Annotated in this window: 50 protein-coding genes and 2 tRNA genes (2 of these 52 cut by a window edge); 22 read left to right on the top strand and 30 right to left on the bottom strand. The window is 33.0% G+C overall.

All coding sequences use genetic code 11. The features are described 5' to 3' along the window. Together AC2D8I_RS07920 and AC2D8I_RS07915 are read left to right on the top strand one after the other, a co-directional pair. On the top strand, window positions 1-200 hold the 3' end of the coding sequence (locus AC2D8I_RS07920) for a helix-turn-helix domain-containing protein (RefSeq protein ID WP_484705456.1). It extends 268 nt beyond the left edge of the window; the window shows 200 of its 468 coding nt (coding positions 269-468); the start codon falls outside the window, past its left edge; the stop codon is at window positions 198-200. Window positions 201-206: 6 nt separating this feature from the next. Continuing rightward, the gene (locus AC2D8I_RS07915; protein ID WP_484705455.1) at window positions 207-641 is read left to right on the top strand and encodes a hypothetical protein; all 435 of its coding nucleotides are present in this window, start codon (window positions 207-209) and stop codon (window positions 639-641) included. Between the two features lie 386 nt (window positions 642-1,027). Here the strand turns inward: AC2D8I_RS07915 and AC2D8I_RS07910 are convergent. From AC2D8I_RS07910 to mraZ, 15 genes are all read right to left on the bottom strand, one after another. Beyond that, window positions 1,028-1,101, bottom strand: a tRNA-Arg gene (locus AC2D8I_RS07910). A gap of 46 nt (window positions 1,102-1,147) precedes the next feature. Beyond that, complete coding sequence (locus AC2D8I_RS07905; RefSeq protein WP_484705454.1) at window positions 1,148-1,597, bottom strand: GatB/YqeY domain-containing protein; 450 nt, start codon at window positions 1,595-1,597, stop codon at window positions 1,148-1,150. Between the two features lie 144 nt (window positions 1,598-1,741). Next, window positions 1,742-3,709 carry a cell division protein FtsZ gene (gene ftsZ / locus AC2D8I_RS07900; RefSeq protein WP_484705453.1) on the bottom strand — a complete coding sequence of 656 codons (1,968 nt, stop codon included), beginning with the start codon at window positions 3,707-3,709 and terminating at the stop codon, window positions 1,742-1,744. 127 nt (window positions 3,710-3,836) lie between these two features. Then, window positions 3,837-5,171, bottom strand: a complete 1,335-nt coding sequence (gene ftsA, locus AC2D8I_RS07895) for a cell division protein FtsA (RefSeq protein ID WP_484705452.1) — start codon at window positions 5,169-5,171, stop codon at window positions 3,837-3,839. 3 nt (window positions 5,172-5,174) lie between these two features. Next, a complete protein-coding gene (locus AC2D8I_RS07890) occupies window positions 5,175-5,894 on the bottom strand; it encodes a cell division protein FtsQ/DivIB (RefSeq protein WP_484705451.1) in 720 nt (239 codons plus the stop codon). Beyond that, window positions 5,884-7,236 (bottom strand): UDP-N-acetylmuramate--L-alanine ligase, encoded by a 1,353-nt coding sequence (gene murC, locus AC2D8I_RS07885; protein WP_484705450.1) that lies wholly within the window; start codon window positions 7,234-7,236, stop codon window positions 5,884-5,886. Before murC ends, AC2D8I_RS07890 begins: the two co-directional genes overlap by 11 nt. Window positions 7,237-7,318: 82 nt before the next feature. Continuing rightward, window positions 7,319-8,425 (bottom strand): undecaprenyldiphospho-muramoylpentapeptide beta-N-acetylglucosaminyltransferase, encoded by a 1,107-nt coding sequence (gene murG, locus AC2D8I_RS07880; RefSeq protein ID WP_484705449.1) that lies wholly within the window; start codon window positions 8,423-8,425, stop codon window positions 7,319-7,321. Window positions 8,426-8,487: 62 nt separating this feature from the next. Continuing rightward, entirely contained in the window at window positions 8,488-9,690 is a 1,203-nt protein-coding gene (locus AC2D8I_RS07875; protein WP_484705448.1) for an FtsW/RodA/SpoVE family cell cycle protein, read from the bottom strand. A 108-nt stretch (window positions 9,691-9,798) separates the two neighbouring features. After that, entirely contained in the window at window positions 9,799-11,136 is a 1,338-nt protein-coding gene (gene murD, locus AC2D8I_RS07870; protein WP_484705447.1) for a UDP-N-acetylmuramoyl-L-alanine--D-glutamate ligase, read from the bottom strand. A 15-nt stretch (window positions 11,137-11,151) separates the two neighbouring features. Next, window positions 11,152-12,399 carry a phospho-N-acetylmuramoyl-pentapeptide-transferase gene (gene mraY / locus AC2D8I_RS07865; protein WP_484705446.1) on the bottom strand — a complete coding sequence of 416 codons (1,248 nt, stop codon included), beginning with the start codon at window positions 12,397-12,399 and terminating at the stop codon, window positions 11,152-11,154. A gap of 53 nt (window positions 12,400-12,452) precedes the next feature. Then, window positions 12,453-13,916 (bottom strand): UDP-N-acetylmuramoyl-L-alanyl-D-glutamate--2,6-diaminopimelate ligase, encoded by a 1,464-nt coding sequence (locus AC2D8I_RS07860; protein WP_484705445.1) that lies wholly within the window; start codon window positions 13,914-13,916, stop codon window positions 12,453-12,455. After that, window positions 13,913-15,862: a penicillin-binding protein gene (locus AC2D8I_RS07855; RefSeq protein ID WP_484705511.1), complete on the bottom strand. Its 1,950-nt coding sequence runs from the start codon at window positions 15,860-15,862 to the stop codon at window positions 13,913-13,915. The genes AC2D8I_RS07860 and AC2D8I_RS07855 overlap by 4 nt, the downstream gene beginning before the upstream one ends. A 62-nt stretch (window positions 15,863-15,924) precedes the next feature. Then, on the bottom strand, window positions 15,925-16,245 hold the full coding sequence (locus tag AC2D8I_RS07850; RefSeq protein WP_484705444.1) for an FtsL-like putative cell division protein: 321 nt from the start codon (window positions 16,243-16,245) through the stop codon (window positions 15,925-15,927). 38 nt (window positions 16,246-16,283) lie between these two features. Beyond that, on the bottom strand, window positions 16,284-17,180 hold the full coding sequence (gene rsmH, locus AC2D8I_RS07845) for a 16S rRNA (cytosine(1402)-N(4))-methyltransferase RsmH (protein ID WP_484705443.1): 897 nt from the start codon (window positions 17,178-17,180) through the stop codon (window positions 16,284-16,286). After that, a complete protein-coding gene (gene mraZ, locus AC2D8I_RS07840; RefSeq protein ID WP_484705442.1) occupies window positions 17,167-17,637 on the bottom strand; it encodes a division/cell wall cluster transcriptional repressor MraZ in 471 nt (156 codons plus the stop codon). Before mraZ ends, rsmH begins: the two co-directional genes overlap by 14 nt. A 296-nt stretch (window positions 17,638-17,933) precedes the next feature. On the opposite strand from mraZ, the gene AC2D8I_RS07835 reads away from it, so the two are divergent. Further along, entirely contained in the window at window positions 17,934-18,698 is a 765-nt protein-coding gene (locus AC2D8I_RS07835) for an alpha/beta fold hydrolase (RefSeq protein ID WP_484705441.1), read from the top strand. Between the two features lie 57 nt (window positions 18,699-18,755). Next, a complete protein-coding gene (gene yihA / locus AC2D8I_RS07830; RefSeq protein WP_484705440.1) occupies window positions 18,756-19,358 on the top strand; it encodes a ribosome biogenesis GTP-binding protein YihA/YsxC in 603 nt (200 codons plus the stop codon). A 6-nt stretch (window positions 19,359-19,364) separates the two neighbouring features. Here the strand turns inward: yihA and AC2D8I_RS07825 are convergent, their stop codons facing one another. The 3 genes from AC2D8I_RS07825 to AC2D8I_RS07815 all read right to left on the bottom strand — a co-directional run bounded on the left by AC2D8I_RS07825 (window position 19,365) and on the right by AC2D8I_RS07815 (window position 23,035). Continuing rightward, window positions 19,365-19,541 (bottom strand): hypothetical protein, encoded by a 177-nt coding sequence (locus tag AC2D8I_RS07825; RefSeq protein ID WP_484705439.1) that lies wholly within the window; start codon window positions 19,539-19,541, stop codon window positions 19,365-19,367. Window positions 19,542-19,769: 228 nt separating this feature from the next. Next, window positions 19,770-20,861: an ABC transporter permease gene (locus tag AC2D8I_RS07820; protein ID WP_484705438.1), complete on the bottom strand. Its 1,092-nt coding sequence runs from the start codon at window positions 20,859-20,861 to the stop codon at window positions 19,770-19,772. An 8-nt stretch (window positions 20,862-20,869) separates the two neighbouring features. After that, entirely contained in the window at window positions 20,870-23,035 is a 2,166-nt protein-coding gene (locus AC2D8I_RS07815; RefSeq protein ID WP_484705437.1) for a carboxy terminal-processing peptidase, read from the bottom strand. A gap of 257 nt (window positions 23,036-23,292) precedes the next feature. Between AC2D8I_RS07815 and surE the strand changes: the two genes are divergently transcribed. The 5 genes from surE (at window position 23,293) to AC2D8I_RS07790 (ending at window position 28,084) form a co-directional block, all read left to right on the top strand. Continuing rightward, complete coding sequence (surE, locus tag AC2D8I_RS07810; RefSeq protein WP_484705436.1) at window positions 23,293-24,069, top strand: 5'/3'-nucleotidase SurE; 777 nt, start codon at window positions 23,293-23,295, stop codon at window positions 24,067-24,069. Continuing rightward, window positions 24,062-24,349 carry a hypothetical protein gene (locus tag AC2D8I_RS07805; RefSeq protein ID WP_484705435.1) on the top strand — a complete coding sequence of 96 codons (288 nt, stop codon included), beginning with the start codon at window positions 24,062-24,064 and terminating at the stop codon, window positions 24,347-24,349. Before surE ends, AC2D8I_RS07805 begins: the two co-directional genes overlap by 8 nt. Before the next feature lie 5 nt (window positions 24,350-24,354). Then, entirely contained in the window at window positions 24,355-25,479 is a 1,125-nt protein-coding gene (gene lpxB, locus AC2D8I_RS07800; RefSeq protein ID WP_484705434.1) for a lipid-A-disaccharide synthase, read from the top strand. Beyond that, window positions 25,479-26,024 carry a C40 family peptidase gene (locus AC2D8I_RS07795; RefSeq protein ID WP_484705433.1) on the top strand — a complete coding sequence of 182 codons (546 nt, stop codon included), beginning with the start codon at window positions 25,479-25,481 and terminating at the stop codon, window positions 26,022-26,024. The genes lpxB and AC2D8I_RS07795 overlap by 1 nt, the downstream gene beginning before the upstream one ends. A 77-nt stretch (window positions 26,025-26,101) precedes the next feature. Then, window positions 26,102-28,084, top strand: coding sequence for a ComEC/Rec2 family competence protein (locus AC2D8I_RS07790; protein WP_484705432.1), 1,983 nt, complete (start codon window positions 26,102-26,104; stop codon window positions 28,082-28,084). 32 nt (window positions 28,085-28,116) lie between these two features. Here the strand turns inward: AC2D8I_RS07790 and AC2D8I_RS07785 are convergent, their stop codons facing one another. From AC2D8I_RS07785 to AC2D8I_RS07770, 4 genes are all read right to left on the bottom strand, one after another. Continuing rightward, a complete protein-coding gene (locus tag AC2D8I_RS07785) occupies window positions 28,117-28,665 on the bottom strand; it encodes a thioredoxin family protein (protein ID WP_484705431.1) in 549 nt (182 codons plus the stop codon). A gap of 97 nt (window positions 28,666-28,762) precedes the next feature. Then, window positions 28,763-30,511, bottom strand: coding sequence for a peptide MFS transporter (locus AC2D8I_RS07780; protein WP_484705430.1), 1,749 nt, complete (start codon window positions 30,509-30,511; stop codon window positions 28,763-28,765). Window positions 30,512-30,556: 45 nt separating this feature from the next. Beyond that, on the bottom strand, window positions 30,557-31,912 hold the full coding sequence (locus AC2D8I_RS07775) for a peptide MFS transporter (protein ID WP_484705429.1): 1,356 nt from the start codon (window positions 31,910-31,912) through the stop codon (window positions 30,557-30,559). 27 nt (window positions 31,913-31,939) lie between these two features. Further along, complete coding sequence (locus AC2D8I_RS07770) at window positions 31,940-34,168, bottom strand: S9 family peptidase (RefSeq protein ID WP_484705428.1); 2,229 nt, start codon at window positions 34,166-34,168, stop codon at window positions 31,940-31,942. A 239-nt stretch (window positions 34,169-34,407) separates the two neighbouring features. On the opposite strand from AC2D8I_RS07770, the gene AC2D8I_RS07765 reads away from it, so the two are divergent. Continuing rightward, window positions 34,408-35,712, top strand: a complete 1,305-nt coding sequence (locus AC2D8I_RS07765; protein ID WP_484705427.1) for a hydroxymethylglutaryl-CoA reductase, degradative — start codon at window positions 34,408-34,410, stop codon at window positions 35,710-35,712. 28 nt (window positions 35,713-35,740) lie between these two features. Then, the gene (locus tag AC2D8I_RS07760; protein ID WP_484705426.1) at window positions 35,741-36,652 is read left to right on the top strand and encodes a GYDIA family GHMP kinase; all 912 of its coding nucleotides are present in this window, start codon (window positions 35,741-35,743) and stop codon (window positions 36,650-36,652) included. 141 nt (window positions 36,653-36,793) lie between these two features. Here the strand turns inward: AC2D8I_RS07760 and AC2D8I_RS07755 are convergent, their stop codons facing one another. From AC2D8I_RS07755 to AC2D8I_RS07730, 6 genes are all read right to left on the bottom strand, one after another. After that, on the bottom strand, window positions 36,794-38,920 hold the full coding sequence (locus AC2D8I_RS07755; RefSeq protein WP_484705425.1) for a SurA N-terminal domain-containing protein: 2,127 nt from the start codon (window positions 38,918-38,920) through the stop codon (window positions 36,794-36,796). A gap of 146 nt (window positions 38,921-39,066) precedes the next feature. Next, window positions 39,067-40,365, bottom strand: coding sequence for a hemolysin family protein (locus AC2D8I_RS07750; RefSeq protein ID WP_484705424.1), 1,299 nt, complete (start codon window positions 40,363-40,365; stop codon window positions 39,067-39,069). A gap of 268 nt (window positions 40,366-40,633) precedes the next feature. Then, the gene (gene lptC, locus AC2D8I_RS07745) at window positions 40,634-41,188 is read right to left on the bottom strand and encodes an LPS export ABC transporter periplasmic protein LptC (RefSeq protein ID WP_484705423.1); all 555 of its coding nucleotides are present in this window, start codon (window positions 41,186-41,188) and stop codon (window positions 40,634-40,636) included. Further along, window positions 41,188-42,543 (bottom strand): hypothetical protein, encoded by a 1,356-nt coding sequence (locus AC2D8I_RS07740; protein ID WP_484705422.1) that lies wholly within the window; start codon window positions 42,541-42,543, stop codon window positions 41,188-41,190. Before AC2D8I_RS07740 ends, lptC begins: the two co-directional genes overlap by 1 nt. A 19-nt stretch (window positions 42,544-42,562) precedes the next feature. Continuing rightward, a complete protein-coding gene (gene bamG / locus AC2D8I_RS07735) occupies window positions 42,563-43,870 on the bottom strand; it encodes a BamG family beta-barrel-assembly machinery protein (RefSeq protein ID WP_484705421.1) in 1,308 nt (435 codons plus the stop codon). Beyond that, on the bottom strand, window positions 43,870-44,598 hold the full coding sequence (locus AC2D8I_RS07730) for a type III pantothenate kinase (protein WP_484705420.1): 729 nt from the start codon (window positions 44,596-44,598) through the stop codon (window positions 43,870-43,872). Before AC2D8I_RS07730 ends, bamG begins: the two co-directional genes overlap by 1 nt. Window positions 44,599-44,697: 99 nt before the next feature. Between AC2D8I_RS07730 and AC2D8I_RS07725 the strand changes: the two genes are divergently transcribed. The 4 genes from AC2D8I_RS07725 to AC2D8I_RS07710 all read left to right on the top strand — a co-directional run bounded on the left by AC2D8I_RS07725 (window position 44,698) and on the right by AC2D8I_RS07710 (window position 49,039). Next, a tRNA-Phe gene (locus tag AC2D8I_RS07725) sits at window positions 44,698-44,773 on the top strand. Between the two features lie 1,193 nt (window positions 44,774-45,966). After that, window positions 45,967-47,439: a hypothetical protein gene (locus tag AC2D8I_RS07720; RefSeq protein WP_484705419.1), complete on the top strand. Its 1,473-nt coding sequence runs from the start codon at window positions 45,967-45,969 to the stop codon at window positions 47,437-47,439. A gap of 86 nt (window positions 47,440-47,525) precedes the next feature. Beyond that, a complete protein-coding gene (locus AC2D8I_RS07715) occupies window positions 47,526-47,744 on the top strand; it encodes a cysteine peptidase family C39 domain-containing protein (RefSeq protein ID WP_484705510.1) in 219 nt (72 codons plus the stop codon). A 269-nt stretch (window positions 47,745-48,013) separates the two neighbouring features. Then, window positions 48,014-49,039, top strand: coding sequence for a S1C family serine protease (locus AC2D8I_RS07710; RefSeq protein WP_484705418.1), 1,026 nt, complete (start codon window positions 48,014-48,016; stop codon window positions 49,037-49,039). A 495-nt stretch (window positions 49,040-49,534) separates the two neighbouring features. Here the strand turns inward: AC2D8I_RS07710 and AC2D8I_RS07705 are convergent, their stop codons facing one another. Continuing rightward, a complete protein-coding gene (locus AC2D8I_RS07705; RefSeq protein WP_484705417.1) occupies window positions 49,535-50,596 on the bottom strand; it encodes an adenylate/guanylate cyclase domain-containing protein in 1,062 nt (353 codons plus the stop codon). A 243-nt stretch (window positions 50,597-50,839) separates the two neighbouring features. Between AC2D8I_RS07705 and AC2D8I_RS07700 the strand changes: the two genes are divergently transcribed. The 3 genes from AC2D8I_RS07700 to AC2D8I_RS07690 all read left to right on the top strand — a co-directional run bounded on the left by AC2D8I_RS07700 (window position 50,840) and on the right by AC2D8I_RS07690 (window position 54,039). After that, entirely contained in the window at window positions 50,840-51,910 is a 1,071-nt protein-coding gene (locus AC2D8I_RS07700; RefSeq protein WP_484705416.1) for a sensor histidine kinase, read from the top strand. Window positions 51,911-51,915: 5 nt separating this feature from the next. Continuing rightward, window positions 51,916-52,674: a LytR/AlgR family response regulator transcription factor gene (locus tag AC2D8I_RS07695; RefSeq protein WP_484705415.1), complete on the top strand. Its 759-nt coding sequence runs from the start codon at window positions 51,916-51,918 to the stop codon at window positions 52,672-52,674. A 231-nt stretch (window positions 52,675-52,905) separates the two neighbouring features. Continuing rightward, entirely contained in the window at window positions 52,906-54,039 is a 1,134-nt protein-coding gene (locus AC2D8I_RS07690) for a DUF6268 family outer membrane beta-barrel protein (protein WP_484705414.1), read from the top strand. A gap of 83 nt (window positions 54,040-54,122) precedes the next feature. On the opposite strand, the gene AC2D8I_RS07685 is transcribed toward AC2D8I_RS07690, so the two are convergent. Continuing rightward, window positions 54,123-55,367, bottom strand: coding sequence for a cation:proton antiporter (locus AC2D8I_RS07685; RefSeq protein ID WP_484705413.1), 1,245 nt, complete (start codon window positions 55,365-55,367; stop codon window positions 54,123-54,125). 124 nt (window positions 55,368-55,491) lie between these two features. Here AC2D8I_RS07685 and AC2D8I_RS07680 point away from each other — a divergent pair, with 124 nt between their 5' ends. The 4 genes from AC2D8I_RS07680 to AC2D8I_RS07665 all read left to right on the top strand — a co-directional run. Next, window positions 55,492-55,827 (top strand): arsenosugar biosynthesis-associated peroxidase-like protein, encoded by a 336-nt coding sequence (locus AC2D8I_RS07680; RefSeq protein ID WP_484705412.1) that lies wholly within the window; start codon window positions 55,492-55,494, stop codon window positions 55,825-55,827. Between the two features lie 113 nt (window positions 55,828-55,940). Then, the gene (arsS, locus tag AC2D8I_RS07675; RefSeq protein WP_484705411.1) at window positions 55,941-57,005 is read left to right on the top strand and encodes an arsenosugar biosynthesis radical SAM (seleno)protein ArsS; all 1,065 of its coding nucleotides are present in this window, start codon (window positions 55,941-55,943) and stop codon (window positions 57,003-57,005) included. 14 nt (window positions 57,006-57,019) lie between these two features. Beyond that, entirely contained in the window at window positions 57,020-57,547 is a 528-nt protein-coding gene (locus AC2D8I_RS07670; RefSeq protein ID WP_484705410.1) for a rhodanese-like domain-containing protein, read from the top strand. A 78-nt stretch (window positions 57,548-57,625) separates the two neighbouring features. Beyond that, window positions 57,626-57,671 carry the 5' end (the start) of a TIGR04282 family arsenosugar biosynthesis glycosyltransferase gene (locus AC2D8I_RS07665; RefSeq protein ID WP_484705409.1) on the top strand. It continues 566 nt past the right edge of the window, so 46 of the gene's 612 nt are visible here — the first part of the coding sequence; it begins with the start codon at window positions 57,626-57,628; its stop codon lies off the right edge, out of view.

Genomic DNA, 57,671 nt, shown 5'->3' with positions numbered 1-57,671 from the left:
ATATTACATCACCAAAAATAAAGTCTAATAAAAGTACTAATTCAGCTGTCATTCTTCAATCGATGCAAGTTGTACATAAACGCAAGTACAAAACTATAGAGGAAGAATTGACGTCTGAAAGAATTACACAAAAAAATCCTGTTTTACAAACTAATATGGAAAACTTGGATTCATATAATTACACAGCTAATCAAATTTAAAAAGCTATGACATGCAATAAATTAGGTTTTGCTTTTACAGGTTTAAAAACTGTATCGTTTGCAATAATTGATAAAGCTTACAAAAAAACTGGCGAAACGAACTTAACGACTGGATTAGGATTTGGTTTAGATATTGACGACCATGTAGTAACTTGTAACACTCGTTTTTCTTTTGAGAAAAAAAAGGATCAGCCATTTTTAATTCTTGAAGTTCAAGGACTATTCGAAATAGAAAAAAATGACTTCTTGAATAAAATGAAACAAGATGATAAAACCTATTTAGTAGCAAAAGCTCTTGCAGCACATTTTGCTGTACTGACTATAGGTTCTGCCAGAGGAATATTACATGCTAAAACCGAGGGAACGCCATTTAATGAGTATCTCTTACCAACTATTGATGTTAAAAACATGTTACAAGAGGACGTTATTTTTAATTTCTAAAACGCCAGTGTACAACAATGGTAATCGTTGCACAAGCTTCAAAAAATATTAAATATTCTTATAAAAGCTCCTTTTACAGGGGCTTTTACTTTATCAAGACCAGTACAAGTGTCCTGAATTTCATTTTTAAGAGCTATTAAAACATTCCTTCAGGAATATTAAGCAGATACTATATTTAAAAAATTTAACACTCTAAGAATATTCCCAAAAAAGAACCAGGAACGATATTAAGAAGTTTAAAAAGAAGAAAAGCTAAGAAGGCCTGTAAAATCAAAAAAGTAAATGATTGATTAATCTTTAGATGATTTAAAAACTAAAAAACTTACCACTATATTTACCACTAAAAATAAAAGCTCTGTAAAAACAAGTGTTTACAGAGCTTTTTGTGACCGCGAAGGGATTCGAACCCCCAACCCTCAGAGCCGAAATCTGATATTCTATCCAGTTGAACTACGCAGCCATAATGTTTTATTTATCTTATATAGTTTAAAAGACGTTATGAAGCATTAAGCGAGTTTAGATTTCACTATACCAGAAATTGTTGCGCCATCTGCCTTACCCGCTAGTTCTCCACTAACTATTCCCATTACTTTCCCCATATCTTTCATTCCTATCGCCCCTGTTTTTGCAATAGCTTCCGTTACCACTTTTGCAATAGCTTCTTCACTCATTGCTTCAGGCAAAAATTGCGCTATAACTTTAGCCTCTGCCAACTCTGGTGCGGCTAAATCTTCTCTTCCTTGCTCCAAAAATATCGCCGCACTATCTTTGCGTTGCTTGACTTGTTTTTGAAGTATTTTAAGTTCTTGTGCTTCACTTAACTCCTCTTGTGCATTACTTTCTGTTTTTGCCAATAAAATGGCTGATTTCACAGCTCTTAATGCAGTTAAGGCCGTTTGATCCTTAGCTTTCATTGCCGTTTTCAAGGCTGTCATTAGATCTTGTTGTAAACTCATTACTTAAATAATTTAGGCTACGAAGATAAAATAAAAAGACCGTCTTGCCTAGATATAATGTTATTTCTCTCCTAAAATTATCAATAGAAAAACCCAAAAAGATTCTAAAAAGACTTTTTGGGTTTAAAAAATAAATATTTTTACTTAATCTACATTGTCATGCAAAAACGAATTGTTGTTTCTTAATTGTATTTCGTCATTATCATCAACTCCTAAACTTGTTCTAGAAATATTGGTTTCTGAAGAATGCTGTGCTTCATTTAAGTTTAAGCCTTGCCGTTTATATGCTGGAATCTTTTCAATATCATCAATTTTTGCAGTATTAAACTTATAATTGAACGTTTTCATTTTCTCCCGTCTAGCATCAGCTCTTTCTTTCAAAATATCTGAAATAGAACTATTCATTGGATCTAAATCTCCTAAAGCCTCCTCATTAGACTCTTGCTCTACAACTTTCTTTTCAAAAATAATCTCTGTATCTTCTTCTTTTAACGCTACTTTAATCTCTTTCTTAGGTTCTCTTTCTAGTTCCACCTCTGCATAGTCATCTAAAGCATAACGTACTTCTCCATCTTCTGAAGCCTCAGTTACAGAAACAACCTCTATAGGGTCTTTTACTTCAATTTTTTTAATTTCATTTGTTAAATTATGAATAACAGGAGCTTCTATCTCATCTTCTACAGAAGCCTCACTCAAAGGCATATCGAAAGTCAAAGTTATTTGTTGCTTATTTTCTACCACATCAGCGACTTCATTATCTTGTGGAGAAGTAATCACAAAATCATCTTCATCTGTAACATCTGCAACAACCTCTTCGTAAACAACATTTAGATCTTTAATCTCTTTAGAAGTAGGAGTTACCCCCATTCCTTCGTTATAAGAAACAGCTTTTTGCTTGTTTACCTGATCCATTTCAAACTTACTCAATGTATCTTCAGCAAGTGCATCGATATCTAATGTATGCTTTACTATTGGAGTTTCTTTTTTCTTTTCTATTTCTTTTTTTGTAGCCGAAATTAAACTTGGAGATCCCACCTCGTCTTTAGTCTTTAGATTTTGTTCCATACTTTGCTCTTCTTCCAAGGCATGGATTACCTTTTTAGCTTCTGTATTAGAAATTTCATCTTGTTGTTCAAGGTTAAATCCTGTTGCAATTATGGTTACTGCAATTGACTCTTCTAAAGACTCATCTTCACCAACCCCCATAATGATATTAGCACCATGACCTGCTTCATTTTGAATGTGGTCATTAATTTCTCCAATTTCATCGATAGTTATTTCTTGAGCACCCGAAACGATAAGCAATAATACGTTTTTGGCACCAGTAATTTTATTATCATTTAACAACGGGGAATCCAAAGCCTTAGTAATGGCTTCGTGAGCACGATTTTGTCCCGATGCTGTGGATGATCCCATAATAGCAGTACCACTCTTACTCAATACTGTTTTAGCATCTCGTAAATCAATATTTTGCGTATAGTGGTGCGTTATTACTTCTGCTATTCCTCGAGAGGCTGTAGATAACACCTCATCGGCTTTAGAAAAACCAGCTTTAAACCCAAGGTTACCATAAACTTCTCGCAGCTTATTATTATTAATAACAATTAACGAATCTACTTGTGATCTTAACTTTTCGATACCTTTTTGCGCTTGTTCATTACGCATTTTCCCTTCAAATTGAAAAGGCATTGTCACGATCCCCACTGTTAAGATATCCATATCTCTAGCCATTTGAGCTATAATAGGTGCTGCTCCTGTTCCTGTGCCTCCCCCCATTCCTGCGGTTATAAATACCATTTTAGTATTTGCACCCAACATATTTTGAATGTCTTCATAACTCTCTACAGCAGATTGCTCTCCTACATCTGGATTTGCCCCTGCACCAAGCCCTTCGGTTAGGTTAACTCCCAACTGAATTTTGTTTGGTACACCGCTATTTTGTAGTGCTTGTGCATCTGTGTTACAAATGACAAAATCTACTCCTTTTATTCCTTGTTGAAACATGTGATTAATAGCATTGCTACCACCACCTCCAACACCAATAACCTTTATTACATTTGATTGGTTCTTTGGTAAATCAAATGAAATGCTTTCGAATTCTTTATTGCTCATAAATTCTTTTTTACTGGATCAATCTATTTTATTCTTTTATTTTCTTGATGATAAACTCATCATCCTTTTTATCTTTTGTATAGCACTGTATTTTGACAAGCTTCTCTAAATCATCTAACAACACTCCCTATTCTGCATTATCTAAAAAATCCTTAACACGTTCTGTTAATGCATCTAAAAATGATCGCTTTGCTTTTTTAGGGACTTCCACGACTGGCTCTTCGTCTCTCACGGGCTCTTCTTCTTTTTCTGAAATCGTTTCTGTTTGTATTTCTTCGACAACAGCTTCTGCTTTACGTCTTTCTTGACGTTTTAAGCCATCCATAACTAAACCTACGGCTGTTGCAAATAACGGACTAGTAATCGCATCGTCACTATCACCTGCTAAATGCTCATTTGGATAACCGATTCGCGTATCCATTCCTGTGATATACTCCACCAACTGCTTTAGGTGTTTTAATTGACTTCCTCCGCCTGTTAACACAATTCCCGCTATCAATTTCTTTTTCTGCTCTTCGTGACCATAATTTTTAATCTCTACATACACTTGTTCAATGATTTCGACTACACGAGCGTGTATAATTTTCGATAAATTCTTTAACGTTATTTCCTTTGGGTCCCGCCCTCTCAATCCTGGAATAGAGACAATTTCATTGTCTTTATTTTCTCCAGGCCAAGCAGATCCAAATTTTATTTTTAATAACTCTGCTTGTTTTTCTATAATTGAACATCCTTCCTTTATATCTTCGGTAATCACATTTCCTCCAAAAGGGATTACGGCTGTATGCCTAATTATACCTTCTCTAAAAATGGCTAAATCTGTTGTCCCACCTCCTATATCTATTAATGCTACTCCTGCCTCTTTCTCCTCTTGACTCAACACGGCGTTTGCTGATGCTAAGGGTTCTAATGTAATCCCTTCCAACTCTAAACCTGCACTTTTTACACAACGTCCTATATTTCTTATCGAGGAGACCTGTCCTACTACAACATGAAAATTAGCTTCTAGCCGACCACCATACATCCCTATAGGCTCTGTTATCTCTGCTTGCCCATCAATTTTATATTCTTGTGGCAATACATGAATAATCTCTTCACCGGGAAGCATCACCAATTTATGCACTTGGTTTATTAGGCGTTCTATGTCCTCATCGTCTATAACTGTTTCCGAATTTGGCCTCGTAACATAATCGCTATGCTGTAAACTACGAATATGCTGTCCTGCAATACCTACCGTTACACCTTCTATTTTTGTAGCTGCTGCGACTTCAGCTTCTTGAATAGCTAATTGAATAGATTGAATAGTTTGCGTTATATTATTTACGACACCACGGTGTACACCCAGACTTTTAGATTTACCAATGCCTAAAATTTCCACTTTATCATATTCATTCTTACGACCAATCATAGCCACAATTTTTGTAGTTCCTATGTCTAATCCAACTGCAATATTATGCTCCATAACTTATACTTTGGTACATACAACTTGATTTCCAAATTGTAAATTCACTTTATTGTATTTATTAAGCGTCCTATCTTTCATCGCTTTTTGATAAAACGCCTTTAAGTTGTTAATTTTCTTTTCCAAATGATTCAATTGTCCCAATTGCACTTTAAAGTTGCATTGACGTAATCTTAAATCTATGGATTTATCCTCACCCTGATGAATCTCGACAACATTGGTTTTCAAGAATTCATCATTATATATTTTATTAGCTATAACAAATACGTTAGCTAAATCATTTTTGTTTACGTAACCAGTAACTAATGGCACACGTTCTGTATAATTTTTTGACAACGGCATAAATCCGCCTTGATTGTCAACATAATACGAAACCGCATTATTTACTCTTGCTATAGGTTTTTTTTGCTTAATCTTTGCTGAAAGTTCTCCATTTACACTTACAAAAACTTCAGCCGACTCAATCATTGGGTTAGAGTTTAGGGTCGCCTCTAGGATATTCAAATCTAAAACTTCTTTTGATACACTCGTAACCCGACCTTGATTTTGTATTAACAATTTACTAACAGCCTCTTGCGTTATAAAAAGATTCTGTTCTCCTAAAAACTCTATTTTGGGAGCAGACACTTTTCTAGAACCATTTCTTTCCGATGCAAAAGCGCACAAAAATACAACTAAAAGAAACAATCCAATCATTTTTATGTAATTCCAATTAATTTTCATCTAACAACGCTTCTTTTATCTGTTTAACCGCGACTCCAATATCGCCTGCGCCTAGCGTGAGTACTACTCTAGCTTTACTTTCTTTTATTTTAGAACTAATTTCATCTTTACGTATTACTGCTTTATTTACCCCTTCTATCTTGTCACACAACCATTGAGAAGTCACCCCTTCTATAGGCTGTTCTCTTGCGGGATAGATATCTAATAATAATATTTCATCAAACTGTGAGAGGCTTTTTGCAAATGCATTAACAAAATCTTGTGTTCTTGAAAACAAATGCGGCTGAAAAACAACCAATGCTTTATCGTTTGGATACATTTCTCTAACGGCTTGATAAACGGCATTAATCTCCTCTGGATGATGAGCATAATCATCTATATACACTAATTCATCTCGTTTTATCTGATACGAAAAACGACGTCGCACACCCTTATAATTTGCTAATGCCTTTATTAAATCTTCACCAGGCACACCATATTCTATAGCCATTGCCATTGCTATTAATGCATTAGATAAATTATGCCTTCCTGGCAAATTAAACCGAATGTCCTTTAATAATCCTTGAGGTGTTTTTATATCGAACACATACGCGCCATTCTCTATTTTTATATTTTGAGCAGCATAATCTGAATTATCTTCGATTCCATATGTTATGCCCTTTAACGGCAATCCGTTTTTAACAAACAACTTTCCTTTAGGTTTTAACCGTTTAGAAAAATCTTGAAATGCTTGAGTTAACGCTGAAGCATCGCCATAAATATCTAAATGATCTGCATCCATAGAGGTGATACAAGCCAAATCTGGAGATAATGTTAAAAACGAGCGATCAAACTCATCTGCTTCGACAACACTAACAGCACTTCCGTTTAAAATTAAGTTAGAGTTATAATTCTCACTAATACCTCCCAAAAAAGCCGTTAGTTTCACATTACATTCATTTAATAAATGACCTAAAATGCTTGTTGTTGTTGTTTTTCCATGTGTTCCTGCAACCGCCAAACAAAATGTATTTTCTGTAATTAGCCCTAAAATCTCTGAGCGTTTTAGAATATTGTAATTGTTATTTCTAAAATAAGTAAGCTCTTTATGTTCTTTTGGAATTGCTGGCGTATAAACCACAAGTGTTGTTTCGGGATCCAAAAAACAGGACTTCACATTTGCAATAGCATCCTTAAAATGGACATCTATACCTAAATCCACTAAAGCATCGGTGATTTCTGTTTGCGTTTTATCATAGCCCGCAACTTCTTTTTGTGCGGCTTTAAAATAGCGTGCTATAGCACTCATTCCTATACCTCCAATGCCAATAAAATAAATATTATGTATACTATTTAAATTCATATTTATTCTCCTACTTTTTTCAGAATGCTTTTTATTTTAATAAAGCCTGTCGTTTTAATTTGAACTGACTATATATTTTTAGTTATTTATCAAGAAGCTTTTCAACCTCGTCCACGATTTGCTTTGTTGCATTTACCATCGCCAATTTTTTAATATTTTCCCCTAACTGTTTCTGCCTTTCGACCGATGCTATTAATTGAGAAAATTTATTCTTAAAATCGACCTTTAAATCCTCCTGAGCTATCAAAATTGCAGCATCCTTATCGACTACTGCATTTGCGTTTTTGGTTTGATGATCTTCTGCTACATAAGGTGAAGGCACAAAAACGACAGGTTTACCTACGATGCATAGCTCTGAAACAGACCCTGCTCCTGCTCTCGAAATAATAAAATCTGCCGCAGCATATGCACAATTCATTTTATTAATAAAAGCATGAACTTGCACATGCTTTGTGTGATTATAAATTTTATATTGCTCATAATACAACGTTCCGCATTGCCATATAATTTGAAGGTTTTGCATTTGCAAGAAATCCAATTCCCGTTCCAAAAGTTCATTAATTGCTCTTGCTCCGAGGCTCCCCCCCAAAACTAAAAGTGTTTGTTTTCCTTCTACCAAATCAAACGTCTTAATAGCTTCGGCCTTAGAACTATTAATATTCAGCAGGTCTTGACGCACAGGGTTTCCTGTTTTAATCATTTTTTCTTTTGGAAAAAAACGCTCCAATCCATCGTATGCTACACAGATTTTTTGGACTTTTTTAGATAATAATTTATTTGTGATACCTGGGTACGAGTTTTGTTCTTGAATTAGACTAGGTATTCCCTTTAATCCAGCAACCTGTAATAATGGACCACTTGCAAATCCTCCTGTACCAATAACCACATCGGGTTTGAATGCATTAATTATTTTCTTAGCATTCCACAAACTATTAATTAATTTAAAAGGAAACATTAGATTTTCAAGAGTCATTTTTCTCTGAATACCCGTAATCCATAATCCTTTTATTTCATAACCTGCTTGAGGCACCTTCTCCATTTCCATTCTATCTTCTGCTCCAACAAACAAAAATTGCGTATTAGGATAGCGTAATTTTAATTCGTTTGCGATAGCAATTGCGGGGTAAATATGTCCCCCCGTTCCACCTCCAGAAAGTATAATTTTATATGTTTTATTTTTACTACTCACTTTTATTTATCTCTAAGTATTTCTTTACCCAAATGCCTTTATAGTTATTTCTTATTTTTAATCTAAACAGTCCCAGAAAGCGTCTCTAAAGAAGCACTATTCTTTTCTTTTTCATCTTCCTGCTCTTTCATCTCTTCTCGTTTTGAACTGACACTTAGTATGATTCCTATTGCTAAGCAGGTCATCCAAATGGAGGTTCCACCACTACTTATTAATGGTAGTGTTTGCCCTGTTACAGGAAATAACTCCACTGCTACCGCCATATTTATCATCGCTTGAAATACTATTGGCAGTCCAACACCCAAAACCAACAATTTCCCAAACATAGTATCGGACTTCTGTGCAACTATTACTATTCTAAATAACAACCACATATATAAAATCATTAGAAAAAAACCACCTATTAGGCCATATTCTTCTATTATAATCGCAAATATAAAATCTGAAGAGGATTGAGGTAAGAAGTTTTTCTGAATACTTTTACCTGGCCCAACTCCTTTTATTCCTCCTGTTGCTATTGCTATTTTTGCTTTCTCTATTTGATAATCTGATTCATTATCTTCATCGTTAGAAAAACTCTCTATTCGACTTATCCAGGTATCTACTCTATTAGGCATAGCCTCTGGAAAGGCTTTTGCTACGAGAACAAATAGCAGCAATCCCAACAAACCTGACCCTACAATTACCATTAAATACCTAATGGGATACCCGCCCAAAAACACCAATACGATAACCATTAAAAAAATAATTGCTGTAGTAGAAAAATTAGAGGGCAATATTAATGCCAAAATCACAAATACTGGTGCCCAAAGCGGTAAAATAGATTCTTTAAACGTAATTTTTTTGTCTTTAATTTTTGAAAGATACCGTGCTACATACACCATCAATACCACCGATGCCAAAGTAGAGGTTTGAAATGACATGCCGACTATAGGTATTTTTATCCATCTACTAGCATTGGCTCCCTCTATAGTAGTGCCTTGCATCATTGTGAGTACTAAAAGCAAAAACACAATAGGAATCATAACCATGGACAATCCTCTAAAATAACGATATGGAATTTTATGTACGCCATACATTATGGTAAAGCCTAAAAACAAATGCATAAAATGCTTCACAAAAAACGAAAAGGTATTTGTACTCTCACCAACATATGCCAAATTACTCGCAGCACTATATACAGGAAGGAATGAGAAAATAGCTAGCAAAGCAGCTATAGCCCATATTAATCGATCCCCTTTTATGTTTTTAAATAATTGTTGCATTTTTATTTATTCTCTTAATACAGAGTTATAACCTCTTTAATCTCCACTTTTAAATAGCTTCCAAAAGTCCCATTTTCGACTGTTGTTCTAACAATTATATTATTTAACTTACAGATTTCTTACAGCATCTTTAAACTGCCGTCCTCTATCTTCATAATTTTCAAACAAATCAAAACTAGCACAAGCAGGTGATAACAACACATTGTCTCCAGCTTCGGCTATTTTATATGCTATTTTAACCGCTTCTTCCATAAATTGAGTCTCCACAATAACATCTACCGTATTCCTAAAATTTTCCAGAAGCTTTTCATTGTCTATGCCCAAACAAATAATCGCTTTAACCTTCTCATTTACAAAAGAAAACAACTCCGTATAATCATTCCCCTTATCGATTCCTCCAACAATCCATACCGTTGGCGCTCCCATACTTTCCAACGCATAGTATGTTGCATTTACATTAGTAGCCTTAGAATCGTTTATATACTGTACCTTATTTATTTTAAGCACTTGTTCCAAACGGTGTTCTACACCATGAAAATTCTCCAGGCTCTCACGTATAGTTTGCTTTCTTATTTTAAGCAAATGAGATACTGCTGAAGCAGCCATTGCATTTTTAATATTATGTTTTCCTTCTAGAGCTAGATTTTTTGTTGGCATAATTATCTGGTTGTTATCTATTGTTATTTTTATATTTTCTTTGTCTAAATACGCCCCATTTTCAATTTTCCGTGTTAATGAAAAGGGCAATAGTGTGGATTGAATGTTATGATTAGCAATCCAATCATTTATAATTTCATCATCTCCATCATAAATCAAGTAATCGTCTTTTGTTTGATTTAAAGCGATCCTAAACTTCGATGCAATATAATTTTCAAACTTATAATTATATCTATCTAAATGATCTGGAGTAATATTTGTTAAAACTGCTATTTGAGGTTTAAAATCTGCAATACCGTCTAACTGAAAACTACTTATTTCTAACACATAGTTTTTAAAATCATCTTTTAAAACTTGCATTGCAAAACTATCTCCAATATTTCCGGCCAATCCTACATTTAATTCTTGCCTCAAAATATGGTGTGTTAATGAAGCTGTTGTTGTTTTCCCATTACTCCCTGTAATACCGACTAGAACAGCATTGGTATACTTTGACGCAAATTCAATTTCAGAAATCATTGAAATTTTATTTTTCAATATGCTCTGAATTAAAGGTATGCCTTCTGGAATTCCTGGACTCTTCATCACAACATCCGCATTTAAAATCTTAGATTCGGTATGTTGCTGTTCTTCCCATTCAATTTTATTTTCTATAAGAAGCGTTTTGTATTTTCTTTTTATACGTCCTTTGTCTGAAACAAAAACATCATACCCTTTGGCCTTTGCCAAAAGAGCAGTTCCAACACCACTTTCGCCTCCTCCTAATATGACTAATCTTTGTTTTTTCACTTTTTACTCTAAATGTTATCTTAATTTCAATGTTATTATTGAAAGTATAGCCAAGAACACGCCTACAATCCAAAATCGTGTAACTATTTTACTTTCATGATATCCTGACTTTTGGTAATGATGATGTAATGGTGACATTTTTAAAATACGCCTACCTTCACCATATTTCTTTTTAGTATACTTAAACCACGAGACTTGTAAAATCACCGATAAAGACTCTGCGAAAAAGATCCCGCATAATAAAGGGATTAATAATTCTTTTCTTACCGCAATAGCTATTACAGCAATGATACCCCCTATAGTTAAACTTCCTGTATCCCCCATAAACACCTGAGCCGGATATGTATTATACCACAGAAACCCTATTAAAGCTCCTGCAAATGCAGCTATAAATACAACCAACTCCCCTAGTCTAGGTATAAACATAACATTAAGATAATCGGAAAAACCTATATTCCCTGAAACAAAAGCAAAAACAGCTAAAGCAAAAACTATTATTGCCGAGCTTCCTGCTGCTAATCCATCTATACCATCTGTAAGATTAGCCCCATTAGATACTGCCGTAACTATAAAAATAACTATTGGAATAAAAATTAGCCACGCATATTTACCATAACCATCTCCCATCCAAGTAATCAAATCTGAATAATCGAACTCGTTGTTTTTAAAAAAGGGAATGGTTGTCTTAGTTGATTTTTCTTCTGGACGAATAGGTTTAACAACACTATCTATAGCTTTAGTCCCAGTACTTTGTACAACTTGAACATTCTGTCCTCCCACATCTTGCTTTATGGTTACACCTGGATGAAAATACATAATTGCGCCTACGAAAAGCCCCAGACCTACTTGGCCTAATATTTTAAACTTTCCACTTAAACCTGCTTTATCTTTTTTAAAAACCTTTATATAATCATCTGTAAATCCTACCAACCCCATCCATAACGTCGTTACAATTAACATAACAACATACACGTTATCTAATTTAGCGACTAACAGCACAGGAATAAGTGTCGCCAGGATAATAATAACACCTCCCATAGTTGGTGTTCCCGCTTTTTCCATTTGCCCGTCTAAGCCTAAGTCCCTAACAGATTCTCCAACTTGTTTTTTCTGAAGGTATAAAATTATTTTTTTACCAAATATTGTTGAAAACAGCAATGACAATATAATAGCCAAAGCAGCTCTAAACGTAATGAATTGAAACACACTCGCTCCTGTTAACTGGTATTGCTTTTCTAAATATTCGAATAAGTAGTATAACATATATTATTATTTTTCAACATCAACCTTACAACCGTAATTAAAAGGCTTTATTTTTATTTTTCCACTTCTTTTAAAAGCGCTTGAACAGTTTTATAATCATCGAAATCAAAACGCTCTCCCTTAATTTCTTGATAGGTCTCGTGTCCTTTACCTGCTATTAAAATAATATCTCCTTCGTTAGCCATTTGGCAAGCCGTTTTAATTGCTTGCTTTCTATTTGTTATGGAAACAATTCTTTTTAAATACTGCGGTTCAACACCTTTTTCCATAGCCTCTATTATAACTTCCGGCACTTCACTTCTCGGGTTATCACTTGTAAAAACAACCTTAGTACTCAAAGCCGAAGCAATATGCCCCATCTTAGCGCGCTTCATTTTATCTCTATCGCCCCCACAACCGACTACAGTTATCAGCTCTTCGTTTTTAGAACGAATACTATTTATAGTCTCCAATACATTTTTAAGCGCATCTGGAGTATGAGCATAGTCCACTATTGCTGTAATTTTTTTCTCTGAAACGAAATATTGAAACCGTCCACTAACGCTATCTAACTCACTTATTAACCTAAGTATTTCATGTTTCTCAAGCCCTAACAACTCTGCCGTTCCAAAAATAGCTAAGACATTATATGCATTAAAATTACCAATAAGTTTCGTCCACACTTCACTATCATTAATTTTTAATAGTAGTCCTCCAAATTGGTTTTCTAAAATTTGCGCTTTAAAATCTGCAAAACTTTTAAGCGCATATTTGTATTGTTTTGCTTTCGTATTTTGGAGCATTACTCCTGCATTTTTATCATCCGCATTCACAAGTGCAAAAGCATTTTTATCTAGATTATCAAAAAACAACTTTTTAACATCACGGTATTCCGCAAACGTGTCATGATAATCCAAATGATCATGCGTTAGGTTTGTAAAAATCCCTCCTTCAAAATGCAAACCCTTTGTCCTTTTTTGATGAATCCCATGCGAACTTACTTCCATAAAACAAAACTCAACACCCTGCCTATTCATTTCTTTTAAATACCGATTTATAGTCAATGAATCTGGAGTTGTATGCGTTGCTTTATAATCCTTATTATCTACTTTTATAACAACTGTAGATAGCAAACCAACTTTATAGCCTGCCTTTTTAAACAAGTTATATAACAATGTTGCTACGGTTGTCTTTCCATTAGTACCTGTTACCCCTACAAGCTTTAAATTTTTTGATGGATTATCATAATAGTTAGAAGCCATGACTGCTAATGCTTCACTTGAATCTGCGACTTCCAAATACGTAACCCCTTCTATTCTTACTTCTGGTAAATATTCGCAAACAATAACCGTAGCACCTTGCGCTATAGCGTTACCTATATAACGATGCCCGTCTGTTACAGTTCCTTTTATTGCTACAAAAACATCATTTTCTTCAATATATTTTGAATCAAAATGAATATTTTCAACTAAAACGTTAGTACTACCCCCAACGACGTTTATATTAACCTTGTATAATATGTTTTTTAAAGACTTCACGATACTTTTAATACGATAGTTTGATTTTCCTTTATTTTCTGCCCCTTAGGAATGGATTGTTTTTTAACAACCCCAATGCCATCCATTTTCACTTTTAATCCTAAATTCTCACACAATGCAATCGCATCCATTACAGGCAACCCAATAACATTAGGCATTATAGTTAAGTAAATATTTGATACATCATAATAGTTTTGAAATTCTTTTTCTACGGAAGCTTTTTTAACTTCCAAGGATTCAATCTCATCTATAATTGGTGTATCGGTAAATATTTTTTGTGCTATTTTCTTAAAGACTGGCCCTGAAACATCAGCGCCATAAATCCCCTTTTTAGTACTTGGTTTATGTATTACGACTATACAAGAATACTTAGGTTTCTCTACAGGAAAATACCCTGCAAAAGAGGATACATATTTTCTATTCTTACGCCATTTTTCATAATTTTTATAATCTGTTCTAGCCGTCCCTGTTTTCCCTGCCATTGAAAAATATTTAGAATATAGCCGCTTACCTGTACCGCGAACTACAACATTTTTCAACATTTCTTGAGCAGCCTTAATCGTTTGTTTAGAGCAAATTCGACTATTTATCACCTCTTTCTCAAACACTTCTATTTCTTTATCTAAATCCCTAACTTCTTTTATAAAATGAGGCTTCACCATTTCGCCATCATTTGCAACGGCATTATAAAATGTTAACGTTTGTAATGGTGTCAATTTTAAATTATAACCATATGCCATTGAAGGCAATGCATTACGACTCCAATTATCGTCCCCTGGTCTTGGGATATTAGGAATTCCCTCTCCAACGATAGGCAATTCTAGCACATCATTTAGCCCCCATGCATCTAATTGCTTAATAAATTCGATAGGTTTTTTAGCATAATGCTCATCTATAATAGTAGCCATCCCTATATTTGAAGACAATTCAAAAGCTTTTGCTGCAGACACTTTCCCATGGCCTTTTGTATCTGTTATTGACCTTCCATAAAAGCGTTTGTACCCATTTTTTGTATCGACAACACTTGCTGTATCTATCACGCCGTCTTCAAGGGCTGCCATTATAGCCATTAATTTAAATGTAGAGCCTGGCTCATGAGACTCGCCTACTGCATAATTAAGTTTCTCATAATAATTCCCTTTTGTTGTTCTTCCCAGATTTGAAATCGCTCTAATCTCTCCTGTATTTACCTCCATAACAACAACAGACCCATGCTCGGCTTCATATTCTTCTAATTGCTCCAACAAAGCATGATGTGCTATATCTTGAATATTCACATCAATAGTTGTATACACATCATAACCATCTTGCGGTTCTTCCTCATTCGCATCTCTAATAGGTTTCCATTGGCCTTTTCCTATTTTTTGTTTTAAACGACGTCCATTTTTCCCTCTTAGATACTTCACACCAAAAGCACCATCTATTCCTGGTCTGGTAACGTTTCCCTTATCATCTATACGTTCATAGCCAATTGTACGTTGAGCGATACCTCCCATTGGATGCTCTCGCTTAGTATTTTGCTCCACAATTAAACCACCTTTAAAGGCGCCTAATTTCAATAAAGGAAAACTACGCAATCGCAAATAATCGGAATACCCAACATCTCGCGCTAATAAATAATACCGATTCCTATTAGCCCTTGCTTTTCTAATTGCTTTTTGATAATAACTAGAAGACCGCCCTGAATAAACCGCTAGCGAATCGCTAAGTGCTACAATATATTTCTCAAATGTTTTTACTGATGGCGTTAGTGCATCAATCCGTATGTCGTACTTAGGAATTGAGGTCGCCAACAAGTTTCCATTTACAGAATACACATTCCCTCTATTAGCAGGAATAGGCACTCTCTTTACCATTCGCTTACCAGCTAATTCTCTATATTTATCACCATCTACAAACTGAATACTCAACAGTTTAAAAACCACAGCTAGCGCAAAGATGAACATACATCCAGCTATAAAATACAATCGGTTTAATATGTTCGTTTCGTTTTTTGCCACGATAGAACTTAATTTTGTTGTGGTTTAACTTTTATTTTTTGAGGCGGCACCTCTGAGGTTTTCAAACCCTTTTCTTTCATTTTCATAGTGACTACGGACTGCTTTTTCATTTCCATAAGCCGCCCTCTAGCATCTATAAATGCCGACCGCAGTTCTTTTGCTTGATTCCCTAGTCTTGCGATATCATATACTTTTTTATCTGCACTATGCGAACTAGCAATCATCACTATAGCTAACACCGAGATAAAGAGAATCATCCTCCAATTCTTAAAGGAATCATCACTCACTAAAAACGTCCCTCTTAATATGCTATAAATATTCTTTTTCATCTTTACTTTTCACGCATCCAATCGCACAAACACACTATTTACACTTTTTCAGCAATACGAAGCTTTGCGCTTCTCGCTCTATTATTTTGTTTTATCTCTTCCTGGCTAGGCACTATTAAACCACCTACTTTTTTTAAAGGCACCTCAAAACGCCCAAAAACATCTCGCTCTGGCTCCCCTTCAAACAAACCATTTCTTATAAATCGCTTTACCAACCGATCTTCTAGAGAGTGATAGCTTATAAAACTCAAGCGCCCTTCTGGCTTTAATAATTCTGGCGTTTGAGTTAAAAAAGCTTTTAAAACTTCTATTTCCTGATTCACTTCTATACGAATCGCTTGATATATCTGTGCCAAAACTTTATTTTCGTGTTTTGGTGGCAAAAACTTTTTCAACACTTTTTTTAATTGCTCACTCGTTATAATTGGAGCCTCCTCTCTTGCAGCGACTATTAACCTAGCCATTGCTGGAGCTGCTCTTAGCTCTCCATATTGAAACAAAACCTGTTTTATTTCATTCTCCTCATATTTATTTACAACGTGATATGCAGAAATGTCATTATCTTGATTCATTCGCATATCCAGATTCGCTTCAAATCGTGTTGAAAACCCTCGCTCTGCAACATCAAATTGATGTGATGACACACCAAAATCGGCTAAAATACCATCAACTTCTTTAACACCATAAAACCTTAAAAAACGCTTGATATATCTAAAATTCTCATGAATCAACATAAAACGCTCATCATTAATCGTATTCTCAAGAGCATCTGCATCTTGATCAAAAGCGAACAACCTCCCTTTTTTCCCAAGGCGTTTTAAAATTTCTTTACTATGGCCTCCACCACCAAATGTAACATCCACATAGATGCCATCTTCTTTTATACTTAAACCATCTACGGTTTCTTTTAATAATACTGGATTATGATATTCCATCTTCATTATCATCTTGCCCCATAACTTCTTCTGCCAGATCACCAAAATCAACAGCAGCAGCATCTATGGCTTGTTCATAATTTTCCTTATCCCATATTTCAACAATATTTATGGCTGAAGACACCACAATATTTTTTAAAATACCAGCAAAGACTACTAGATCTTTAGGTATTAACAATCTTCCGTTGTTATCTACCTCAACTATTTTCACTCCTGCAGTAAAACGACGAATAAAATCATTATTTTTTTTATTGAATCTATTCAGCTTATTCATCTTTTGCATCAACACTTCCCATTCCGCCATTGGATACAATTCCAAACACGGTTGAAAAACAGCTCTCTTAAGCACAAAACCATTTTCAAGAACTAAAGACAACTGTTTTTTTAGCGCAGAAGGAAGCATTAGCCTACCTTTGGCATCAACTTTACATTCGTATGTTCCTATTAATGAGCTCAAAACAATTCTCCAGATAAGTGTTTTTTAATATTCAAATATATTGAAAAAATTACCACATTTTACCACTTTACACCACATTGTTAATAAGTATTCGTTAAAACACCTTAAAAACCCTAGCAAGAACCCCATTAAAAACACATTAACAACTACATATCAGAAACTTACACTACAATTCGCTTGATAATTACACAACCTTAAACACAGGTTTTACACTCCTTATCTCAACTATACTCAGAATATGTAATTATTTTGATTGAAATAACTATATTTGCTCTAACTGAATCGACTAACGTTTAATGACGCACACTCTAAAAAAAGAAGGAAAATTTAACTATATAGAAGTTGGAGAAGGCACACCCATTATTGTGCTACACGGACTTATGGGAGGCTTAAGTAATTTTGACGGCGTAACTTCTCATTTTAAAGATAAAGGCTACAAGGTTATTATCCCTGAGCTCCCTATTTACACAATGTCTCTTATAAAAACCAATGTGAAGGCCTTCGCTAAATACCTTAACGAATTCATTGAATTTAAAGGGTTTAAAGAAGTTATATTACTTGGGAATTCCCTTGGAGGCCATATTGGCCTTTACCATACAAAACTGCACCCTAACAAAGTAAAAGCTTTGGTAATAACAGGAAGCTCTGGCTTGTATGAAAACGCCATGGGCGGCGGTTATACCAAAAGAAGGGATTATGAGGTTATCAAGAAAAAAGCGCAAGATGTGTTTTACGACCCTGCTATTGCTACCAAAGCGATAGTTGATGAAGTTTATGAGACTGTAAACGACAGAAACAAGCTCATTAAAACACTTGCCATAGCCAAGAGTGCCATAAGACATAACATGGCTTCTGATTTACCAAATATGAATGTTCCTGTTTGCATTATTTGGGGTAAAAATGATAATGTTACGCCTCCAGAAGTAGCTCATGAATTTAAAGCGTTACTCCCCGACTCCGATTTATTTTGGATTGATGCATGTGGGCATGCCGCGATGATGGAGCATCCCAATACGTTTAATCAGATTTTATATGACTGGCTACAAAAAAGAGGGCTTTAACACCTTGCTTTAAACAGTCTGACCAACAAAAAAACACCCATTCTAAGGGAGACAATTATGAAAATTAAATCTGCGGAATTTGTAATGAGTAATTCTGATGTGGCAAAATGCCCCAAAGGAATGATTCCTGAATATGCCTTTATAGGGAGAAGCAATGTTGGGAAATCGTCACTTATAAACATGCTAACTAGCAGAAAAAGTTTAGCCAAAACTTCTGGTCGCCCTGGAAAAACACAACTTATCAACCATTTTATTATAAACAACGAATGGTACCTTGTAGATCTTCCTGGTTATGGTTATGCTCGTGTTTCAAAAACCACAAAGAAAGTATTTCAAAAGTTTATTACGCAGTATTTTGAACATAGGGAGCAGCTAGTTAGCGCTTTTGTTTTAGTAGATATAAGACATAAACCACAGCCTATAGACTTAGAGTTTATGCAATACTTAGGAGAAGGTGGCATTCCTTTTTCTATTATTTTTACAAAAGCAGACAAATTAAAACCTAAGGCCATAGAAAGTCATATAGAAGCCTACAAAAGCATTCTCTTAGAAACTTGGGAGGCTATGCCTAATTACTTTGTCTCTTCTAGCTCAAAAAGTATTGGAAAGCACGAGGTGCTTGGCTATATTGATGGGTTAAATAACAATATGAATTTATAATAAGCGTTATTCATTTTTGTAATACTCCAAAACCTTAATTTTAAATAGGTAATCGTATTTAGCTTGAATACGCTCAGATTGAGATTGAATGTAATTCGATTTACTTTCAAGAAACTCATAAGAACTAAGATACCCTTGCGTATATTTGCTTTGAGCAATATTGAACGCTTCTTCTTGAAACACAGAATTTTCTATACCTTATATATTACAATAATTGTTGTTTCTAATAATACTGAGATTTCACAGCTTTATTTAAGATGTAACATCCTATAAACCTTTATTTTAAATGAATATAAACACTCTTTTAAAACACTAATATAGGAAGCCAATATTTTAATATTTCATGTAAACTTACAACTTAGAAAATATTACATAAATAAATGTGCACATTATAGCACGATATAGAACAGCTTAACCCTTAACATCTAAGGCGTCTCTTAGAGCATTCCCTATAAGCATGAAAGCCATAACTAAAGTCATAATACACACCCCAGGAATAACAGCCAAGTAAGGTTTTCCTAGAATAATATAATTATAATGATCTTTTATCATTGCTCCCCAGCTTGCCATTGGGGGTTGCGCTCCTATTCCTAAAAAACTAAGTCCACTTTCTATTAAAATAGCGGCTGCAAAGTTTGCTGCACAAATTACAATTACTGGCGCCATTATATTTGGCAGTATGTGCTTTGTTATAATTCTATAATCATTAAAACCTAAGGCTCTAGCTGCTGTAACATATTGTAATTCCTTTGCGCTTATAACTTGTCCTCTAACGACTCGAGCAACTTCAACCCACATGGTTAAGCCTACTGCAATAAATACTTGCCAAAACCCTTTCCCTAATGCCAATGTAATAGCAATAACTAACAACAAGGTTGGAATAGACCAAGTTACATTAATACCCCACATAATAACAGCATCGACTTTCCCCCCATAATACCCTGCAACACTTCCCATAAAAAGTCCTATTAGCAAAGAAATAAAAACAGCTACAAATCCTATAAAAAAAGAAATTCTAGCACCTATCAATATTCTACTTAACAGATCCCTACCATACTTATCGGTTCCTAAATAAAATGTGCTTTCATTAATTAATGTTTCTATTGGCTTATCATCATCTGTAATAATAATTGTTTTTTTTAAACCTTCTAATCCATCTGAAGCGTAGGCTGTATATGTAATGGCATTTCCGTTTATAGTGTAACTTGTAATAGGTATTTCGGTTTCTGTATTTACTGTTCCAAAAAAGAGCTTACTCCAAACCCCTTGTTCACTTTCCGTATGAGATGGCAATGTTAACATGAGTGTTTTAAATCCAGGGCTTTTAGAATGAATGGATAAATGCATCTGATTTGCATTTTGAGAGTTATCTGGAGCGAAAACGTAAGCAAAAACAGCAACGACGCCTACCAAAAGAATAAAGTAGAAACTGAAAACGCCCCAAAAGTTTTTTTTAAACTTTTGGAGCGCTAGCTCTCGTAATGAGTTTGTTGTTTTACTCATCTATACTATTAGTCTTTTACTGTAGCTACTTTTTTAATGCCGTAGGTCATTTTTAAATCTTCGAGTACATTTAAAGCTTCTTCCATATACACATCTTTACTCAGATTTTTATGCCAACGATTTCTTTTTTCTTTTAAAACACTATCTTTTAAAAACAACTTCTCTTCGTAAGGCAAAGACAAGAAGGTTAAATTTGTCTCGTAATCTGAAATAGCATCAAACTCTTTAGCTTTATTTTCATTTTTATCTAACTCTTGTTTATAAACATCATAATTCAAAGAGAATGTATTGTCATCTATTTGTTCTTTAATCCACTTGGCATTTTTCTCAATAAGGGCTAATTGCTTATTATTTTGCATACGAACCTTACTATTATTTATTGTCGCATCATAGTCATAATAACTTCCCCAAAACTCATAATCTACAGCATCAATTTTATCCCATGCTAATGGATTGTCTTGATCGCGTTCTCCTATATCTACAAAACTATAACGGTCTGGCACTACAACATCACTTTTTACACCCTCTAATTGAGTAGAACCACCATTAATACGATAAAACTTTTGCCTTGTAATTTTTATTGCTCCCAAATCACCATGAGAACTATTTCTTACCATTCTATTTAAGTCCAATATGTTTTGAACCGTTCCTTTTCCATAGGTTTGTTTACTCCCAATGATAATCGCACGTTTATAATCTTGCATTGCAGCTGCAAGTATCTCTGATGCCGAAGCCGATAATTCATTAACCATTATTACCAATGGGCCATCCCAAACAATAGATTTATCTTCATCTTCCAAAACCTCTTTAGGCTCTCCTGTTGACCTTACTTGAACCACAGGGCCTTCCTTTATAAACAGCCCTGCAATATCGACCACTGTTTTAAGTGACCCACCACCATTATTACGCAAATCTAAAACCAAGCCTTCAATACCTTCTTTTTTTAACCGTTCTATTTCCTTCTTAATATCTGAAGCCGCATTTCTATTATCGTAATCTTTAAAATCGATATAAAATTTCGGTAAGTTAATAACACCATAGGTTTTATCATTCTTCTTAACTGTTGATGATTTAGCATAAGTTTCTTCTAATTCAACAATATCTCTGGTGATTGAAATTTCTTCTATAGATCCATCTACTTTTTTAAGCGTTAAAAACACTTTTGTTCCCTTAGGACCTTTTATAAGTTTAATCGCATCATCTATTCGCATACCAACAATACTAACAGACTCATCTTCCATCTCTTGACGCACTTTTAAAATAATATCGCCAACTTCTAGCTCTTTCCCTCTCCAAGCTGGGCCTCCTGAAATAAGCTCTGTGATTTTGGTGTAATCCATACGCTTTTGTAGTCTTGCGCCTATCCCTTCTAGCTGCCCAGACATTTGCTGGTCAAAACGATCTTTATCCGTAGGTGCCATATAAGTTGTATGCGGATCAAACTCTTCAACAATAGCATTAATATACATAGAGAACCAATCTTTACGTTCCATGTCATCGATAAAATCGGTGTAGTACACATTTAGATTTTTCAAGGTTTCATTTCTAGCCTCCTCTTCTAATGCTGCAAGCGATTTTTTTGCTGAGTCTTCTTCATTTTCAACCTTTGCTTCATCTACATCTAAACCAGCCATATCTCCCTCTTCTTGCTCTGTAATTAAAGCATCATACGTGGCTATTGTTCTAAACTTAAGCTGTTTTCTCCAACGTTCTTTAAGTCGCTTTTTATTTCTAACATAATTATGGCTTTCATAATCTGTATCTATTTCTTCATCCTTAGCATAATTAAAAGGTTTACTTAAAACCGCTTTATAGATTTCTTTAGTTTCATTCATTCTTTGAATAAGGCGTTCGTTTACCAAATTAAAAAATGAAATATCATATGCTTTTAACTGGTCATCTAATTCGGTCTCATAATCTTTAAACTCATCGATATCCGATTTCAAAAAATACCGTTTTAAAGGGTCTATTCTGTTTAAATAATTTGCATAAACATCTCTAGACAAATCATCGTTAAAATCTTTTGGTTGAAAATGTAACTGTTCTAAAGCTAGCGTTATAATTTGAATTAATAATCGGTCCTTGTCTGGGTCATTATCTACCTTTGTCGTAAAGCTACAAGAGCCAAATGCTAATAATAGTACTAGCATTAATACATTATACTTCTTTTTCATCTACTTGTTTTTATTTTTTAATAGCTGGATGCTTATCCTTTTGTTATCGCTTCAATCCGTTTTAGATCAAATTAAATAACGCATCCGATTCAACAATTTTCTATCTCGCATTAATCTAAATTAGGAATAATTTCTACTAAAATAAAGAAAAAACTGTGCCAATAAATGCATTTGGAGCTAATTTTTTGTTAAACAAGAGAAATTCATAAAATCCATCATAAATTATGTATTTTAGCCTATAAATACAGTAACGAGAAATGACAAAAAAGCCGCTTATTTTAATTACCAATGATGATGGTATCACTGCACCTGGCATACGCGCTTTAATAGATGCTATGAAAACAATTGGAGATGTCGTAGTTGTAGCGCCAGACAGTCCACAAAGTGGTATGGGGCATGCTATTACAATAAATTCTACATTACACATACAAAAAATAAGTACTAATAATAATGGCTTAAAAGAATACAGCTGTTCGGGAACGCCTGCAGATTGTGTTAAAATTGCAGTAAATGAAATTCTAGACCGTAGACCAGATCTTTGTGTCTCTGGCATAAATCACGGTTCGAACTCTTCAATTAATGTTATTTATTCTGGAACCATGAGTGCTGCCATAGAGGCTGGTATTGAAGGGATTCCAGCCATAGGTTTTTCTAATTTAAACCACAGTTGGAAAGCTAATTTTGAAGCCTCGAAAAAATATGCAAAATCGATAGCAAAAAATGTTTTAGAACACGGTTTAGAAAAAGGCATTGTCTTAAATGTTAACATTCCTAACCTAGAGGATAAAAATATAAATGGTGTTAAAATCTGCCGCCAAGCTAAAGCGAATTGGAAAGAAGAATTTGATAAGAGACAAACCCCCCAAGGAAAAGATTATTATTGGCTTTCTGGTATTTTTGAAAATTACGACGACGGTGAAGATACGGATGAATGGGCCCTTGAGCATGGCTATGTATCTATCGTCCCTGTGCAATTTGACCTAACAGCACATCGCTGTATTAAAGAATTAAACACTTGGAGTTTTAATGAATAAAAAAGAAATTGTTACAGGGTTTATTATCGGATTGCTTATTACTCTAATAGGGGTTTCACTATATACATTATATCTAGCAACAAAGCTAGATTTAGAAGGTCAAGAAACTCTACAAAAGCTACTATCGTTACAAGTGATTATAAAATATGCTGGTATTGGCGTACTATTAAACCTCCCTGTTTTTTATTATTTTTTACATAAAAAAAAAGAAGATTACGCTAAAGGCGTAATAATGGCTATTATAATAGTGGCTATTATTTTTATAATGAAAAAGTTTTAAATATTATGAAATATTATATTATTTCAGGAGAGGCTTCTGGCGATTTACATGGCTCCAACTTAATGAAGTCTTTATTACTTGAAGATGTAGATGCAAATTTTAGATTTTGGGGAGGTGACCTTATGCAAAATGTTGGAGGAACACTTGTTAAACATTACAGAGAACTTGCCTTTATGGGCTTTCTAGAAGTGGTAATGAATCTAAGAACGATTACCAAAAATCTTGCTTTTTGCAAAAAAGACATCGAAAACTACAATCCAGATGTTATTATTTTTATTGACTACCCTGGCTTTAACTTGCGCATTGCAAAATGGGCAAAACAAAAGGCTTATAAAACCCACTATTATATTTCACCTCAAATATGGGCATGGAAAGAAAACAGAATTAAAGCTATAAAAAGAGATGTAGAACAAATGTATGTTATTCTTCCGTTTGAAAAACCATTTTACGAAGACAAACATAATTTCCCTGTACATTTTGTTGGTCACCCGTTAATAGATGCAATCGCTGACAGAGTACAAGTTGATGAATTTGACTTTAGAACTCAAAATGGATTGAGTGACAAGCCTATTATTGCATTGCTTCCTGGCAGTAGAAAGCAAGAGATTATAAAAACGCTATCTGTTATGCTGAGTTTAGTTGACAACTACAAAGCATATCAATTTGTAATTGCTGGAGCCCCTGGTCAAGATTATAATTTTTATAAGCAATTTATAAAAAAGACTAATGTTCATTTCATTAGCAATAAAACTTACGACTTGCTTAGTGTTTCTACAGCAGCTCTAGTAACCTCTGGAACAGCAACCTTAGAGACTGGTCTCTTTAAAGTTCCACAAGTAGTGTGCTATAAAGGAGGCTGGTTATCGTATCAAATTGGTAAGCGCCTTGTTAAACTAGATTATATTTCTCTAGTAAATTTAATACTAGACAAAAAAGCTGTAACGGAACTAATTCAAAATGAATTCAATCCCAAACGTTTAAAAAAAGAATTAGACCTTTTACTTGACGCCTATGAACGGACTAAATTTTTTATTGACTATTATAGTTTAGAGAAAAAATTGGGAGGTAAAGGCGCCAGTAATAAAACTGCTAAATTAATATATAAATCTATAAACAATTCCTCTAATTGATGCCAAAAACGACTCCAAAACTACTATTCCTACTACTATTATTACTCATAACGGCCTGTGGTTCCTCGAAAAACAAACGCGCTGTTATTACAAAAAAATCTAAGACTAGCAAAACCGTAAAAAAAACAACTAAAACGTCATCAAGTAATGCCAGTACAAGCACTGTAGCGAAGGCTATTGTTAAACATGCAAAACAATACAAAGGTACACGCTACAAGTATGGAGGCACAACTAAGGCTGGCATAGATTGTTCTGGGTTAATATACACTTCGTTTAAAAAGGAAAGTATAACACTTCCTAGAGTTTCAAGTGCTATGGCTACAAAAGGTAAATGGGTTGATTTAAAAAAGGTTAAACAAGGAGATTTACTCTTTTTTTCGACAAAAAAAAATAGTCGCAAAGTAAATCACGTAGGCTTGGTAACCTCTGCACGAGCTGGGAATATTGAATTTATTCATGCTTCAACCAGTAAAGGAGTTATTATATCTAACCTCGCTGAACGTTATTGGTATTTTGCTTTTGTACAGGCTAGACGCTTACTTTAAAAAACAAATAGCCTAATATTCACTATATTAGGCTATTGAAAGCCCTTAATTTCAACATAATAAAGCTAACGATCTGTTTGGTTCTTGGAATATTTACAGCACATTACTATAACATTCCTTTAACTAGCGCTTTACACGTCCTTATTTTACTACTAGCAGTATTAAGCTTATTCCTCCTTATTCCCAGACAAAATAACCTTGTCATTATATCCTTTGGTATAACTAGCTTTATAACAATGGGTGTTATTGGTGTTTTCATTACGACGCTAAATAATGAAAAGCGACTTCCACAACATTATTCCCAATTTAACCTTAAAGAAAAACAAATCACCTTTAGAGTTAGATCTAGCCTAAAGTCAGGAAACTATAACCAAAAATACATCATTGATATACTTAAAATTGAAAATAAAAGTGTTTTAGGTAAAGCGCTATTAAATCTTAAAAAAGACAGTACAAACAGTAGTTTAAAGATAGATGATATCTATTTAACAACGGAAACTTTTTTAGTTTTAGACTCTCCAAAAAACCCAAATCAATTTAACTATAAAAACTATCTGGAACGGCAATATGTATTCTTCCAAATGCATACTGAAAGGGAGAAGTTACTCTGTGTTAGTACTCAAAAACATACTTTTTTGGGCTATGCAGAGCTCCTTAGAGATATTATTAATACTAAACTAAAGCAATACTCCTTTAGTTCTGATGCTTTAGCTATAATTAATGCAATATTATTAGGGCAACGCCAAGATATAAGTAAAGCATTGCAAGACAATTATGTTAATGCAGGAGCGATTCATATTCTTGCAGTATCGGGCTTACATATTGGTATACTACTCGTAATACTAAACGCCTTATTCTCACCTTTAAAATACTTAAAGTATGGAAAAACAATAAAAGTATTTCTTATCGTACTAATACTATGGGCTTTTGCTATTATTGCTGGTTTATCAGCTTCTGTGACACGCGCAGTTACAATGTTTAGCATTGTGGCTATTGCCATGCACCTAAATCGCCCCACAAACATTTATAACACACTAACAACTTCTATATTTATATTATTACTTTTTAAACCCTTGTTTTTATTTGACATCGGTTTCCAACTCAGTTATCTTGCTGTATTTGCTATCGTAATAATTCAGCCTATACTTGCTAAACTATGGCTTCCTAAGCATTATATTAGTAAACTTTTTTGGAATACGTTCACTGTAACCCTTGCGGCTCAATTTGGTGTAACTCCAATTAGCTTATTTTACTTTCATCAATTCCCTGGTTTATTCTTCCTATCTAATCTTATTATTGTTCCGCTTCTAGGCTGTATTCTAGGCCTTGGTCTTTTTATAATAATACTAGCGCTATGCAATGCATTACCAACGTTATTCGCTGGCTTTTTTGGATGGATTATAAACACAATGAACCGCTTTATTAAATGGATTTCTTTACAAGAACATTTTCTTTTTCAAGACTTATCCTTTAGCGCCATTCAAGTCATTTTCTCATACTTATTAATCATCACTTTAACAAGATTTATCCTTAATAAAAGTTATAAAAGACTACGATTAGTGCTAATTTCCATAGCATTATTTCAAGGTATTTTAATCTTAACAAAAGATAATTTTAACACTCGTTTATTTACTATTTTTCATAAAAGTAGATATACTATTATTGGATTAAAAACGAATACGACTCTAAAACTAAACTCAAACTTGGAGAAAGCAAACCAATACAGAATGCTAAACAATTACAAGATTGCCAATAACATAAATGTTTTGACAAAAGACACGCTACAATCGGTTTACAAAATAGGAACAAAATATCTTTTTATTATTGATAGTCTAGGGGTTTATAACATCAAAACATTTACCCCTAATTATATATTACTAAGAGATTCACCAAAAGTTAACTTAGAAAGACTCATAGCGACTTTAAACCCAGAACTTATAATTGCGGATGGAAGTAATTACAAATCGTATGTGAAACGTTGGAAAGCGACCTGTAAAAAACAAAAATGCCCTTTCCACTATACTGGTGAAAAGGGCGCATTTATTATAGAAATGGACTAAACCATTTTAAATATAACCTTCTAACGTATGAATTAATTAGAAAATTCTGCTTTAAATTTTTTATAATAATCATCAAATGCTTTTTGAGTATCCATTCCTTTATGATCGTTATTTTTAAACATTTTAAGATATAACTCCAATTGTTGCGGTGTTTTATATCCTACTATAGGAGAAATAAATTCCCCCGTCTCATCCAAGAATACCATTGTTGGATATGATCTTATACTAAAATACCTAGATAATTCATGTGATGAGTTTCTTCTTTTCGCTTTTTTAGGATTATAATTAGGATTTGAAAAAGTTTGTCCTTTAAAATTAACAACCTCATTCCCTTCTGCATTAAACTTTACAGCGTAGTAATTCTTATTTACATAATCAGCGACATCTTTATTGTGAAATGTATTTCGATCTAACATTTTACATGGACCACACCAACTCGTATACATATCCATAATAATTTTTCTTGGCTCTTTCTTTTGAAGCGCTACCGCTTCTTCTAGAGTTACCCAATTAATTTCTTGTGCGGAAATTGATATAGAAGCTAGTACTGTAAGCAGTAATAAAATGATAGTCTTTTTCATTCTTTAATTCGTTTAATTTTTATTCATAAGTCGCAAATAGTATTCCAAAGTTACAAAAAATAAAAAAACGCCTCTATGAGACGTTTTTTATTTTTATTTATCTAACACCATGCATTAGTTTTTTTATAAAAGGATATAATATTGCTGATAAAATTCCTAATCCTACAGCGACCGCTGTTAATAACCAGAAAAAATAACTTAACCCTTCGGTTTTCGCAATCCCTTCTGAAGCTTCTCCGAATACTCCTGCCAACTTCATTCCTATAGCTACCGCCAAGTACCAAATACCAAACATCATTGCAATCATTCGTCCTGGTACAAGTTTACTAACATAAGATAAAGCAACAGGTGAAATACATAGCTCTCCCATAGTATGAAAGAAATATACTAATATTAACCAAATCATACTCACAGAAGCTGTTTTAGCTCCTACAGGTATAGATGAAGCACCTATTGCCACACAGGCCATTCCAACTCCTAATAATACCATTCCTATAGCATACTTCATATTTGCATTAGGATTATATTTACTTTCCCACCACTTAGAGAAAAGAGGAGCAAAGGCTATTATAAATAATGAATTTAACACCCCAAACCAAGATGCAGGAACTTCTGCAACATCTTTAACAAACTCATTATACAACATCCAGATTGCGATAGCCCATATAATGATAAAACTCGTCCCTAGTATAATATTTGATAAACCATATTTTGAAAAAGTTTTTTTAAATAATAACCATAATACCCATGTTATAATACCTAAAGGAATAACTGTCATTAAAGAATTAATAATCTTAAAAGTAAAAGCAGCATTCCCTTCTAAAACTCTTTGAGTATAATCTCTAGCGAAAATAGTTAAAGAACTTGGGGCTTGTTCAAAAATCGCCCAGAAAAAAATTGTAATAAATGCAAAGAAAATAACAGCTAACATTCGATCTCTTGTAATAATATCATATTTTGGAATACGAATTACTAGCAAAAGAATAAACAAAAATAGAGCCACTAAAATTATCACACTTGCTCCTGTTAAACCAAATAAATTAAAATCGAATAAATTATATTCTCCTCCAGATATTTTAGCCACTGGATCATTTAAAATCCAAGCTAAACCTAGTAGAGATGAAATACCAATAATAGCTAATTGAAAATTTGTAAAAGGATTTAATTTAGGTTCATCGTCTCCAAGCTTAAGTTCCTTTTCATTTTTATTTTCAGGTTTTAAACCTATTTTACCAAAAATATCTTGTGACAACCAAAACTGTAATAAACCAAACAGCATAAATATACCGGCTAAACCAAATCCCCAACTCCAACCTACTTCCTCTCCTAGATAGCCACAAAGTAAAATTCCTAAAAATGCTCCCGCATTTACTCCCATATAAAAAATAGTATAAGCACCATCTTTTTTCTCTGGCTTGCTCTTGTACATTTCAGATATAATAGAAGTCATATTGGGCTTAAAAAAACCACTTCCAAAAACAAGAAGCCCTAACCCTAAATAGATGAAAAATGAAGTTTCTAGAGCCATCGAGGCGTGTCCTAAAGTCATTAGCAAAGCTCCAACAAGTACAGCCCATCTAAACCCGATAATTTTATCGGCAAAATAACCTCCTAATAAGGTTGATAAATAAACTAATGATGTATAGGTTCCAAAAATAGCAAATGCATGCTCTCTTGGCCAACCCCATCCGCCATCAGTCAATGAGGCTGTAAAAAACATTACTAATAAAGCGCGCATACCATAATATGAAAAACGCTCCCACATTTCGGTAAAAAACAGCACAAATAATCCCGCAGGATGCCCTAAAACTTTATCTTTAAAGATATTCTCAATATCAGTACTCATAGTATAATTCCGTTTAGTTCGTGTTTACTAATTTTAGATCTTCTTTTAATCGGTTATCACTCTTTCATTATCTTCTGCACCATGCGTCAAAACTTCAAGTTTCTTTCTAAATACCATAACTAAAGCTCCGAAAATAACGCAAAAAACAGCAATACCAGTAAAAATCGTAAATTCCCCTAAACTTTCAGAAGCCTCTCCTAACAAACCGGCTAATTTATTCCCAAAACCAGTCATAGCAAAATAAACTCCCATCATTAACGATGCATATTTTACAGGCGCTAATTTTGTTATATATGATAATGCAACTGGAGAAATACATAATTCACCTACAGTATGGAATAAATAAGCCAACACTAACCAATACATTGCAGAAGCTCCATCGCTTTCATACTGCCCTGCTGCTGCTGTCATAAAAAAGAATCCTGTTCCCATAATAATAAGTCCAACTATCATTTTAAACAATGACGTAGATACTTTTCCTTTTAATTTTCTAGCCGCCCAATATGCTGCAACTGTTGTCCCTAAAAAGATAATAAACATTGCATTTAATGATTGAAACCATGACGCAGGAACCTCCCAGCCCATTAGCATTCTATTTGTTTTTTCTTTAGCATATATATTCATAAGTCCGCCTGCTTGTTCAAACGCTCCCCAAAAAACAATAACAAGCATAAACGAAACAAATAAAACGATGATTCTATCCTTTTCAATTTTTGTGAGAGGTTTTTTCATAGCATCTATATCAGATTCATTTTCTGAAGCTCCTAAAAAATTACCAACTGTTTTTAAGTGTTTTTGACCTAACATGTATTGTAATAATCCTAATGCCATCCCTATACCTGCTAATCCAAAACCATAATGCCATCCATGTACTTCACCAACATAACCAACAATTAAACTAGACAAAAATGCGCCAACATTTATACCGATATAGAATATTGTAAATCCTTTATCTCTTCTAATATCTCCCTGCTTGTATAAACCTCCTACCATTGTTGAAATATTAGGTTTTAATAGGCCTACACCAGCTATAATTAGCCCTAAGCCAGTATAAAAAGCCCACATTACTTCAATTGCTAAAACACTATGTCCAGCAACCAGAAGAATCCCTCCATATAGCACTGATTTTTTTTGTCCTAAAAATTTATCTGCAATCCAACCTCCTGGTATAGAAGCCACATATACTAACATAGTATACCATCCATATAAAGCTAAGGCTTCTCCTTTGGTCCAACCTAATCCAGCATTAGCATCTGTTGTTGCCTGCACTAAGTACAGTACTAATATTGCTCTCATACCATAATATGAAAAACGTTCCCACATTTCTGTGAAAAATAACACATACAATCCTACTGGATGTCCAAATAATTCTTTTTGTTTAATTGCACCTGATGCAGCCATAATTTTATTATTAGTTAGTAAAAATTATTATCCTTTAATTTCTATTTCTTCTTTTATCTCATTAGGTTTCTTAATCTTATCCCCTAAAGTTCTATCTATGAAGTTAGACATTTTCTTATACAAATGCAATCTTGTATTGCCGCCATAGATTCCATGATTTTTATCGGGATAAATCATCCATTCGAATTGCTTATCTGCCTGGATCAATGCTTCAACCATTCTCATAGTATTTTGCACATGTACATTATCATCTCCTGTTCCGTGAATTAATAAGAAATCTCCTTTTAATTTATTGACATGATTTATTGGGGAATTATCATCATAGCCACTCGCATTTTCCTGAGGCGTAGTCATGTAACGCTCTGTATATATAGAATCGTAAAACCTCCAACTAGTAACTGGTGCTACAGCTATTGCCATCTTAAACACATCGTTTCCTTTAAATAAAGCATTACTACTCATAAAGCCACCGTAACTCCATCCCCAAATCCCTATACGACTGGCATCTATATAAGAACGTGTTCCTAATTGCTTAGCAGCTTCAATTTGATCCTCAACCTCTAACTTCCCTAGTTCTTTTTGTGTTACTTTTTTAAAATCGGCTCCTTTAAAACCTGTTCCTCTGCCATCTACACAAGCCACTATATAACCTTTTTGTGCCAGCATTTGATACCAATAATCGTTTGCGCTGTTCCAACGGTTAGCCACTTGTTGCGATCCAGGTCCTGAATATTGATACATAAACAAAGGATATTCTTTTGTTTCATCAAAATTCGCAGGTTTTATCATCCACATATTTAAATCATTGCCATTAACGTTAATTGTACTAAACTCTTTTTTAGATGTTTTATAATTTAAAAGTTTTTGAGTCAATATATCATTGTCTTTAATACTTTTAATTACGGCTCCTGTTGCAGCATTATTTAAAGTATATTCAGGAGGTGTTGTTGCACTAGAAAAGGTATTAATAAAATAGGTGAAATCTGTACTAAAAGCAGCGCTATTAGTTCCAGAAGTTTTTGTTAAACGCTTTTTGTCAGTACCGTTTAACTTTATAGAATATACGTCTCTGTTTATGGATCCATTTTCAACAGATTGATAATATATTCGTTTTGTTTTAGCATCAAAACCGTAATAATTGGTTACCTCCCAATTTCCTTTTGTTATTTGGTTTATCAACTTCCCTTTTTTATTATAATGATAAATATGGTTATAACCATCTTTTTCACTTGTCCAGATAAAGCTATTGTCTTTTAAAAATGTTAAATTATCTGTAATGTCAATATAAGCATCATCTTTTTCAGCTATGGCTATAAAGGCGCTATTTTTTTTAGTATCAATCATCCAAAGGTCAAGTTCATTTTGGTGACGATTCATAAACTGAGCACTTAAAACATTAGGATTATGAGTCCATTTAATTCTAGGAATATAAAAATCGTTATAGTCTTTTTCTATTTTAACTGATTCTGTTTTATTTTTGTTTAAGTCATAGATGTGCAGTGATACAATTGCATTAGCTTCTCCTGCTTTAGGGTACTTAAATACGGTTTGTGTTTGATAAAGGTTTTCTCCATAAACATCCATTGAAAATTCTGGCACTTGAGTTTCATCAAAACGTACAAACGCTATTTTATCACTCGCTGCATTCCATTCAAAAGCCTGTACTAATGAAAACTCTTCTTCATAAACCCAGTCTGTAATACCATTTATAATTTTATTTTTTTCACCATCAAATGTTATTTGAATCGTTTCCCCTGAATTTAGATCTTTAACATATAAATTATTGTTCAAACCATAAGCCACTTTAGTTCCATTTGGAGAAAAGGTTGGTTCTTGAATTTTATGCTCTGAAACAGGAATAACGGTTTTTGTTTTGGTATTAAAAACAAAATAATGCCCCAAGGTCGAACGTCTAAAAATAGACGCTTCATTTGTAGCTAACAATACTTGTGTTTCATCCTTGCTAAATTTATAATGCGAAAAATACTTAACCGCATCCAAATCTGAAGAATTTACAAGTGTTTTTACCTTCTTAAGCGTTTTATAATCATATATATCTATAGCTGTTGCTCCTGTTTTGTTATTAAAATTCAAAACCGAATATTGTTTTCCATTATTCATAGAATGCAATACATCGAGGCCAGCTGTTCTAAAAGCGCCACCCCAAATTTCTTCGAGAGTTATGTTTTTTGTTTGAGCTGATGTTAAAGTAGTTGCAAAAAAGAAAGTAAGCAGTAAGAGTTTACAAATTTTCATTAGGTAGTAATTTTAAACAAAATAATGCCAAGTTTACTAAAAAATACGCAAAAAACCCCAACTATTAACAGTTATTTCCATCTTTACAGTGCTGTTTCTTGTATTTAATCCTTGTCTGCGTTTTTTTAACAATTTGCGCGCGCCTATTTCCCTTCCCTATTACAAATTATTTGAACCTAAAAGCGAAGCAACATTCTTTCCATCAAGAATAGTATATTTGCTTCATAAAATGTGCACTGATGAGTAAAACGATTACTGGCTTTTCCAAACTTTCAAAATCTGAAAAAATAAATTGGATCGTAAGCAAATACCTTTCTAATTCTACTATTGCAAAAAAGACTATTACGCAGTATTTTAATTCCGATAAAAAACTACAACAACTCCACGATGAATTTATAGAAAACACGATTTCTAATTATTACTTACCACTTGGTATTGCGCCTAATTTTTTAATAAACGGTTCTGTTTATGCTATTCCTATGGCTATAGAAGAAAGCTCTGTTGTTGCAGCTGCTAGTAAATCGGCTAAATTTTGGATGGATCGTGGTGGCTTTAAAACGACAGTAATTTCTACCACTAAAATTGGTCAAGTGCATTTTATGTATCCTGGAGAATTAGCAGATTTACAAGTTTTTTTTAACACTATAAAATCCAAACTCATTGAAACGGCGAAGCCCATAACACAGAATATGGACAAACGTGGTGGCGGTATTTTAGATATAGAATTACGTGACAAAACTGAAGCCATAGAAGGGTACTATCAATTGCATGCGACTTTTGAAACTCTAGATGCAATGGGAGCTAATTTTATAAACTCTTGTTTAGAACAATTTTCTAAAACTTTTAAATCTGAAGCAAAAAAAATATTAGATGGTTCTATAGATATCATCATGAGCATTCTTTCTAATTATGTTCCAGATTGCCTTGTTCGCGCAGAAGTTTCGTGTAAAGTTTCGGAATTAACAGAAGGTGATGTAGATCCTAATATTTTTGCTAAAAAATTCGTTCAGGCAGTAAATATCGCTGAAGTAGAACCTCATAGAGCTGTCACGCATAATAAAGGCATTATGAATGGTATTGATGCGGTTGTTTTGGCCACAGGAAATGACTTTAGAGCTATTGAAGCTGGAGTGCATGCCTATGCTGCTAGATATGGGAAATACAGTAGTTTGACACACGCTAAAATTGAAAATGGCATTTTTAGTTTTTGGATGGAAATCCCTTTAGCTTTAGGAACCGTTGGAGGCTTAACAAACTTACACCCACTTGTAAAAATTGCGTTGGATATACTAGGAAACCCTAAGGCTTCAGATTTAATGCAAATAGTCGCTGTAGCAGGCTTAGCACAAAATTTTGCTGCCTTACGCTCTTTAACCACAACAGGAATTCAGGAAGGGCATATGAAAATGCATTTGATGAATATTTTAAATCAATTTGGCGTTACCAACAAAGAAAAAAACACGATAGTAGATCACTTTAAAAACCAACCAGTAACACACAGTGCTGTTGTAAACCTTATAAATGAACTACGCCATGAACAATAATTTTATTTTTAATCATTAATTTTAAACAGTGCATACTTTTTATAGCAACGGAAAATTATTACTTACAGGTGAATATGTTGTCCTTGATGGTGTTAAAGCTTTGGCGCTACCCACCAAATATGGACAATCATTAATAATAAAACCTATTGAAAAACCAATAATTACTTGGAAGAGTTACACTGTTGATGGCTCTATCTGGTTAGAAACGGCTTTTAGCTTTAACGAAATTTCAACAGGTGTTTCCAGTATTGAAAACAAAATCGCTAAGCAATTACTCTTAATATTACACACCGCTAAAACATTCAACCCTAATTTTTTAAACACTAAAAAGGGCCTTGCGGTTAGCACCAAGCTAGATTTCCCTAGGGATTGGGGTCTAGGCTCTTCGTCAACCCTATTGAATAACATTGCACAGTGGGCAAAAATAGATGCTTTTAAACTTTCTAATGCAACTTTTGGAGGTAGTGCTTATGACATTGCTTGCGCGTCCTATAATACGCCTATTTTTTATTTTCTTAAAGACAGCTTTCCTAATATTGAACGCACTGACTTTAACCCTAAGTTTAAAACGCAATTACATTTTGTACACTTAAATGAAAAACGAAATAGTAGAGATGCCATTAAAACATATCAAAGCAATAAAACCCTTGCTCCAGATATATTGCTAAAAATAGAGCATATTACCAAGCAAATAAATAAGGCTAACACTCTTACTGCGTTTGAAGAATTAATCGCTAATCATGAAGTTTTAATTAGTAAAATCACCAATCAAACCCCCATACAAAAACGCCTTTTTAAGGATTATAACAATACCATAAAAAGCCTAGGTGCTTGGGGTGGCGATTTTATCTTAGCCACTGGTGAACGCGATTATGTCATGCAGTATTTTAACGCTAAGGGTTATAACACGATTATCCCTTTTAAGGATATGGTATTATAATAATTCCCTCAACAAAACATGCCTTGCCCATTTTTTTAGTTTTAATACAGTTTTGAGTATTTCACTACTTTTAGACAAAAATATAAGCATAAAAAAAGAGTTCGTAAATTACGAACTCTTTTTTTATGCTTATTTTTTTAATTATTGAACTGTTTTAGCCCTATTATCTTCTATTTCAGCAGCATCTTTTAATGCTTGTAATAATCTTGAATTAACAGCATTCTCTTTCTGAATTCTAAGTCTATTTGCATACGATTGATAGTTATCTAATGCTACAGCTGGTGTCTTTTTTATCACTTCTATCATATAAACACCATTTGTTCCTGTAACCATTTTTGAAGTAGCACCTTCAGCTAAACCAAAAGCTGTTCCAACAACAAGAGGTTCTCTTCCTGCTCCAGCTATAGTAGGGTTTTTCATATTAATTGCAGATGCAGATTTAATGGTTTGATTTTCTTCAGATGCTAACGCGTCTAAAGTCGTTGCTTCAATTCTATCTTTAATTAATTTTGCTTTCTTCTCTTTTCTTATTTCTGGTAAAGCTGTAACAGAAGCGTCTGTTACATTCATTAAACCAGCTTCATTTTGGGCTGTAATTTGAGCAACCACATAACCGCCTCCACTAATTGAAAAGCGCTTTACATCTCCAACTTTAGCATCTTCTTCAAAAGCCCATCGTACTATTGGTCTTTGATTACCTACACCAGGTATATTTTCATCTAAAGCTTTAATTGTATTTACTGGGTTAACCGTAACATTCATTTCTTTAGCAGCTTCTTGAAATGTTTTTTTGCTTGTTGCCACTTCAAAGTTAGAGGCTTCTCTAAATATTTTATCCTCTGTATCTAAAGAGGCTTCTATTTTTCTTTCAACAGTCGCTAATTTATAAGCCGTTTCTTTTTCTCCTTGATCTAATATTTCAATAATATGGTATCCAAATGCCGTTTTAACAGATGCTATATCTCCTTTTTTATTTTCGAAAGAGAAGGTTTTAAACTCCTGAGCAAAAGGAGAAGCATAAGCCATTTCAATTTCACCATTCTTTTCATTACTAACTTTATCTGAAGACAATTCTAATAAATCTGTGAATTTAGCGCTTCGCGATGTCAACAACCCAACAATACTATCAGCCGTAGCTTTAGCTTGTCCCTCTGTTTTTACAACATCTGCTCCCGCTCTTTGCGCTCCTACAAAAGGGATTAAAATATGTCTTACTTTTGAAGAATCTGGCAATTGCGCTGTCGCTACTAATTTTGTTAATTTAAAATTACCCGCATCTTTATATGGTCCATAAACACTCCCAACATTTAATTTTGTAATGGTATCTTTTATTGCTGCAGGTAAAGCATTTGCAAATTCAAAATTATCAGCATATCGTAAATCGGAATCGGAATATTCACTTACAAACCCAGCAACTTTATCATTAGTTATTCTAGCAAATCCAACGATAGTATCGGTTTTACCGTTTTCGTAAACAGGTGTATCGTTAATAATTTTTGCTAAATCTGCTTTTATTGTATTTTCATCTTCTATTGAAGCAACTTCATCGAACTTAACATACTGGATATTTCGTGAATCTTCTACTTCGTATTTCTTTTTGTTTTTGTTTATGTATGCTGTTATTTCAGATGTAGAAACCGTTATTGTACTATCGGCAATTGAAGAAAAAGGAATTTGAACAAATTTAATATCTACTTTATCGCCTTCTAATTTATGCTCCAACTCACCTTCTGTTAATGTTGCCGTAGTTCCAGCCTTAACTAAGTTCATGTACGTTTCTTGCAATCCTCTTGCAGAAACAGACACTTCATAATTAATCCATTGTTGGTAGGCTTGCTTATTTGGAGAATCTTTTAAATTAGCGATATAAGTATTTAATTTCGCTTTATCAAATAAGCCTGCTTCGTTTTGAAATTCTGGGCTATTCTGTAGGTTAGGCATTAATAAGTCTATCATTTGCTCTCTTCCTACGCTTAAGCCTAAAGCTTCAAATTCGCTTTCCATAACCATTCTATTCACCTCAGCACTAAATACTTGATTCATTATTTGTGTTGCTGTTGCATTTGGGTTTTTTCTAGCCTCTACTTGCGCCATAAATGCCTCTCTAGAAATATCCTTTCCATTTACTGTTGCCACCACATTAGGCGACTTACCACCAAAACTTACATTAGAATCAAAAAGTCCTGATAATATAAAAGCAAATAATGCTAATGCTATTACGAGTATCAGTACGAACGTTTTCTGTCTTATCTTATTTAAAATTGCCATCTGTTGAAATAGATTTTATGAAATATAGTGGGCGAAAATACCATTTTCTATTTAATAATAAAAGGAGAATTTATCATTAATTCCAATATTTAAAAAATGTGTATTACTTTTCTTTAATTAAAGCTTAAAAATTTAATTATAATAGCTTAGTCTTCTACTATTATTTCAAGATTTACTAGGTCGATTTTAGTATCGGAAACCTCGAGGATTTGAAATTTAAATTTATCGATGTTAACGACATCGTTCTGCTGTGGTATTTCTTCAGTATGATCAACAATAAGCCCGCCTAAGGTTTCGTAGTTTTCTCCTTCTGGCAAATTAAGCTTATAGGTTTCATTTAAATAATCGACTTCCAAGCGGGCAGAAAACACATAATGAAGGGCATCCTTTTTTTCTTCAGTTAAGACGACCGTATCATGCTCGTCTTCAATCTCTCCAAACAACTCTTCGACAATATCCTCTACAGTCATCATTCCCGATGTACCTCCGTATTCATCTAAAACTACCGCTATACTTTTACGTTTTTTTATAAGCACATTAAGTATTTCATTTATCTGCATAGTTTCTGGGACATACTCTACAGCGAGCATCATTGCTTTTATACTTTTAGGCTTTTTAAAAAGCTCAAAAGCATGAGCATAACCTAAAATGTCGTCAATGGTATTTTTGTAAATTAAAATCTTAGAATACCCCGTTTCTGTAAATAAGAGGTTTAAATTTTCTATAGAATCATTAAGCTCCATTGCTACAATTTCTGTTCGTGGCACCATAACCTCACGAGCTTTAACCTCTGCGAATTCTAATGCATTCTGAAAGATTTGAATTTCACTATCAACATCTGCATGTACATCGATAGCCTCCATTTGCTCACTAATATAATTCCCTAATTCGACCTTACTAAAAGCCAACTGTACTTGATCGCCATCTGTTTTAAAAAATCGCTTTAACAGCTCATCTGAAATCCAAATAACAAAACTTGATACCCATGAGAACAAGACATAGAAAATATAGGCTGGGAACGCCAAGGCTTTTATTAAAGAATTGGAATAGATTTGAAAAAACACCTTAGGCAAAAACTCTGCTGTAAACAAGATTAGCAATGTTGAAATTATGGTTTGACTTAATAGGCTAAAATCGTTAAGCAACACAATGAGGATACCCGACTCTGTTGTTTGTAGTAATTCTTTAAACCAAAGCATTAACAAATCGCCCATAAAAAAACCATAAACCACCAACGCTATATTGTTACCAATTAGCATTGTAGCAATAAACTTTGAAGGTTTAACTGTAATTTTAGATAGTATATTGGCTAAAAAACCGGCTTGTTTTTTTTCGATTTCGATATGAATCTTATTCGAAGAAACATAAGCGATTTCCATTCCTGAAAAAAAAGCAGAAAGCAATAACGACACTATAATTATGATTATTATATGTGTTGTTATCATTTAATTAAGATTGTTCTTTGTCTTTAAATTTTTTATTGAATTTCCTTCTAAAGAAAAACATAAATATAGCCAAAGCGAATAAAAACAAGGAAAGATATGCGTGCCCTCTATCTGAACTCCAACTTGTAGCGGCTTCGTACAGAAAGTAAACGCCAGCTATTAAATATATATATTGTGTTATTTTTAAGTATTTCACTATTCTGTGTATTTTAATACAGTAAAGATATGTAAAAAATCAACACTTTACGACTGTGTAGTGCTTTATTAGCTATTCAGACACTAGAAATTGGCCACTAATTCCTAATACTTCTGTGCTGGTAAAGTCCTTATCTGAGTCAAAACCTGCTCCATGTGTAATATAATCATCAGACTTGTATGTTACTGGTAAATTAGTAAACATCCATTTCTTTTTTTGATCGAAGTATAGCTGCTCGGCATAGAGTGTGTCTTTTGTTGGTGTCGCCACAATAACATTGCCTTGTAGGTCTATTAAATCGGTTACTTTATAAAGAATTGCATAATCTGAAATAACAGTACTCTTTTGATTTTTATCGTCATAAATATAGAGCGTAATTCCTTGTGGAAACTCAGAATAACCAAAGTCTCTATTTCCAAAATCCAGCATTTTGGGGCTTAAAAGATTTGCAGAAACCCGACCTGAATCTGTACGTTTTGAATCAATATCCTCTGCTTCAGCAATAGGTTTATTAGCTGGCACACCAATTCTTTGTACTTCTTTTAAGTTGTTCTTACATGAAAACAACAAAGTCATAGCTAATGCCATGACTCCGTTACTTATGATATGTTTTGTTCTATTTCGCATTAAACTTTTGGTACAGTTACACTTCTTCCTATCCAACATCCTATTTTAATAGTTGCGCCCGCATTTCCTTTAGTGAAAATATCTGATTTAGTAGGCGCTAATGCTTTATATCGTTTAACAGCTGCACTGTTTTTTGCTTTGGCAGCTTCTTTAGCTGCTAGCCAATATACTGCTCTTTGGTCAAAACTATCTTTTCCGCAGTTTTTTGCACTTGCTGCATACATTGCAGCAATATAGGTGTGCGGACTTTTATCGGCAGGATTATATTGCAATGCTTTTTGAAAATATGCTCTAGATTTACTTAAGCTCCCTTTCTTTTTAAGCTTGTTTGCTATTTTCTTATATAGCTTCGCTTTTTTAATATTATCATCTTGTAATGCTAGAGATTGCTCATAATATTTTAAAGCTTCACTAGACTGTCCTTTTTTATCTTTTAAAATCCCTAAATAATATGCAGAACTTGCTGATGGACTTAAATTATGATAAGCATTTACCAACTTAAAGAATAAGGCATCTCCAGTACAATCTTTTTCAGCCATTTTCCCTGCTGCTCTTTGTAACCAAACTGCATTTCCTTTGTTTTGTTCAAAATCTTTTTCATATAAAGGAATCAAGTTTGTACAATTTGCTCTATCACCTAACGCTCTATCTACACTCCCTGATATCTTATCAAAAGCAGCTAATGTTTTAGTATAAAACACTTTATACTTCCCTTCTTTTTTAGACAAAGCTGTCCCTGATTCTTCTTTAGCAAGAAGCGTATTCAGTTTCGTAGAGTTATCGGCAACTTCCACTTCTATTTTCTCAACAACATCATCATATTTATCAAATAATTGTTGATCTGTTTTTTTACCAGCATCGTATAGTTTAACCATTAACTTAAAGTATATGTATAAGCTTTTTTGGTTTTTAAATGTTTTTCTATCGCCATTAAAAGCAGCATCAAAACAGTCATATAACTGTGTGTCGTTTAACCCTAAAACTACTTTATTATCGTATTTTAACTGGCATATTTTAGCATCATACTCGCCTTTAGGTGTTTTACTAGCAAAGTTAACAGCTCTTTGCTCCCACATTTTTATAAGGTCATTTACAAAAGCAACTTTTTCCTCTCCTTTTGAATTCTTAATCTTATATTTTAATATTTTCTCACCATAGGTATAAATTGCCTTATTGTATTTAGGACACGTTTCTCTTAACTCCATAAATGGCTTATATGCCGCTTCATAATCTTTCGCTTTAGCATACTCGGACATTATAGACAATTGGGTTAAGCAAGCTTCCTGTTCTTGTCCAAAACTTAGGTTGAGACCTAAAAATAATAATGTAAATAGTAATGTGATATTAGTCTTCATAATCTTAATTTTAATGCTGTTAATCATATTTCCTTTTTCTAAACCATCTATCGTTTAACGATAAACTCACCTGAAAATTCACGAAATTTCCTTGGATAAGGTTTTCATTTGTAGTTCCTCTTCTTCCCATTTCCACCCCGATGTTTGCATTAGAGAACGCGGTACCTACTGGTAACCCTACCCCAAAAGATATGCCAAACTCTTTAATAGATTCATTATTTACGTTTAAACCCGTTTTTTCAAAGCGAAAACCACCTCTATAAACCACGCGATCCCAGTAACTTGAAAAAGAATTATATTTTGGAATGTAAAATCCTCCTAATGCTAAAGCTGTTGCATTTTCATAAGTCGTTCCTTCACTGTCATTCAATCGGTTTGAAAAATCACTATTTTTTTGAAACGAATATTCAATTCCTGCAAACCATTTTCTTGGCGTTCCAATTCCTGTCCCAAAGGAATATTTAGCAGGCAATGTTATACTGGTTTCATCTAAACCAAGTGCTGCTAAATCTACATCAATTGTATTTATTATAAATTCTGAACCTGTATTAGAATTAACAGTTAAACTTGAAAATGACCGCTCATTAATCGATGTTAAATCACTTTTTGGAGAATATGTAAATCCAGTTTGCAATTCTAATTTATCAGTTACCATAGTTTGATAGTGCAATCCGAAGTTTAAATTTAAACCGCTTAAATCTGATCTATTAAACTCTTTAGATTGTGCTTGCAACAGTTCCCCTTCACTATTATATACATATTCTAAAGTACTATTCTCGATATTACCAAAATTGTAATTTGCATCGACTCCAAAACTAAGCCCTTTTGTTATTTGGTAACCTAAAGAAAAGTAAGCTTTATTCACGCCGCCTTGGCCATCATACTTAGTATCCAAATCTCCATTTTCTTTCGCTGTTTCTAACTTATAGCCTACAGAAGTATATGGCAATAAACCAAAGCCAAAACCGAGTTTACCAATAGGTATTGAAAGCGCTAAATAATCGAACGTAGAAGATTGTACACGATCACTACCACCGCTACTTTCTAACTTAATTCTAGAATGCCCACCGCCAACAGAAAATTTAACCGGACGGGTTTCATTATTATATGCGGCTAAATTATCACCACCATAAGTAGCAGGGTTCCTTAAGTTAATATGTATACTATCCTTATAGATACTTAATCCAGCCATACTTCTATTTTCTGCAGTGCCTTTAAATTTCAAGCTTCCTATTCCAAAAAAAGAATATGGAGATGCTGTGCCTTGCTGGGCATAACTTTGAATTGCAAAAAATGCAATAAAAACTAATACAAGTTTTTTTATCATTAGTCTGTGTTAAATTGTAAAATAAAATTTAGTCCTTCTAAAAGGAAATTTGAGTTCGCAAATATGCTACTTTTTAATTGTTTAGACAACATTTTAGCATCTCCTCCTGTTAAAATAACTGTTAAATCTCGATATTTCTTTTCATAAGTATTAATATTTCCATCTATTTCACTTAATACCCCGTTAATTACACCTGAATGAATTGAAGTAGCTGTGGACGTTCCAATAATGTAATTAGGACATTCCATTTCTAATAACGGCAAATTAGCTGTTTGTTCATGTAATGCCTTATAACGCATTTGTATTCCTGGTGAAATTGCCCCTCCTAAATATTCATTTTCTGCATTTATAAAATCGAAAGTGATACAAGTTCCTGCATCTATAACTAAAACGTTTTTATTTGGAAAGCCCCCTATTGAAGCACAAACTAAAGCGACACGATCCATACCTAATGTTTTTGGAGTAGTGTACAAATTTTTAAAAGGGACTGCCGTTTTGGGATTTAAAACCTGAAGCGCAACACTACTTTTAAGGTAATCTAATGCACTTTGATTGATTTTTCCTACAGAAGAAATGATTGATTTATCTATGGCCTCATATTTTTTTAAAGTTTTTTTAATTTTTTTTAAAAAATTATTTATTTCTACAGTTTCTTTTGACACTAATCTATCACACTCAAAAACAGCAAGTTTGACATTAGTATTCCCTACATCGATGATTAAATTCATAGTTAAATTTGAAAAACGTAAAATTACAAAACGATTTTTTATAAAATTTGTTTTGCAGAAACTAAAATAGGTTATATATTTGCAACCGCAATTAGCACTGGTGCCTTAGCTCAGTTGGTAGAGCAAAGGACTGAAAATCCTTGTGTCCCTGGTTCGATTCCTGGAGGCACCACCATAAAACCCTTGAAACATTCGTTTTGAGGGTTTTTTAATTTTATATATTAATACAGCTTCAAGATTAATTGGGATCAATCCTTATTGTTGTGTTTAAGCAAAAATTCAGGTTAATCTAAAGCGGAAGAATTCTACATTTTTCACACCTCTAACAAGGCGCTAAACACTTTAATTTGAGCATTAAAAGATTCTACTGAAGCTATTGGCGCTTCAATTGATAAGACAGCTCAGTATTGCGCTATAATTTACGGTTATTGTGCTGGCAAATTGTATTAAAAGCTTTAAATCCTGTTTCTTCTACATCTTTATACCAATGTGCTAATTTAGTGCAGGCTCTTTTAATGGAGATGGTAGTATTGAATATGTTGCTTAATCCTTGTGGACTTACTATATTGGACTGGACATTATGTTGCGAGATCCAGAGTTGCTTAATATAACTTTGAACCATGAAAAAAAGTACAGAAGCTACAGTTCGTCCTTTAAGAAAAAGGCTGTAGAATTATGTTATTCCCTAGGAAACACAAAACAGGTATGTAAAGAAATAGACATTCCATATTCAGTATTACATCATTAGCAAAAAGAATCACAAGACTATGGAAAGAACAGTTGTTTTCAGAGTCCTAAAATCGTTAAAAGTGAAGATAATTACCGCATTTTTAATCAAGATAAAATCAAAAATATTTTAACAAAAAGAATAACTAGCGTGAATGATTTTATTTTAAATCAAAATACCTATATTGAAAGTCTTCATCACAATCTATTTTTAACAGAAAAGTTTATATAGATAATGAAGGTAACATAAAAAACTATTTTAATACTGAAGAAATTTTTCGATAGATAATATCATTTCGATAATTGAAACAAAATCTTTTCAACGTTTATGGAATATTACTAAAGACCAAATAGAAACTTGCAATTCTTGCGAATTTAGATACCTATGCTCAGACAACAGAATACCTGTTTCTAAAAATAATAGTAAAAACTTATATACTCATAATACAAGATGCAATTATGACTCTAAAACAACTAATTGGAATTAATAAGATTTCTTTAATAAAATCATTGCTTTTCCTAAGTCTACTATCATGCAGTTCTACTAAAAACAATAGAAAACATAATTATTTTAATGGGAGTGAATTTTATAATGAGCCCTTAAAAATTAGTGCTAAATTCTTTGGTGATATAACATATTCTTTGCCTAATAAAAATAATTTTAAAGACATAATTCAAAAGAGCAAAATTTTCAAATACAGAGATTTATTATTAAAAGGTAAAGCTTATTCCTCACCAAAATATGATATACTATTCTTTTATAAAAAACATATAAACACTAAGACTACTTCAAAGATTGATTTAGTTGAACAAATAGTAAACGATACCATTAATGGTGTTGTAGCATTTAAAAAGAGTAACAAAAAAAAGACTGCATATATTTATATAAAAGCAATAGGTAAGCATAGGTCAAATTTATCAATAATAGAAGATGCTAAATCAATAATTAATTCCATTAGATTCGATAATTCGTTAAAGAACGAATTATCATATATGAAAATATTTAATAATCTTAAAGAAGAAGATAATTTTTTATTTGTGAAAAGTAAATTAAATAATGCTCCAATAAAAAAGAATAAGAAAAATGATTGGATTAAGTTCCAATTACTAACAACTATCCTGTCAAATGATCCTACTTATAAAGAATATGATAGCCTAATAACTAAATTTGAGAGGAAAAGAAAAGAATTCATAAAAGAGAAAACGGATTCAATATTTCAAATACATGCTGAAGAAATATTTGAAAACGAAAACGTATTTAAGAAAATAAGCCAAATTTCAAAGGATGAAAAGGTTATCATGCTTAATGAAATGCATTGGCACCCTAAACATAGGATAGCAGCTTTAAAATTATTACCAATCTTAAAAGAGAATGGGTTTAAATACTTGGCATTAGAGGCTTTAAATAAAGAATACGATAGCATATTAAATTATAGAAAGTACCCAACTAAGACAAATGGTTATTACGCAAGAGAGGCTTATTTTGGTCACTTTATTAGAGAGGCTTTAAGGCTAAATTATCATATTGTTGGATATGATGATTTTAATTCTGATAATAGAGAAAAGACACAAGCTATTAATCTGAAAAAAATTCTTGATAAAGACCCTAATGCCAAGATATTTGTATATGCTGGAATTGACCATATTTTAGAAAAGAATACTAACACTAAAAGAATGGCAGAATATTTTAATGAATTAACCAATATAAATCCATTGACAATTGACCAAGTTGAAATTGTAAATGACACATTAAATAATCTTACTTTTTTTAAATCAACATTATTAGAAAGCGTAAAAAAAATTAATACTAATGTAGATTATTTTTTAGTAAATAACTTAGAGTGTAGTTTAGAGAATTTATATGGTAAAGAAAATATTAAAGATTTTATCTTGATTGATGAAACCTTAAAGAAATATAATGAACAAGAATTATTAGTTTCATTTTATTTAAATAAAGAATATTCAAAATATAAATTAAATAGTATTCCTATTTTGAATAAAATAATTAAGGCAAATGAAGATAATACATTTAAATTGCCCCTAGGTGAATATCAGTTGATTTTAAAGGATGCCGAAAACAACTTAATCATTTCTAGAAATCTAAAAATAGAATGATTATTTTTTTCCACATTATAACAAAGAGATCACAAAGACTACGGTCTAACCTGTTTAAAAATTATTGACAAGTACTTAAAAAAACAATTTCTATACAAAAACTTCGAGCAATCAGCGAAACCACAAGATCAGAAGGCAACCTATTAGTTTTAAGTGAAGCTTCAGAGAAATTAAGATTTAGAAGTTTCGATATTAAAGTTGATTTACAAAAACGATATGAAGCACCTTTACCTTGCATATTACATTCGAATAAAAGTGGATCAATACCAATTGTTATGTTTATTCAAAAATCGTACTGCATTTAAAGCTGAATAACACATATATTTTACGTTTCTACTTATAACTTGGAACACTATACTACTGCCGCTAATCAAGCACTTACCCCCAATCCAAATACCTAACAAAATCAACTCGACTTTCTTAACACAATTAATTAAACACGACAAAACAACTCATAAACCATTAATTATCAATTATTAAATAAGATTTTATTATCTTAGAGTTCACCATTTTTAATGAAGATGTTCTTATTTTCTTTACAATCAAATTCGCTAAACAAATAAACAGAATCAAAATGAAAAAAATCACTTATTTAATCCTTCTCTTTAGTTCCTGTATAATCGCTCAAAATTTACCAAAGCTTTACAATGAGGTAAGTAGCTCTGTCGTTTACATAGATATTGTTAGCTATGATTACGCTAAAGCTGATTCTAATAAAATGATAAATACCGAAGAAGCCTCTTTAGGTTCTGGTGTCTTAATTTCTGATGACGGACTAATCTGGACAGCATCCCATGTAATACAAACGGCTGAAAATATAACAGTAGAGTTTATCGATGGTGAAATCTATGACGCCGAAGTCCTTATCTCGGACACCAATGCAGATGTCGCTTTAATTAAAATTATTGGCGTTTTTAATAATAAAGGAAAAAAACCAGCCAAAATAGGAAACTCTGATGCCACCGCCATTGGTGATGATATTTTTATTATCGGCGCGCCTCATGGCTTTAAACAATCCCTCTCAAAAGGGATTATTAGCGGGCGATTCTCCCCTGATAATCTTAGTAATAATTTTGAAAAAGTAGAATTCCTACAAACAGATGCAGCCATAAACCCAGGAAACTCGGGTGGCCCCATGTTTAACATGAAGGGAGAGGTTATAGGCATAGCCAGTAGAATATATTCAGTTTCTGGAGGTTTTGACGGGATTGGCTTTGCAATTTCATCAAACATAGCGAAAAAAATATTATCAAATCAAAAAGGCGCTTGGACAGGAATGGAGTCCCTTCTTTTACCAGTAGAAATCGCACAATTACTTAATGTACCCCAAAGATCTGGCTTACTTATCACACACGTTTCAACCAAAGGTATTGCTGCTAAAATAGGTTTAACGGGAGGTTATATTCCTTCAGAAATAGGAGGAAGAAACATACTACTAGGCGGTGATATTATTTTAGAAATAGCTGGAATAAAATTCATTGATGAAAATTCTAGACATGAAATTAAACAAAAGCTAGAATCCTTGAAAAAAGGCGAAAAAGTAGCCATTACAATTCTTAGGGAAGGCAATGTAAAATCAGCTGAATTCTACAAACAATAGATCTCTAAAAAACCTTTAGCCCCCATTAATCAAAACATATTAAACTCACTTTAAAAACAAAATACTTCAGCTCTTAATTTAGACACTTCACTTACAATTCTTTTTACCCACTATAGTTCTGTTATAATTTTACAATAAGATTAAATAAATATTACTATGGAGAGTAAACGTATAAAACTTAATCATAAGCTTCCTGCAACCGTAAAAAAAAGCAAATCAATTGAGTTATTTTTTTTTAATGCAAGGCTTAAAGCAAACAAATACTTTAGTGTCTTTAACAAAAAACTTGAAATACTAGCTGCAGAAGCAGGGTACGCATTGCGACATTAAGCCCTATACAATCATTTATAAAACTATTTGTTTTAGTCGACTTTTATAACATGTAAATTTGTTTTATAGTTTTTATAAATAAAATAAAAAAAGACTGCCGCATCTGGCAGTCTTTTTCGGTATTATAGCAACAGAATCTCCCCATTAAAACATAAGATAAGTCATTTATTTTTTTATTTTTTCAAGACTAAACAAAGTCGTCTTTTCTGTTTTTCCCTTAAGAACTATTTCTTCTAACTTTTCTATTTTAAATAGGCTTCTATTTTTAATATAACGAAGCACCTCATCTGATATTAAAAAGCTTTTGCCATAAATATTACATTGTTCTTGAATTCTAGAAGCGGTATTTATAGCATCGCCATGATACGCAATCTCCCGCTTTAAACTCCCCACTTCAGCTACTGTAACTATCCCAAGATGCATTCCTGCCTTAAAAACAGGCAGCACTCCGTATGCCGACAAATAGTAGCGTTCTCTAAACGCCAGTCTACTCTTAAATAAAAAGAAAGCTTTTAAGCAATCATCAACAACATCCCCTTTTCCTAATTTAACTGTAAGCACAACCTCATCACCAACATATTGATAAATTTCAACATTCGTTTTTCCAATAACCGATAAATCATAAAAACAATCTTGTATCAGTCTACTATATTTTATGTGCCCCAAACTCTCTGCTAATGCGGTAGAGGATTTTAAATCCAAAAAAAGAAAAACTCTAAACTCTTCAGCTGGCTTATAAAATTTACCTGTAATAAATTTAATTAAGTTTCCTTTTCCTAATAACTTATTTATATGAATAAAGAATATTATTAATCCATTAGTAAGCATAGAATACAATAAGTTAATCATTGTTAATGGGTTTTTTAAAAAATCCCTAAACAAAACCTCTGCACTTTCCTCTTCAGAAAGGGTTGTTATATAAACCAAAAAATAAAGAAAGACCATAATAACAATATGTGTTATCAATGCCTTAAAAAGCAACATTTTAAACGATGATTTCTGACTCAAATACCGCTCATTATAATTTTGTAAACTCCCAAAAATAATTCCTGATATTAAAGAAAAACAAAGCAAAAAAACAACCCCATTAAGCGCAGGAAATTCCTGACTTAATCCAGCCACATATACATCTACATCTGTTTGACGTATCCCTCTCCACACAAAAGAAGAAATTAACCAACCGACTGTAAATGTTAAAATATTTTTATACCAATTCCGATTAAACATAATCATAAGCATTTAACTTTATACATACTTCTCTTACAGCAAGATATAACATTATCTTTTGTTTTTTAACAATTACAAACAACTTTTTTCAATGAATTATCTAAAAATTCATAACCCAAAAACACTATTTAACCATTAATTTTAGGCGCTTCACTTAAATATTAAACACCTATAATAGCGCAACAAACTACATTTGCACAAAACGTATAATTAACTATACAACAACTTAATAACTAGATTTTTTTGCTTAAATTTAACAAATACAAACCAACCCTTTTTTTCTCAACAGGAATGTTTAAAAGCGTAAGTCAATCTGTTATCCTCGGTATTGCGACTTTAGTCTCTTGCTTAATTAATTTACCTAGAGTACTACAGTTATTCAATATCGTTAATGCCTTAGCCGAGCCTTTTGCTACCGCCTCTATAAAAGACGTGATCGTCCGGATATTGTTTATGTTTTTATTCTCATGGGTTATTCTTGAGTTTAATACCAATTGGAAACTTTTCTATAAAAAAAGCAATCCTTATTTAAGACTCTCTATTACTGTACTTATAAATGCATTCTTATTGCTTTCTGCCATATTGCTATTTATTTTTATTCATCAAACCGCTACTGGTGCAGTTATGAATAACGCAGATAAAAGTTTGACTTATTTTATTTATTTTATCATATTTCTTATACTCCTTTTTACTTCTAGAATATTACGATTTCAAAAAATACATCAAGAAGATATCGCAGAAAAAGAATTATTAAAACAACAAAATCTTCAAAGTGAATTGTCTGCTTTAAAAAATCAAATAAACCCACACTTTCTATTTAATTCGCTTAATTCATTAAACTCATTGATAAGGGGAAATAAGGAAGCAACTACTTTTGTAAATAAACTCTCCTTTATGTACCGCTACATCTTACAAAGCAATCAGCAAGATTTAATTCCTTTAAAAAAAGAGCTTAGATTTCTGGAAAGTTATATTTATTTAATCAAAACAAGGTATCGTGATAGAGTTCATATTACTATAGACATTGATGACGAACATCTAACTAAAGAAATCCCTGTATTATCATTACAGCTACTTGTTGAAAACGCTGTTAAACACAACGAAATATCTCAAGACAATCCTCTACTAATAAAATTATACATAGAAAATCATTTTTTAATTGTAGAAAACAAAATACAACCCCGAACAAGTTTTATTGATAGCACTGGTCATGGTCTTGAAAACATTAATCAGCGTTACTTTTTATTAAAAGCAAAACATATTATCATAAAAAAAACAAACCTCATTTTTAAAGTACAACTCCCTTTAAATTAAATATTATGAAAGTTGTTATAGTCGAAGACGAAATTGCCGCTAGTGAAAACCTAGCATACCTTTTAAATTCTATTGATCCAAACATAGAAATATTAAAAACATTAGACTCTGTAAAATCTACAATAGATTATTTTTCAAAATCTCCAATAGTAAACTTAGTATTTATGGACATACATTTGGCAGACGGCATTTCATTTGAAATTTTTGAAAACACGACTATTAACACCCCTGTAATTTTCACCACAGCATACGATCAATACGCCATTCAAGCATTTAAAGTAAATAGTATCGATTACTTATTAAAACCCATAGACGAAGACGACCTTATTAGAGCTATTGAAAAATTTAAGAAAAACTCAAATACAACATCCCAAAACAACCAATTAGAAAATATGTTGTCCTTTATACAAAATAGCAATAAACCTTATAAATCGAGCTATTTGGTTCAAAAAAGGGACGAACTAATTCCTATAAAGACTAAAAACATCGCCTATTTTTATATTGATACAGGCGTAGTAAGAGCGATAACATTTTCAAATGAATCCTATATTATAAATAAAAAACTAGAAGATATTGAAAACAAATTAAACCCTACGGATTTTCATCGGGTTAATCGACAATTTATTATTAATAAAAATGCCATTACTTCTATTAATTTTTATTTTAATAGCAAGCTTATTATTAACGTAAATCCACCGTTTAACGAACGTATTATAGCTAGTAAAGCAAAAGCCAACGACGTTAAAAATTGGTTAAACGAGTAATAACACTATTCAATATCTATAAAAACAATTCTCACTAGTAAAGAACGAATCAGGTTACAACCTCTAAATCGACAGATTCACAACTACAAAAAAACAAACCTACACAACAGGTTTTCAACACATTAAATACAATGTTTTTAACTCAAACCGTATTAAATGTTGAAAATTCATCGTATATTAACATAACTATCGTACAAATCAATAAACAACCAACATTAAACTTTTTTCAATATGACTAAAATTTCAATGATAGCATTTTTGTTAGTTTTTTTCATTGCAACAACAACAAATGCTCAAGAAGACACTCAAGAAGCGCCTCAAGAAGAAGTCCAAGACAAGGCTCCTGAAGCTCAAAATGAAACTCCTGAAGACACTTTAGATGAGCACACAGAAAAAACACAGGATAAAAGCCCTGAAAATCAAGACACATCTGCTGAAGAGTTCCCTGAAGGAGACACAGAAGAAGCTCTAGATGAAAACCCTGAAGACACTCTTAAAGAGGAAACAGAAGCAGTACAAGATAGTACACAACAAAAAAAAAGAAGACGTGACGAATTCACTATAGCGAATGTAAGTTATACAAATTATGCCGAATCCAATATTGATGAAGACAATGAAGATGCAAAAGTTTCTTTTACTGAAATTAGAGCCTCATTATCACTCCCTAAACTTCTTAAAAACAAAAAAACTTTCCTACTTCACATACTAGAATTCAACACATTAAAACCAACGTTCTCTAACGATTTCAGTTCCGAATCTGTAAGCAGAAGCTTTTATTCTATTGCCTACAATTTAACAATCACCAACCCCTTAGGTACAAAAGGCTGGAAATACACTGTATCGGCAAAACCAACGTTAGCTTCCGACTTTGAAGAAGATGTTTCCTCAGAAGATTTTGTTTTCCAAGCTTCAACTATGTTTTCCAAAAGAGTTAACGAAACCACAGGATATGGCTTTGGAATTTCATACAATACTCGGTTTGGAAAAAGACAAGTATTACCTCTTTTTCAATATAATCGCAGAAAAGGCAAATGGGAAACGGTTGCTGTTTTACCCGCTTATTTAAGTCAGTTTTATCATTTTAAAACTAGCAAGCTAGGATTAACGATTAGCGCGAATGGTAACAACTACAATTTCTACAACAACATAAGCCCTGCATTAGACTTAGACAAACTAATGTACACCCGTGTCAATATTGGACCAGAATATGAAATGAAAATAATGAAAAAAGTAAAATTAAATTTAGCAGCTGGAGTTACTGTTGGAAATAAATTAGATTGGCTAGATGGTGATGGAGACAGTGTTTTAGATTTATCTCCTGAGAACAGCGCTTTCTTTAAAGTAGGTCTTAAATTATTAAAATAATCAAGATTAGAATAAACAACTTCTTAATTTAAAATACACAACATACTTTTATGCATTTTAAATTAAGAAGTTACTTATTAGAGCTATTTCCGCGTTACGCTCTTAACAAGCTTACCAACCGTTAGCCCCTGTACGACTATAGAGAACACTACCACAACATAAGTGATTACCAAAAACAAATCGCGCTCCATATGCTCCGTTAAACCCAAAGCCAAAGCAATAGAAATACCACCTCGCAATCCTCCCCAAGTCATAATTAAGTTCGTTTTAGGTACAAAATCTAAGCGTTTCTTAAATAAGTTTATAGGCAACATTAACGACAAGTAACGGCAAATCAAAATAACCGGAATACTAATTAATGCTGCAAAAAAATATTCAGTTTTAAAAGTAAGCACCACAATCTCCATTCCTATAAGCACAAACAAAATAGTATTTAACAAAACGTCTATTAATTCCCAAAATTTGTCTACATAGCGTTCCGTTATTTTGCTCATAGCAGATTCTCTAACCGTATCATTCCCTACAACCAATCCCGCTGTAACCATTGCCAAAGGAGCAGACAAATGTAGCTTATGCGCTATAATAGTTCCACCCATAACGACTGCCAAAGTTATAATAATTTCAATATCGTAATCATCAATCGACTTCATTAACCTATAGGTAACCCATCCTAAAACACCTCCCAGAAAAACACCTCCAAAAACTTCTTGTCCGAATAATTTAAAAATGTGAGAAACTTCTACTTTTTCAGCTCCTAAAAGTGCGACTTGAAAAACAGTCAAAAATACCACAACTCCAACACCATCATTGAACAATGATTCTCCCACAATTTTAGCTTCTAATTTTTTAGGAACTCCAGCTTTTTTTAAAATTCCTAAAACAGCAATAGGATCTGTAGGAGAAATCAAAGCTCCAAACACTAAACAATGTATAAAAAGAACATCCAAACCAATCCATTTTAATACCATAAAAACAGCACTACCAACTAAAAAAGTTGAAGCCAAAACCCCAAAAGTAGAAAAAACTAAAATAGGCCAGCGTTGCACTTTTAATTGCTGAAAATTAGTATGTAATGCCCCTGCGAATAGCAAAAAGCTTAGCATTACATCTAATAACACAGTCTTAAAATCGATTTGCCCAATGATGTAGCGTTCTGCATCCAACAAAGTGGTATCAAAATAGCTTAATCCCAAAACTCCCAAAGTAAAAAGGATAGAAATCAACATTAAGCCTATAGTGTTAGGTAGTTTAAAAAAACGAACATTGACATACCCAAAAAGAGCGGAAAGAACAATTAACACGGTAATAACAGAAAAATACTCATTCATATTGATACGGTTTAATACTAAAGATAAAGCTTATTAAGTAATTTTTAAAAATTCATGTTAAGTAATGAGAATGTTTACGACTTAAGTACTTAGATTTATATCTTAGTCCAAAATTTTAAATAGCATGCAAAAAACATATTATGACCCATCGGATTTAAAAAAATTCGGAAAAATAAGCGATTGGAATCAAGAATTAGGAGATAAATTTTTTGAGTATTACGGAAAAGTATTTGAAGAGGGCGCCCTTTCTGCAAGAGAAAAATCGCTTATAGCTTTAGCTGTAGCACATACAGAACAATGTCCTTATTGTATTGACGCATACACAAAAGACGGCTTGCAACGCGGTATTACAAAAGAAGAAATGATGGAAGCGTTACATGTGGGAGCTGCTATAAAAAGTGGCGCCACTTTAGTTCATGGTGTACAAATGATGAACAAGGTAAATAAATTAGAAATGTAACAAACTAGCGTTTGTGATAAAACTCTAACACGCTTTTCACAAACAAAACACAAAGTACAATCTCTTAATTTAGTTTTTATATAACCTATACAAGAACTATAGTAAATAACAAGATGGCGAAAGTAAAAACACAGTCACTTCAAAAACGTGACAGCGATTTAGCAAATAGCAACAAGCAACTAAGTATTTTATCCAATGGTATTTTCGCCAATGGAGCCTTACCTCCTTTTAAAGATAAAATAGCAGAAACAAATCAGTTCCCACTAGTACCCAACAAATTAGAGATCCTTCAAATAAACCTCGGGTATATGTGCAATCAAGTCTGCGAACATTGCCATGTAGACGCTGGACCAGATCGCAAAGAGATCATGACACGAGAAACAATGTTGCAATGCTTAGACGTTATTAAAAAAACAGGAGCACACACATTAGACTTAACGGGAGGCGCTCCAGAAATGAACCCAGAATTCCGTTGGTTTGTAGAAGAAGCATCTAAGGCAGGGATAAAAGATTTTATAGTACGCTCTAACTTAACCATTATTAGAGCCAATAAAAAATATTACGACCTTCCAGATTTTTTTAAAAAACACAATGTACATGTCGTTTCTTCTATGCCGCATTGGACACGCGGAAAAACAGACAAACAACGTGGTGATGGCGTTTTCGATAAGTCTATAAAAGCATTACAAGAACTTAACGAAAGAGGCTACGGTATGCCTGACAGCGCGTTACGCTTAGATCTAGTTTACAATCCTTCTGGAGCTTTTTTACCTGGTGATCAAATGGCTATGGAAAAAGATTTTAAAAAAGCTTTAAAAGAAGATTTCAATATTCAATTTCACAACTTATTTGCCATTACCAATTTGCCAATAGCGCGTTTTTTAGATTATTTGATTGCTTCCGAAAATTATGAAGACTATATGTATGCGCTAGTTGAAGCTTACAACCCTAATGCTGTTAAAAATGTAATGTGTACCAATACTATTTCTATTAGTTGGGATGGCTGGCTATACGATTGTGATTTTAACCAAATGCTTAACTTAAAAGTAGATAGTAAAGTAAAACACATTAGTGAATATAATGAAGAATTATTACAAGACAGAAAAATAATTATCTCTCAGCACTGTTATGGCTGTACCGCAGGAGCAGGAAGTAGTTGCCAAGGTGTTGTTGCATAAATTGTTAACTAAATATGAAAAAATTTGTACGCTATTTACTCCTTTTAATTTCAATATCCTGTTATCCACAAGAAACCTTATCTCAATTATTAAAACAACATAATACCAATAGCATTCCATATATTAGTGCCGAAGTATTGGCCATGCCCAAAACAAAAGCCATTATTTTTGACTCCAGAGAACCTAAAGAATTCGAAGTTAGTCATTTAAAAAATGCTATTTGTGTTGGTTACGATAATTTTGATCTTAATGCTATAAAAAGAACATACCCCAATAAAACCGATATGATTGTGGTATACTGTTCCTTAGGCATTCGCTCTGAAACTATTGGGGAAAAACTGAAAAAAGCGGGATATACTAATGTATACAATTTGTATGGCGGAATTTTTGAATGGAAAAACAAAGACTTTATCGTCGTAGATTCAACAAATAATATTACCGATAAAATACACCCCTTCAATAAAGATTGGAGTCAATGGCTTAAAAAAGGAGAGAAAGTATATAACTCCCCTCAAGCTCCTAAAAAAAGCACAAATGAATAATCATCCCATAATCTAAAACCAACCTGTAATTTTATTACATTGTTTGCACACTAAAACGCTATACAAAACAACATCACATTGAATTCAAAAACACTTATTATAACTTTTACTAGAAACCCAGAAT

The organism is Lacinutrix sp. YIN62, from assembly GCF_057219185.1.
This window is presented reverse-complemented; position numbering and strand designations above follow the sequence as displayed.

What these genes read in the sequence shown, in the direction of transcription:
- AC2D8I_RS07915 (WP_484705455.1), top strand. Translation starts at nt 207, where the DNA reads ATGACATGCAATAAATTAGGTTTTGCTTTTACAGGTTTAAAAACTGTA.
- AC2D8I_RS07905 (WP_484705454.1), bottom strand. Translation starts at nt 1,597, where the DNA reads ATGAGTTTACAACAAGATCTAATGACAGCCTTGAAAACGGCAATGAAA.
- ftsZ (WP_484705453.1), bottom strand. Translation starts at nt 3,709, where the DNA reads ATGAGCAATAAAGAATTCGAAAGCATTTCATTTGATTTACCAAAGAAC.
- ftsA (WP_484705452.1), bottom strand. Translation starts at nt 5,171, where the DNA reads ATGGAGCATAATATTGCAGTTGGATTAGACATAGGAACTACAAAAATT.
- AC2D8I_RS07890 (WP_484705451.1), bottom strand. Translation starts at nt 5,894, where the DNA reads ATGAAAATTAATTGGAATTACATAAAAATGATTGGATTGTTTCTTTTA.
- murC (WP_484705450.1), bottom strand. Translation starts at nt 7,236, where the DNA reads ATGAATTTAAATAGTATACATAATATTTATTTTATTGGCATTGGAGGT.
- AC2D8I_RS07875 (WP_484705448.1), bottom strand. Translation starts at nt 9,690, where the DNA reads ATGCAACAATTATTTAAAAACATAAAAGGGGATCGATTAATATGGGCT.
- mraY (WP_484705446.1), bottom strand. Translation starts at nt 12,399, where the DNA reads ATGTTATACTACTTATTCGAATATTTAGAAAAGCAATACCAGTTAACA.
- AC2D8I_RS07855 (WP_484705511.1), bottom strand. Translation starts at nt 15,862, where the DNA reads ATGTTCATCTTTGCGCTAGCTGTGGTTTTTAAACTGTTGAGTATTCAG.
- AC2D8I_RS07850 (WP_484705444.1), bottom strand. Translation starts at nt 16,245, where the DNA reads ATGAAAAAGAATATTTATAGCATATTAAGAGGGACGTTTTTAGTGAGT.
- rsmH (WP_484705443.1), bottom strand. Translation starts at nt 17,180, where the DNA reads ATGGAATATCATAATCCAGTATTATTAAAAGAAACCGTAGATGGTTTA.
- AC2D8I_RS07835 (WP_484705441.1), top strand. Translation starts at nt 17,934, where the DNA reads ATGACGCACACTCTAAAAAAAGAAGGAAAATTTAACTATATAGAAGTT.
- yihA (WP_484705440.1), top strand. Translation starts at nt 18,756, where the DNA reads ATGAAAATTAAATCTGCGGAATTTGTAATGAGTAATTCTGATGTGGCA.
- AC2D8I_RS07820 (WP_484705438.1), bottom strand. Translation starts at nt 20,861, where the DNA reads ATGAGTAAAACAACAAACTCATTACGAGAGCTAGCGCTCCAAAAGTTT.
- AC2D8I_RS07815 (WP_484705437.1), bottom strand. Translation starts at nt 23,035, where the DNA reads ATGAAAAAGAAGTATAATGTATTAATGCTAGTACTATTATTAGCATTT.
- surE (WP_484705436.1), top strand. Translation starts at nt 23,293, where the DNA reads ATGACAAAAAAGCCGCTTATTTTAATTACCAATGATGATGGTATCACT.
- AC2D8I_RS07805 (WP_484705435.1), top strand. Translation starts at nt 24,062, where the DNA reads ATGAATAAAAAAGAAATTGTTACAGGGTTTATTATCGGATTGCTTATT.
- lpxB (WP_484705434.1), top strand. Translation starts at nt 24,355, where the DNA reads ATGAAATATTATATTATTTCAGGAGAGGCTTCTGGCGATTTACATGGC.
- AC2D8I_RS07795 (WP_484705433.1), top strand. Translation starts at nt 25,479, where the DNA reads ATGCCAAAAACGACTCCAAAACTACTATTCCTACTACTATTATTACTC.
- AC2D8I_RS07785 (WP_484705431.1), bottom strand. Translation starts at nt 28,665, where the DNA reads ATGAAAAAGACTATCATTTTATTACTGCTTACAGTACTAGCTTCTATA.
- AC2D8I_RS07780 (WP_484705430.1), bottom strand. Translation starts at nt 30,511, where the DNA reads ATGAGTACTGATATTGAGAATATCTTTAAAGATAAAGTTTTAGGGCAT.
- AC2D8I_RS07775 (WP_484705429.1), bottom strand. Translation starts at nt 31,912, where the DNA reads ATGGCTGCATCAGGTGCAATTAAACAAAAAGAATTATTTGGACATCCA.
- AC2D8I_RS07770 (WP_484705428.1), bottom strand. Translation starts at nt 34,168, where the DNA reads ATGAAAATTTGTAAACTCTTACTGCTTACTTTCTTTTTTGCAACTACT.
- AC2D8I_RS07765 (WP_484705427.1), top strand. Translation starts at nt 34,408, where the DNA reads ATGAGTAAAACGATTACTGGCTTTTCCAAACTTTCAAAATCTGAAAAA.
- AC2D8I_RS07755 (WP_484705425.1), bottom strand. Translation starts at nt 38,920, where the DNA reads ATGGCAATTTTAAATAAGATAAGACAGAAAACGTTCGTACTGATACTC.
- AC2D8I_RS07750 (WP_484705424.1), bottom strand. Translation starts at nt 40,365, where the DNA reads ATGATAACAACACATATAATAATCATAATTATAGTGTCGTTATTGCTT.
- lptC (WP_484705423.1), bottom strand. Translation starts at nt 41,188, where the DNA reads ATGCGAAATAGAACAAAACATATCATAAGTAACGGAGTCATGGCATTA.
- AC2D8I_RS07740 (WP_484705422.1), bottom strand. Translation starts at nt 42,543, where the DNA reads ATGAAGACTAATATCACATTACTATTTACATTATTATTTTTAGGTCTC.
- bamG (WP_484705421.1), bottom strand. Translation starts at nt 43,870, where the DNA reads ATGATAAAAAAACTTGTATTAGTTTTTATTGCATTTTTTGCAATTCAA.
- AC2D8I_RS07730 (WP_484705420.1), bottom strand. Translation starts at nt 44,598, where the DNA reads ATGAATTTAATCATCGATGTAGGGAATACTAATGTCAAACTTGCTGTT.
- AC2D8I_RS07710 (WP_484705418.1), top strand. Translation starts at nt 48,014, where the DNA reads ATGAAAAAAATCACTTATTTAATCCTTCTCTTTAGTTCCTGTATAATC.
- AC2D8I_RS07705 (WP_484705417.1), bottom strand. Translation starts at nt 50,596, where the DNA reads ATGTTTAATCGGAATTGGTATAAAAATATTTTAACATTTACAGTCGGT.
- AC2D8I_RS07695 (WP_484705415.1), top strand. Translation starts at nt 51,916, where the DNA reads ATGAAAGTTGTTATAGTCGAAGACGAAATTGCCGCTAGTGAAAACCTA.
- AC2D8I_RS07690 (WP_484705414.1), top strand. Translation starts at nt 52,906, where the DNA reads ATGACTAAAATTTCAATGATAGCATTTTTGTTAGTTTTTTTCATTGCA.
- AC2D8I_RS07685 (WP_484705413.1), bottom strand. Translation starts at nt 55,367, where the DNA reads ATGAATGAGTATTTTTCTGTTATTACCGTGTTAATTGTTCTTTCCGCT.
- AC2D8I_RS07680 (WP_484705412.1), top strand. Translation starts at nt 55,492, where the DNA reads ATGCAAAAAACATATTATGACCCATCGGATTTAAAAAAATTCGGAAAA.
- arsS (WP_484705411.1), top strand. Translation starts at nt 55,941, where the DNA reads ATGGCGAAAGTAAAAACACAGTCACTTCAAAAACGTGACAGCGATTTA.
- AC2D8I_RS07670 (WP_484705410.1), top strand. Translation starts at nt 57,020, where the DNA reads ATGAAAAAATTTGTACGCTATTTACTCCTTTTAATTTCAATATCCTGT.